This is a genomic window from Paenibacillus sp. S25 (assembly GCF_019454085.1).
Taxonomy (GTDB): Bacteria; Bacillota; Bacilli; order Paenibacillales; family Paenibacillaceae; genus Paenibacillus; species Paenibacillus polymyxa_B.
The window spans coordinates 5,865,625-5,923,295 of record NZ_CP073683.1 but is presented as its reverse complement, the minus strand read 5'-3'; the positions used below and the strand labels follow the sequence as shown (position 1 = coordinate 5,923,295).

49 protein-coding genes and 1 pseudogene (2 of these 50 only partly in view) are annotated in these 57,671 nt (G+C 44.4%); 40 read left to right on the top strand and 10 right to left on the bottom strand.

The window, feature by feature from the left end; all coding sequences use genetic code 11:
• From KAI37_RS26025 to KAI37_RS25970, 12 genes are all read left to right on the top strand, one after another.
• A protein-coding gene (locus tag KAI37_RS26025) for an ABC transporter permease (protein ID WP_071644142.1) crosses the window boundary here: on the top strand, positions 1-692 show its 3' portion. Its footprint begins 151 nt before the window's first position; 692 of the gene's 843 nt are visible here — the last part of the coding sequence; the start codon falls outside the window, past its left edge; the stop codon is at positions 690-692.
• A gap of 31 nt (positions 693-723) precedes the next feature.
• Positions 724-2,238, top strand: a complete 1,515-nt coding sequence (locus KAI37_RS26020) for a hypothetical protein (RefSeq protein ID WP_071644141.1) — start codon at positions 724-726, stop codon at positions 2,236-2,238.
• Positions 2,235-2,702 carry a hypothetical protein gene (locus KAI37_RS26015; protein WP_071644140.1) on the top strand — a complete coding sequence of 156 codons (468 nt, stop codon included), beginning with the start codon at positions 2,235-2,237 and terminating at the stop codon, positions 2,700-2,702. The genes KAI37_RS26020 and KAI37_RS26015 overlap by 4 nt, the downstream gene beginning before the upstream one ends.
• On the top strand, positions 2,695-3,702 hold the full coding sequence (locus KAI37_RS26010) for a CehA/McbA family metallohydrolase (RefSeq protein WP_071644139.1): 1,008 nt from the start codon (positions 2,695-2,697) through the stop codon (positions 3,700-3,702). Before KAI37_RS26015 ends, KAI37_RS26010 begins: the two co-directional genes overlap by 8 nt.
• Positions 3,703-3,729: 27 nt before the next feature.
• The gene (locus tag KAI37_RS26005; RefSeq protein WP_071644138.1) at positions 3,730-4,446 is read left to right on the top strand and encodes a GntR family transcriptional regulator; all 717 of its coding nucleotides are present in this window, start codon (positions 3,730-3,732) and stop codon (positions 4,444-4,446) included.
• A 152-nt stretch (positions 4,447-4,598) separates the two neighbouring features.
• The gene (locus KAI37_RS26000; RefSeq protein WP_071644136.1) at positions 4,599-5,258 is read left to right on the top strand and encodes a hypothetical protein; all 660 of its coding nucleotides are present in this window, start codon (positions 4,599-4,601) and stop codon (positions 5,256-5,258) included.
• A gap of 365 nt (positions 5,259-5,623) precedes the next feature.
• A complete protein-coding gene (locus tag KAI37_RS25995; protein ID WP_076292913.1) occupies positions 5,624-7,147 on the top strand; it encodes a M23 family metallopeptidase in 1,524 nt (507 codons plus the stop codon).
• A gap of 232 nt (positions 7,148-7,379) precedes the next feature.
• Positions 7,380-8,111, top strand: coding sequence for a response regulator YycF (yycF, locus tag KAI37_RS25990; RefSeq protein ID WP_071644132.1), 732 nt, complete (start codon positions 7,380-7,382; stop codon positions 8,109-8,111).
• Positions 8,108-9,937: a cell wall metabolism sensor histidine kinase WalK gene (gene walK, locus KAI37_RS25985; protein WP_160788382.1), complete on the top strand. Its 1,830-nt coding sequence runs from the start codon at positions 8,108-8,110 to the stop codon at positions 9,935-9,937. Before yycF ends, walK begins: the two co-directional genes overlap by 4 nt.
• A complete protein-coding gene (locus KAI37_RS25980; RefSeq protein ID WP_220030519.1) occupies positions 9,934-11,274 on the top strand; it encodes a YycH family regulatory protein in 1,341 nt (446 codons plus the stop codon). Before walK ends, KAI37_RS25980 begins: the two co-directional genes overlap by 4 nt.
• An 18-nt stretch (positions 11,275-11,292) precedes the next feature.
• Entirely contained in the window at positions 11,293-12,057 is a 765-nt protein-coding gene (gene yycI, locus KAI37_RS25975; RefSeq protein WP_071644126.1) for a two-component system regulatory protein YycI, read from the top strand.
• A 6-nt stretch (positions 12,058-12,063) separates the two neighbouring features.
• Positions 12,064-12,870 carry an MBL fold metallo-hydrolase gene (locus tag KAI37_RS25970; protein ID WP_023991120.1) on the top strand — a complete coding sequence of 269 codons (807 nt, stop codon included), beginning with the start codon at positions 12,064-12,066 and terminating at the stop codon, positions 12,868-12,870.
• On the opposite strand, the gene KAI37_RS25965 is transcribed toward KAI37_RS25970, so the two are convergent.
• Positions 12,839-13,045: a hypothetical protein gene (locus tag KAI37_RS25965; RefSeq protein ID WP_025723164.1), complete on the bottom strand. Its 207-nt coding sequence runs from the start codon at positions 13,043-13,045 to the stop codon at positions 12,839-12,841. The genes KAI37_RS25970 and KAI37_RS25965 overlap by 32 nt on opposite strands.
• 503 nt (positions 13,046-13,548) lie before the next feature.
• Here KAI37_RS25965 and KAI37_RS25960 point away from each other — a divergent pair.
• Positions 13,549-14,784, top strand: a complete 1,236-nt coding sequence (locus KAI37_RS25960; protein WP_071644124.1) for a S1C family serine protease — start codon at positions 13,549-13,551, stop codon at positions 14,782-14,784.
• An 88-nt stretch (positions 14,785-14,872) separates the two neighbouring features.
• On the opposite strand, the gene KAI37_RS25955 is transcribed toward KAI37_RS25960, so the two are convergent.
• Positions 14,873-16,594: a cellulase family glycosylhydrolase gene (locus tag KAI37_RS25955; protein ID WP_220030518.1), complete on the bottom strand. Its 1,722-nt coding sequence runs from the start codon at positions 16,592-16,594 to the stop codon at positions 14,873-14,875.
• 233 nt (positions 16,595-16,827) lie between these two features.
• On the opposite strand from KAI37_RS25955, the gene KAI37_RS25950 reads away from it, so the two are divergent.
• The 4 genes from KAI37_RS25950 to KAI37_RS25935 all read left to right on the top strand — a co-directional run bounded on the left by KAI37_RS25950 (position 16,828) and on the right by KAI37_RS25935 (position 19,440).
• Positions 16,828-17,592: a class I SAM-dependent methyltransferase gene (locus tag KAI37_RS25950; RefSeq protein ID WP_220030517.1), complete on the top strand. Its 765-nt coding sequence runs from the start codon at positions 16,828-16,830 to the stop codon at positions 17,590-17,592.
• A 105-nt stretch (positions 17,593-17,697) separates the two neighbouring features.
• Entirely contained in the window at positions 17,698-17,865 is a 168-nt protein-coding gene (locus KAI37_RS25945) for a CxxH/CxxC protein (RefSeq protein ID WP_013373879.1), read from the top strand.
• A gap of 122 nt (positions 17,866-17,987) precedes the next feature.
• Positions 17,988-18,923, top strand: a complete 936-nt coding sequence (locus KAI37_RS25940; RefSeq protein ID WP_220030516.1) for an AraC family transcriptional regulator — start codon at positions 17,988-17,990, stop codon at positions 18,921-18,923.
• 28 nt (positions 18,924-18,951) lie between these two features.
• A complete protein-coding gene (locus tag KAI37_RS25935) occupies positions 18,952-19,440 on the top strand; it encodes a DinB family protein (RefSeq protein WP_071644116.1) in 489 nt (162 codons plus the stop codon).
• Between the two features lie 82 nt (positions 19,441-19,522).
• On the opposite strand, the gene KAI37_RS25930 is transcribed toward KAI37_RS25935, so the two are convergent.
• A complete protein-coding gene (locus tag KAI37_RS25930) occupies positions 19,523-19,867 on the bottom strand; it encodes a helix-turn-helix domain-containing protein (RefSeq protein WP_071644114.1) in 345 nt (114 codons plus the stop codon).
• A gap of 234 nt (positions 19,868-20,101) precedes the next feature.
• On the opposite strand from KAI37_RS25930, the gene KAI37_RS25925 reads away from it, so the two are divergent.
• Positions 20,102-20,929 carry a DNA-binding protein gene (locus tag KAI37_RS25925; RefSeq protein ID WP_258383106.1) on the top strand — a complete coding sequence of 276 codons (828 nt, stop codon included), beginning with the start codon at positions 20,102-20,104 and terminating at the stop codon, positions 20,927-20,929.
• 127 nt (positions 20,930-21,056) lie between these two features.
• Positions 21,057-21,536 carry a 23S rRNA (pseudouridine(1915)-N(3))-methyltransferase RlmH gene (gene rlmH / locus KAI37_RS25920; protein WP_013312768.1) on the top strand — a complete coding sequence of 160 codons (480 nt, stop codon included), beginning with the start codon at positions 21,057-21,059 and terminating at the stop codon, positions 21,534-21,536.
• Between the two features lie 172 nt (positions 21,537-21,708).
• Here the strand turns inward: rlmH and KAI37_RS25915 are convergent, their stop codons facing one another.
• Together KAI37_RS25915 and KAI37_RS25910 are read right to left on the bottom strand one after the other, a co-directional pair.
• Positions 21,709-23,733, bottom strand: coding sequence for a right-handed parallel beta-helix repeat-containing protein (locus KAI37_RS25915; protein ID WP_220030515.1), 2,025 nt, complete (start codon positions 23,731-23,733; stop codon positions 21,709-21,711).
• Between the two features lie 185 nt (positions 23,734-23,918).
• Positions 23,919-24,893 (bottom strand): YndJ family transporter, encoded by a 975-nt coding sequence (locus tag KAI37_RS25910; protein ID WP_076292903.1) that lies wholly within the window; start codon positions 24,891-24,893, stop codon positions 23,919-23,921.
• A gap of 361 nt (positions 24,894-25,254) precedes the next feature.
• Between KAI37_RS25910 and KAI37_RS25905 the strand changes: the two genes are divergently transcribed.
• From KAI37_RS25905 to KAI37_RS25895, 3 genes are all read left to right on the top strand, one after another.
• On the top strand, positions 25,255-26,103 hold the full coding sequence (locus KAI37_RS25905) for an AraC family transcriptional regulator (RefSeq protein WP_220030514.1): 849 nt from the start codon (positions 25,255-25,257) through the stop codon (positions 26,101-26,103).
• A gap of 206 nt (positions 26,104-26,309) precedes the next feature.
• On the top strand, positions 26,310-27,185 hold the full coding sequence (locus KAI37_RS25900; RefSeq protein ID WP_081366907.1) for an AraC family transcriptional regulator: 876 nt from the start codon (positions 26,310-26,312) through the stop codon (positions 27,183-27,185).
• A gap of 509 nt (positions 27,186-27,694) precedes the next feature.
• Positions 27,695-28,240 carry a 50S ribosomal protein L25 gene (locus tag KAI37_RS25895; RefSeq protein WP_220030513.1) on the top strand — a complete coding sequence of 182 codons (546 nt, stop codon included), beginning with the start codon at positions 27,695-27,697 and terminating at the stop codon, positions 28,238-28,240.
• A 242-nt stretch (positions 28,241-28,482) separates the two neighbouring features.
• On the opposite strand, the gene KAI37_RS25890 is transcribed toward KAI37_RS25895, so the two are convergent.
• Positions 28,483-29,394, bottom strand: coding sequence for a helix-turn-helix transcriptional regulator (locus tag KAI37_RS25890; protein ID WP_076292901.1), 912 nt, complete (start codon positions 29,392-29,394; stop codon positions 28,483-28,485).
• A gap of 100 nt (positions 29,395-29,494) precedes the next feature.
• Here KAI37_RS25890 and KAI37_RS25885 point away from each other — a divergent pair, with 100 nt between their 5' ends.
• On the top strand, positions 29,495-30,439 hold the full coding sequence (locus KAI37_RS25885; RefSeq protein ID WP_220030512.1) for an alpha/beta fold hydrolase: 945 nt from the start codon (positions 29,495-29,497) through the stop codon (positions 30,437-30,439).
• Between the two features lie 862 nt (positions 30,440-31,301).
• Positions 31,302-32,300, top strand: coding sequence for a helix-turn-helix transcriptional regulator (locus KAI37_RS25880; protein ID WP_076292899.1), 999 nt, complete (start codon positions 31,302-31,304; stop codon positions 32,298-32,300).
• A 332-nt stretch (positions 32,301-32,632) separates the two neighbouring features.
• On the opposite strand, the gene KAI37_RS25875 is transcribed toward KAI37_RS25880, so the two are convergent.
• Entirely contained in the window at positions 32,633-32,785 is a 153-nt protein-coding gene (locus KAI37_RS25875; RefSeq protein ID WP_179085898.1) for a hypothetical protein, read from the bottom strand.
• 587 nt (positions 32,786-33,372) lie between these two features.
• Here KAI37_RS25875 and KAI37_RS25870 point away from each other — a divergent pair.
• The 7 genes from KAI37_RS25870 (at position 33,373) to KAI37_RS25840 (ending at position 41,991) form a co-directional block, all read left to right on the top strand.
• Complete coding sequence (locus tag KAI37_RS25870; protein WP_076292898.1) at positions 33,373-35,112, top strand: ABC-F family ATP-binding cassette domain-containing protein; 1,740 nt, start codon at positions 33,373-33,375, stop codon at positions 35,110-35,112.
• An 856-nt stretch (positions 35,113-35,968) separates the two neighbouring features.
• Positions 35,969-36,901 carry an ABC transporter permease gene (locus KAI37_RS25865; RefSeq protein WP_076292897.1) on the top strand — a complete coding sequence of 311 codons (933 nt, stop codon included), beginning with the start codon at positions 35,969-35,971 and terminating at the stop codon, positions 36,899-36,901.
• Between the two features lie 13 nt (positions 36,902-36,914).
• Positions 36,915-37,799, top strand: a complete 885-nt coding sequence (locus KAI37_RS25860; protein WP_372238697.1) for a carbohydrate ABC transporter permease — start codon at positions 36,915-36,917, stop codon at positions 37,797-37,799.
• Positions 37,800-37,854: 55 nt separating this feature from the next.
• Complete coding sequence (locus tag KAI37_RS25855; protein ID WP_220030511.1) at positions 37,855-39,378, top strand: ABC transporter substrate-binding protein; 1,524 nt, start codon at positions 37,855-37,857, stop codon at positions 39,376-39,378.
• An 18-nt stretch (positions 39,379-39,396) separates the two neighbouring features.
• Positions 39,397-40,215, top strand: coding sequence for a metallophosphoesterase family protein (locus KAI37_RS25850; RefSeq protein WP_220030510.1), 819 nt, complete (start codon positions 39,397-39,399; stop codon positions 40,213-40,215).
• A gap of 102 nt (positions 40,216-40,317) precedes the next feature.
• Positions 40,318-41,100 carry a tyrosine-protein phosphatase gene (locus tag KAI37_RS25845; RefSeq protein WP_076292894.1) on the top strand — a complete coding sequence of 261 codons (783 nt, stop codon included), beginning with the start codon at positions 40,318-40,320 and terminating at the stop codon, positions 41,098-41,100.
• Between the two features lie 252 nt (positions 41,101-41,352).
• Complete coding sequence (locus KAI37_RS25840) at positions 41,353-41,991, top strand: TetR/AcrR family transcriptional regulator (protein WP_076292893.1); 639 nt, start codon at positions 41,353-41,355, stop codon at positions 41,989-41,991.
• A 144-nt stretch (positions 41,992-42,135) separates the two neighbouring features.
• Here KAI37_RS25840 and KAI37_RS26845 read toward each other — a convergent pair.
• Positions 42,136-42,348 (bottom strand): annotated as a pseudogene (locus tag KAI37_RS26845) (recombinase zinc beta ribbon domain-containing protein); the annotation flags it as partial.
• A 618-nt stretch (positions 42,349-42,966) separates the two neighbouring features.
• Here KAI37_RS26845 and KAI37_RS25835 point away from each other — a divergent pair.
• The 6 genes from KAI37_RS25835 (at position 42,967) to KAI37_RS25810 (ending at position 52,754) form a co-directional block, all read left to right on the top strand.
• On the top strand, positions 42,967-43,779 hold the full coding sequence (locus KAI37_RS25835) for a helix-turn-helix transcriptional regulator (protein WP_076292892.1): 813 nt from the start codon (positions 42,967-42,969) through the stop codon (positions 43,777-43,779).
• Positions 43,780-43,827: 48 nt separating this feature from the next.
• Entirely contained in the window at positions 43,828-44,160 is a 333-nt protein-coding gene (csaA, locus tag KAI37_RS25830; RefSeq protein ID WP_076292891.1) for a chaperone CsaA, read from the top strand.
• A 437-nt stretch (positions 44,161-44,597) separates the two neighbouring features.
• Positions 44,598-46,382, top strand: coding sequence for a M3 family oligoendopeptidase (locus KAI37_RS25825; RefSeq protein ID WP_220030509.1), 1,785 nt, complete (start codon positions 44,598-44,600; stop codon positions 46,380-46,382).
• Positions 46,383-46,621: 239 nt separating this feature from the next.
• Positions 46,622-49,735 (top strand): DEAD/DEAH box helicase, encoded by a 3,114-nt coding sequence (locus tag KAI37_RS25820; protein WP_220030508.1) that lies wholly within the window; start codon positions 46,622-46,624, stop codon positions 49,733-49,735.
• 226 nt (positions 49,736-49,961) lie between these two features.
• Complete coding sequence (locus KAI37_RS25815; protein ID WP_220030507.1) at positions 49,962-51,926, top strand: elongation factor G; 1,965 nt, start codon at positions 49,962-49,964, stop codon at positions 51,924-51,926.
• A 267-nt stretch (positions 51,927-52,193) separates the two neighbouring features.
• The gene (locus KAI37_RS25810; protein ID WP_220030506.1) at positions 52,194-52,754 is read left to right on the top strand and encodes a DUF4303 domain-containing protein; all 561 of its coding nucleotides are present in this window, start codon (positions 52,194-52,196) and stop codon (positions 52,752-52,754) included.
• A gap of 366 nt (positions 52,755-53,120) precedes the next feature.
• Here the strand turns inward: KAI37_RS25810 and KAI37_RS25805 are convergent, their stop codons facing one another.
• Complete coding sequence (locus KAI37_RS25805; RefSeq protein ID WP_220030505.1) at positions 53,121-54,020, bottom strand: alpha/beta hydrolase; 900 nt, start codon at positions 54,018-54,020, stop codon at positions 53,121-53,123.
• Between the two features lie 595 nt (positions 54,021-54,615).
• On the opposite strand from KAI37_RS25805, the gene KAI37_RS25800 reads away from it, so the two are divergent.
• Positions 54,616-55,143, top strand: a complete 528-nt coding sequence (locus KAI37_RS25800; RefSeq protein ID WP_220030504.1) for a hypothetical protein — start codon at positions 54,616-54,618, stop codon at positions 55,141-55,143.
• Positions 55,144-55,210: 67 nt separating this feature from the next.
• Here KAI37_RS25800 and KAI37_RS25795 read toward each other — a convergent pair whose 3' ends face one another.
• Positions 55,211-55,591, bottom strand: coding sequence for a hypothetical protein (locus KAI37_RS25795; protein WP_220030503.1), 381 nt, complete (start codon positions 55,589-55,591; stop codon positions 55,211-55,213).
• Positions 55,592-55,912: 321 nt separating this feature from the next.
• Between KAI37_RS25795 and KAI37_RS25790 the strand changes: the two genes are divergently transcribed.
• Both KAI37_RS25790 and KAI37_RS25785 read left to right on the top strand, forming a co-directional pair.
• A complete protein-coding gene (locus tag KAI37_RS25790; RefSeq protein ID WP_220030502.1) occupies positions 55,913-57,247 on the top strand; it encodes an SMI1/KNR4 family protein in 1,335 nt (444 codons plus the stop codon).
• A 164-nt stretch (positions 57,248-57,411) separates the two neighbouring features.
• Positions 57,412-57,671: the start of a class I SAM-dependent methyltransferase gene (locus tag KAI37_RS25785; protein WP_220030501.1), read on the top strand. It continues 343 nt past the right edge of the window; the window shows 260 of its 603 coding nt (coding positions 1-260); it begins with the start codon at positions 57,412-57,414; its stop codon lies beyond the right edge, outside the window.

The window sequence follows — 57,671 nt, the reverse complement described above, 5'->3', positions numbered from 1 at the left end:
ATATTCGGCTGTTCACGGAACCTGCCATGCGTAGAAATATCATGTATACCATTAATGTCACGTTAGTCTCGACGGCCCTTACTCTGGTCATCAGCTATGCTTTGGCGGTTTATCTGAGATTTGGTAAAGGGGTTGTCGTGAAGTGGATAGGCCGGCTGTATTTTATTCCGATGTTTGTTCCCGGTGTAATTGCAACGTATGCGATCATTACTATGTATGGCAATCACGGTTGGGCTGCACGTCTTTTGCTGCCGCTTGGCATTGAAACGATTCCGAGGATTATTTATGACTACAAAGGGCTGATACTGGCTAATTTGTGGTTCAACATTCCGTTCGCAACCATGCTGCTCAGCTCGGCACTTGCCAGCATTCCAAACGCTGTCGTTGAAAGTGCCAGAGATGCCGGAGCCAGCACAATGCAGCTGTTTGGGCGCTTTATTTTACCCCTTTCCTACAAAACGATGTGGGTTGCGGTGACCTTCATTTTCATGGGAATCATGGGCAGCTTTACGGCTCCCTTCCTGATCGGTGCCAACTCACCACAAGTGCTGGGTGTTGCGATGCAGCAGGTGTTTTCCAGCTATCAGGAGACGCATACGGCCAGTGCAATGGCAGTGTTTATGTTTTTACTGTGTTCTTTTATGGGCTACTTTTATATTCGGACAATGGTGAAGGATGCGGATGCCAGCTAGACCGCCGTTATACACTAAGGAGGTTACAGGGATGAACAGCCAAGCAGAGGTGCAAATTACCGGGTTTAGTGGGCGAGCGTGGGAAAAGGATTTGCTGGATTGCGGTTATCGGATTGCCTTACACAAGGCCGAGGTTGAGCTCAGTCCGGGAAACGGATTCCGGTTTACATTTTCCATGCCAGAAGACGGATATGCGGAGCTTGATCTGTTCGCCAGATCAGACAGTGACTGGGCTGCGACAGATCGAGAATCTGCTTTCGTACGTCTCTACCTGAATGAAGCCTATAATCAAGATGTCATTTTGTACTATGGCAGCAGTCAGGGAGTGTACACCCGTTTGTTGGGGTATCTAAAAGAAGGCGATTATGAGGTCTATGCCGAATTCCGCGAACTGGAATCGGCTCCGCTTGTATCTCGAGCATGGATCGATGGGGTTGAACTGCGCTGCGTGGCTGATTCCTCTCCAAGGTCGCTGATTTATCGCCATACCCCGCTTTTATATGGCCGCAATCTGTCACATCCCTATGAGAATCGCTTTACGGATACACCGCTTGTTTTGTTCTATTCCATAGAAGTGAACGAGGGGAAGACGGTCATCGAATTCCAAATGATGTTCAGCCATGAAGATGAGGGAACGCCCGCGTCGCTACTTATGAGCAAATGGGGAAGAACCACCGATATCGAATGGATGTACCGCGTCGAGCTGGATGCAGGGGGCAATGTTCTGGAAGCTGTTTTTCAAGGGGCACATCATATTACGACTGCGTTTAATGGCAATTATGATCTGGGCGGGCATCCTGTTCTCCAATCCGCAACAACCAACGGAAACTTTAAGGATGACATTACATCGGACTATCGTTTTATGCTACCGCCTGCTTTCCAGTGGAAACCAGAGGAAGAGCCGCGTGAGGCCGTCATGAGCCGTTTTCCTTTTGCCTATCAGGTCACCGGGTGGGAGATGGAACGTCAGCAGGAGCTGGAAATGCCATCACAGGCGTCTTCCATTACACTTGCACACCAGCGTAGCTATGTGTTTATCCAGACTTCAAAACGTCCCTTACGGGATTCAGGCAGAGAATTGTATCCAGGGTTCAAGCCTGGCTTCAATCGGCGCGAGGAAGATGCCTGTGTCGATGTCCAGCTTCGCCTTCACGGCTCGGAGCAGTGGTATTCGTCCTGCCATCATGATCTGAGACTCGGGGAATTTAGAGCCGCTTATGAGGGTGCAGAGTCACATTTTTCTACCACGGTCAAGCTGTCTGGAGAAGCTGTGCTTGAGGATATAGCTGAAATCAGGGCCGTATTGCTGGAAGGCGGTGCGGATAGCATGGAAGTAGCCGGACTGTGTGCCTTTACGTTAAACGAGGATAACCTCCCGCAGTTTCCAGGTATTCGTACAGACCGGGTGATTGAGCTGACGCGGCTTCAACCCGTAGGTGTTTTATGGGCGGCAGACAAAGACAGGTCAGGTGATGAAGACCATACTGTGAATGATATGGTGAAACATGTTGTGGATGAACCGTCTAGCCAGGATGGGGAGTCATGAGCAGACTACTGTATGTGGAAGGAACGGTCGACAGAACCTGCACCCAGAGCCATATTACGTACTCTTTTCATATTCCACAGCCGACTGAAACGATACGTATTCACTTCTCTTACACGCCCAAGTTATTGGAGGATCAAGAGCAAGCACGAGAAATCATAGAGGAAAGCATGAGCAAATACGGATACGACGAGCCGGGGCATTCATCCGATCTATGGAAGAAGTATATACCGCTGCAAAATTTATTAACGCTGTCTGTCGATGATCCTCTCCGTCACCGCGGAAATGCGCACCGTCCCGAGATGCAGCAGGAGCATTGGCTCGGTTCGTCTGCGGCTTCGCCGGGATTTCTTGCAGGAGATCATCCGGTAGGCATGTGGCGGATTACGGTCAGTCTGCATGCCGTTGTGACCGAGACGCTTGCCTACCAAATTCATGTATTGGGGGAGGATGCAGCATATGCTTAAATGGATTCCAGCTGAGCTTCACACCCATACGCTTCACAGCGACGGAAAGCAAACGCTGGAGGAGCTTGCTCAAAGCGCAGTGAATCTGGGGCTTGAATGCATCGCTATGACGGATCACAACACGCAATCGGCACTTGCGGATCAGGAACGGGTTCAGCGGCAGTTCGGTCTCCCGATCATTTCAGGGATGGAGTGGACGACCTTTTACGGGCATATGCTGACGCTTGGGGTTGACCGCTTTATTGACTGGCGTGTGCTAGGACCAGATGAAATTCATGAGGGAATTCGGCAGGTGCATGAGCAGGGAGGCATTGCAGGGATCGCCCATCCGTTCAGGATCGGAAGTCCGATCTGTACGGGGTGCTTTTGGGAGTACACTATTCAGGATTGGCATGAGGTGGATTATATAGAGGTCTGGTCAACGCTTATGCCATCTATTAAGCGGGATAGCCAGCGGGCGTTTGCCATGTGGACCGATTTGTTGAATCAGGGGTATCGCATCACTGCGGTAAGCGGTCGGGACTGGCATGTATCTAAACCAGATGATGCGCTTTCAGCTGTTACGTATCTGGGGGTTCATGATGAAACAGAAGAGCGAGAAGGTTTAGCATGCCGGGCAGTTGAGGCGATTCGCCACGGTTCAGTGTCAGTTACGATGGGACCGTTACTGACGATGTGGGCACAGATTAAGGGTAGAGAACATCGTTATCACATCGGCGAATGTATAGAGCTGACTGAAGAGGATTCACTATCGGTGACGGTTCAATTGGATGTGGAAGCAAGAGCAGCCCATTATAACCTCAAGCCTCAGAATCTTCGTCTTCTGCTGACAAGTAGTTATGGAATATGCTCCGAGATTCAGATCCCTGCTCAAACAGGAGAATATACGCTGTCATTGCAAGATCCGCTAGGAAAGGGCTGGATAAGAGCCGAGCTTTACGGCTGCATGGAAGACTGCGTGATGATGATTGCTTTTACGAATCCGATTTATATGGCTTAATACAATAGAAAGGCTGGGCTTCGGACGGTGTCAACAAAACAAGAGAACATAAAGCAGCGTATAGAAGAATATATGAAGGTTCATCAAATGGGTCCGGGGGATCGGCTGCCGTCGGAAACTGCACTTTCCCAATCGTTTCGTGTCTCGCGTACGACGCTACGGGGAGCTATTCGCCAACTGGAATCGGAAGGTAAGCTACTAGTAAAACACGGGAGTGGCACGTTTGCTACTTGCCCGCTGCCGAGTATCCCAAGCTCGCTGGACCGCCTGTATAGCATCGGGGACATGATTCGTTCGGCAGGGCTACGGGAAGACGAGCAGCTGGAATCCATTCAGAGAATTTCGGTTTGTCCTCCTGATATTGCCGAACAGATGAGATTTTCCGAGAATGAGCCCATGATTGCTCTAGAGCGTACACGCACTGCCAACGGAGAGGCTGTAGCCCACTCTATAAACTGGATGCCAGAGAAATTAGCCGGACCCATTCTGGAAGGTGACTCTTTTTCAGGCTCGCTTTTTCAGAGTCTTGAGTTTAAGGCGGGGGTGCGAATCGTCGGAGCATATTCCGAGCTTACTGTTCCAAACTATGACGACGCACATATGACACGTCTGCTGAAACATCCGCACGCCACGGTATTACTATTGAAGCAGCTTCACTATGATGAAATGAACAGGCAGGTGCTGTATTCTCTGGATTATGTCCGCAGTGACATTTTCCGTTTCTGGGTGCGTCGTACGCGCTGATTCAATCAGAATGTGGTATCTCCTATTGAATCGTGCTAGTTTTACATATTCCATGGGTTAAAAATCGTCATATCTCGTCAATACTGATCTATATGCACTTCACTTCATGATGATACACACATGGCAGGATGCGTATAAGGAGGTAACGGGATATGAGGTGGCTTGGATGGCTGCTCAAAAAAGGAATGACGGTGGTGTTGGTTAGCGCACTAACGCTTGCAGTGACAGGTGTAGTCGTTAATGCTTATGTTCAATCGCTGCTGCGGCAGTTTAACATTCAGCTCGATCATCAGCCCATATGGGGATTGGGTTGGCTAAAAGGCAGCGCTGGTACTGACCAAAGCACAAACACGGGGAAGAACAAGACGACGGGAAGTGGCTCGGGAAGTGTAACACCGCCTGATGATGCGTTGCCTGTCATGGGACAGGGCGTAGAAGAAAGCGGAAGTGAGACTGGTGGCGCAGCCAACAATGGCAAGGTATCTCAGGAGGGGGCCACGTCGGCCGGAACAACTGGCAACGAGTCACGGAAGCAGGCAGAAGGTACAGCTACACCCGAAACGAGTATTGAAGGCCATGATTTAGTGATTACGCCCGACCATTTGACGGAGAAGAAGAACAACTTACCAGCTGCACAGAAGCAGGAAATTTTTGCGATTCTGATGAATAAGCTACCGCCGGAGGAGATGCAGAAAATATCAGCTGCGATGGAAGGCGGTCTCACCGAGCAGGAGCTTCAGGATATTCAGCAGGTGCTTGCGAAATATTTGACCAAAGAGGAATATAACAAGCTGATGGATTTGCTTAAATGAGTATTTTACAAAAATCTAATAAGCGACTTCCGATGAAAAAGATATAGACCGAAATGGGTTAGTTCGTCTAGATGAATTCATGGGAAATGTTTATGCTCAAAATAGGACTATAGAATCCGCGCCATGCGCGGATTTTTTTGCGTGTCAGGAAGGAATTGGAGTGTAGTTGAATTCTTTGTAAAGGCTATGTTAAAGTAAACAGTGTTGTGAAAAGGTTAAATTTTTGAAACCTTTTACGCAACTATGCAATGGTAGATAGCGACTAATATCATAGATGCTTGTGAATACAGGCTAGATTCATAGTGTGAAAGACCAATAACGAACGCATTTATATAGAGATAAGATATGCTGAAAAGGAGAGAGTCATGAAGGTTTTGAAGGAGCAGGATTCACCAGACAGTAGGAATGCAGACTCAAACGTTGCAGACAAGCCTGCTGTGGAAGCGGGGAAAATAGCAAAGTGGTGGAGCGGTCGGAGAAAATGGTTGAGCTGGACGGCAGGCGGTGTGGTGATTGCAGGCAGTCTTATTTTTGCGAGTAATCAGTATGTCGGGGCTAACACAGTTCCTTATTATAAAGTGTATGTAAAAGGCGTCGAGGTCGGGAATATCTTGAATGAGCAACAACTTAAACAGCTGTACGCAACGAAGAGCAAACAGTATAAGGACAAGTATCCCGGCGTCGATATGGTGCTCAATACGAGCGCGGTAACGACAGACATTGAGAAGGCATATAAAGCGGATATCGACAGTGTAGCCACGCTGAAGAAGCTGGATGGTATGCTGACAGCGTATGCCAAAGGGGTAGAAGTGAAGGTCAACGGTCAGACGGTTGGCATTGTAAAGGACAAAGCGACTGCGCAGGCGGCTTTAAAGCAAGTACAGAAGAAGTACACACCTGTGGGTGAGGGTACATCTACAGGCATCAAAGGGCTGGTTCGCAAAACATCCGTGGGCAGCAGCCATGCGAGTGCTAGTACTAAAACCCCTAAAGCATGGCTGGAGTCTGCCAGTATCCGTGAGAAAATCGCGTACGAGCCTGTGAAAGCAGACCCGAACAAGGTGCTGACAGAAGCTGAAGCAGTCAAAGTGTTGACTGAGGGACGTGAGGCTCCTATCACGTATACTGTGCAAGAAGGCGATTCTTTGTCTTCGATTGCAACTAAATTTAATATGACCGCTTGGGAGATTAAGCAGAACAATCCCGGCTCGCGTGAACTGTATTTGCAAATTGGGGACGAATTGAAGCTTACTGCTCCGAAGGCTCCGGTTACGGTGCGAACAGTAGAGAAGGTCGTCGAACAGATTGCCATCGAGCCTGAGGTTGAGATTCGCCAGAGTGATGAGCTGAAGGCAGGAGTTACCAAAGTGGTCAGACCGGGACAAGCAGGTCTTAAAGAGATGGACTATCGTTTGACCAAGGAGAACGGTGAGGTCGTGCAAGAGGAATGGCTCGGTCAAAAGGTGTTGCAGCCGTCTATTACTGAGGTGGTTCTTAGAGGAACGAAGGTCGTGGGAGAAGGATCAGGACAGTTCGCTTGGCCGGTGTCCGGCGCATCGATGTCGAGTAGCTTTGGCGCACGCTGGGGACGTATGCATGAGGGTGTCGACTTGGTCGGTAGTGCTGACATTCACGCATCAGATGAAGGCGTGGTATCATTTGCAGGTCAGCAGAATGGATACGGCAATGTCATTATGATCGATCATCGCAACGGCTACCAAACCGTGTACGGACATTTGAGCAGCATTGGCGTTCATGTAGGACAGGTGGTTCAGCAAGGTGAGTCGATCGGGGTCATGGGGAACACAGGACGCTCGACCGGAACGCATCTGCATTTTGAAATTCGTAAAGATAATACGCCACGCAACCCAATGACGTATTTAAGATAGGTTGGATGTTTATAACGAGAGTTACATGATTTATGAGAATCAAGGGGAAAGGCCATGTTTTTCTGCATGCTTAACATTAGGTGCAGGCATGGTTTTTTTCTGCGTAAAGAAAAGGGTCTGGAGAAGTAATGGAATGGCGCACGGGTATGATAGAATAGAATAAACATCTTATAGGTACTGACAAACGAAAGTTAATTATAGATGATGATCCGTGAAAAGAGGTGAATGCTGTATGCAAGGAACGATTCTGGTAGTGGATGATGAACAGCCAATTGCTGATATTTTGAAATTTAATTTGGAAAAAGAGGGCTACCAGGTGATTTGCGCCTTCGATGGAATCACCGCGGTGGATATCGCAGTCAAGCAACAGCCTGACCTGATTCTACTGGACCTGATGCTGCCGGGCATGGACGGCATGGATGTATGCCGTGAGGTGCGCGGGCATCAGCTCCAGACGCCGATTATTATGCTGACCGCCAAGGACGGGGAAATCGACAAAGTGCTGGGGCTGGAGCTGGGCGCGGACGATTATGTGACAAAACCGTTCAGCACACGGGAATTGCTGGCACGGGTGAAGGCACAGATGCGCAGACAGCAACGCGGCGGGGCAGGCACGTCGGAAAGCCGACCGCAGGAGGATAAGCAGGGGCTGCGCGTGGGCGACCTCTTTTTTGATACGGATATGTATACAGCTTACAAAAACGGAACACCGCTTGACCTGACGCACCGCGAATATGAGCTATTGCACTACATGGCGAAGAATGCCGGAAAAGTCATGACGCGGGAGCATTTGCTCCAGGCGGTATGGGGCTTCGAATACTACGGGGATGTGCGGACAGTAGATGTGACCATTCGGAGATTGCGCGAGAAGATTGAGGAGAACCCGAGCAAGCCGGAGACCATCCTGACACGCCGTGGCCTTGGATATATTGTAAGCGGGGGCAAAGGTGGCCTGCGGGCATGAGATGGCTGTCTTTCTTTCGTACCATTCATGCAAAGCTGATTATTATCTATGTGTTGCTAATCTTGGTGGCTATGCAGCTGATTGGGGTCTATTTTGTCAGCTCGATGAAGAACTCTCTCACGAGTAATTTTACGCAGGATTTGCAAGCACGGGCGGAGATGCTGTCCGTGCTGGCAGAGCAGGATCTGAGTGGCAGTGACGGCAAAATGGAAGAAGACAGCGTGGAAAGCCTGCGTGCACGTGTGAATAATTTGTTTGATTTCAGCGGCGCGGAAATTCAGGTGCTGGATGCTAGCGGCAAAGTATTAATTACTTCCCAAGGTTCACACGCCGATTATGTCGGACGCAAAAATACGCAGACAGTGGTCAGCCGCGCACTCCAAGGTATCCGTGATAACGAGGAATACATGGTAGACGAGGATAACGTTCGCAAGAAGGTCGTCGCCAAGCCTGTTATCAGCCAAGGCAAGATTGTCGGCGCGGTGTACATCGCCGCTTCGATGACCGAGCTGTACGATACGATGAAACGCATTAACAATGTGTTTCTTTCAGGTATGCTCATTGCGCTCGCGTTGACGGCTGTGCTGGGCGTGGTATTGGCCCACACGATTACGCACCCGATTAAGGTGATGACACGTCATGCAACGGAGGTTGCCGAGGGCAAATTCGACCAGCAGATGCCTGTATTTGGTGATGACGAGATCGGCAGGCTCAGCGTGGCCTTTAACTATATGACAGGCCGTCTGCGTGAGGCGCTGTCCCAAAATGAAGAGGAGAAGGAGAAGCTCTCCTCCATCTTGACCAATATGAGCGACGGTGTGGTCGCTACTGATGACAATGGCCGGGTTATTCTGGTCAACCGTCGGGCCAGCGCCATGCTGGGCGTAAACGAGAACGAAATGACCGGCAGGCATATCGCGGTACTGCTGGGGATCGACCCGGAGGAAACCGAGGCCCTGTATAGCGGCTCTTCGGCCTCCACACTCTTGCAGCTGGAGCCAGCCGGTCAGGATGAACCGATCGTTATCCGCGTGACATTCACACCGATTCATCGGCGGGAATTTGGCATTACGGGAACGATTGCCGTGCTCCAAGATGTGACGGAGCAGGAGGAGATGGAGACGACACGCCGGGAATTCGTAGCGAATGTATCACATGAGCTGCGCACTCCGTTGACGACCATCCGCAGCTATGCTGAGGCGCTGGATGACGGCGCGATGGCTGAACCGCAACTCGCAGAGCGTTTCGTGGGCGTGATCCGCAACGAGACAGAGCGTATGATCCGGTTGGTTACGGATTTGCTGCATCTGTCACGGCTTGATTCCAATGAAGCGCCTTTGCGGATGCAGCCTGCGGATGTGATGGAGATGCTGGACGAAGTCGCAGATCGGTTTTCTTTTCAAATGAAGCAAAAGCACATTCGCTCAGGGATGTTCGTAGAGCAGGGAATCGGTAAAGTCGTGATCGACCGGGACCAAATTGAGCAGGTGTTGGACAACCTGATGTCCAATGCGCTGAAATATACGCCAGATGGCGGGAGTATTCGGATCGAAGCTCGCCGCAATAGTGAGGGGATGCTATCCATTTCGGTACAAGACACCGGAATTGGTATTCCCAAAAAAGATCTGGACCGGATTTTTGAACGGTTTTATCGTGTAGACAAGGCGAGATCGCGCAATATGGGCGGCACGGGACTGGGACTGTCGATTGCCCGGGAAATTGTAAAGGCGCATGGGGGCCAGATTTTCCTGGAGTCGGAATACGGTCAGGGTACCTGCACGACCTTTACGCTACCCATGTCGAGTGAAGGGAGGGAAGCACAGTGAAGGAACGTTTGAAGTCCTGGACGCTTATTTTGCTGGTTGCTTCCAGCCTGGTACAGACTTATTTTTTGATTTACCGCCTTCCGGGCAGTGATTCTGTACTCACTTCAGAAACGAACTATGTCAAAACCGAAAGCATGGGACAGGAGAAAAAGATTGAGAACCTCGTGTTTCCTGATAAAATGCTCATTCACCAAGGTGAGAAGAAACATACCGTTTTTTATCCGGGTGTTACTTTTTACGATTTAATTTATACACGGCTGGAAAGCCGAAGCTTTAACAACTTTCAACGTCGAAGTATTCAATCGGCAGACTGGGCGCAGATTCGCAGCGAAAATGAAGGCATCGAATTATCTTTTTCAGGCGGGGTCCCGGTTTCATTACTGGAACGGGTCATGCGTCTGACGCCGGATTCAGTGTTTCAGGGAGAGACGATTAACCGCATTTGGATCTATATAGACGAAAAAAATGCCAAGCCACACGCACTCTTTTTCAGTGCCAGAGGCGATGTGGTGTATGAGGCGAACCAGTTCGATATGACGGTAGAGGACATCCGGCAGCATGTGAATTTCGGTGAAAATGCCCCGTTGTACGAGCTGGTGGATAATCAGTACTACATTCCCGTGAATGGCCTAGAAACTGTGCAGCCTGTGGTGTATGCCGGGTTGTTTACGACGGAGCAAATGCAGCGGAATTTGTTCTTCGATCCGGGGATTACGCGCAATATTCAGGAGAAGGACGGCTCCCAAATTTATACAGACAGCAAGCGTAGTCTGCAAATCAAGCAGGAGCAACGTTGGATGAGCTATACCGATCCCAGTGCGCCGGGGGCGGGTGGAAGCAGTCCGATTAGGGATGTGCTGGCCGCGGTTGATTTTGTGAATCAGCATGGCGGTTGGGATGCTTCGTATCAGCTGAAATTGAGAAGCAGCGATGAAAATCGTACAACTGTGATGTTTCAGCAGTATTATGGTGCTTATCCAGTGCTGGACACACCATCATTCCGCTTTGGTACGATTTCACTGCAAATCCAGCAGGAAACGGCATCGGTCTATGATCGTTCGTTACTGTTCCTCAAGGGCGGGGAGCAATCCTCAAAGAAGGTTATGCTGCCGGGCGGCGAGCCCTTGAAGAAGCAACTGGAGACTGTAGGCAAAGGGAAGACAATTCGAGAACTGACTCCCGTGTATCAACCGGAGCTGACCAATGATGGATTGAAGCTTGCTCCTGAATGGCGCGTTACGCTCAGTGACGGTTCTGTTGCAGAAATTCATGCTGTTCCTGGAACGATAGCATCCAACGCAACACAAACAAAGCCAGACCGTGAGACAAAGAGGTGACAGGAAGGGGGAACGGGAATGGATTGGAGCCGCGCTAAGAACGTATTGATTTGTACATTTTTGCTGCTCAATGTGGTATTGGGTTACCAATTGTGGCATGATGCGCAGGAAACAGCAGGGCCGAATCTGGATTTTACTTCATTGGATGAAAATACGCAGCGTTTAATGGAAGAAAAAAGCATTCAGGTGCTGGCTCCGATTCCCGGTGATACCCCGCAGCTGCCTAAACTTTCTTACACATACGTTCATAGTGGAGAAAAGGATGATCGTGTGCAGCTGGTGAAGCCGGTGGACAGCAAACTGGTATTCACCCATGACGCGCTAGTTGAGGCATTGGAGCCACAAATCAAGGATATCGATAACTTTCAGTACGATCCGCTGGATGTTCAGGAGGATTTGGCATCCGGACAAGCAGATGCTTTTGTGCTTCATCCGCTGGTTCAGGGCAAATGGCCGCTATTTAATGTGAAACTGGCTCTGTTTTACAGCAATCAGAAGATTACAGGGTATCGCAAAATTAAGGTCGATCTCCAGCCTTCGGATGAGGCAAAGAAAATGCTGCCTGCGTCCAAAGCACTGGCAAGGCTGATCGATGGCTATTTGCCGCGTGACTCGATTGTGAAGGATATCCGGCTCGGTTATTACGGACAGACCTTTAACTCCGATAGCCAGGTGGCTGCCCCCGTGTGGCGGTTTATGCTGGACAACGGGAAAGGTGTGTATTATGTGCAGATGAACGGAGATGTCATTAGTCCAAAGACAGAACATACAGAAGGGTCTTGAACAGATATGGGGATTTCATTTACCGTGCTGTCGAGCGGTTCGACCGGCAACGCTACCGTTGTGCGGAACGAAGACACGACATTGCTCATCGACGCAGGTCTCAGCGCGAAGCGTATTGACGAATTGCTGAAAGAACGCGATCTGAGCGGAGAAGAGTTGGATGGTATTTTGGTCACGCATGAGCATTCCGATCATGTTAAAGGACTAGGCGCCATGGCGCGTAAATATAATTTACCTATATATGCTAACGAGAAGACATGGTTTGCCATCAGTAATGCTGTTGGGCAAATTGCAGACGATAACCGCAGAATATTGGAGACAGGCGCAACGCGGGAATTTGAGTCATTACGCGTGGAGTCTTTTGGCATATCCCATGATGCGGCTGAGCCTGTAGGATATAGCTTTTATGATGGGGCAGAGAAGCTCAGTGTAGCCACCGATCTCGGCTATGTCAGTGACAAAGTGAAACAGGCGATATCAGACGCGGATGTATTGGTGCTGGAGTCTAATCATGATGTGGAAATGCTGCGTATGGGGCGGTATCCGTGGAACATCAAGCGCCGTATTCTCAGCGATATCGGTCATTTATCCAATGAGATGGCGGGCGCCATTCTTAGCGAGCTATTGACAGGACGTACGAAGCGAACGTATTTGGCACATTTGAGCCGCGACCACAATATGATGGAACTTGCGAAGTTGACTGTACGTGGAGCGATGGAAGACCGCGGCTGTTTTTACAAGGACAGTGAGTTTCGATTGTGCGATACGTACTATGATCGTCCTACACCTTGGGATAAGGTAAGTGAGCCATAAAGCTGTCCAGCTCGGCGGCTTTGCGTTCTACCTCTTCACGGGTCACGACGCCTTTGTCCACCAGTAGTTCAATCAATGTACTTAGCGCCAGTGTATTGCGGTAGTGCTCGTCTTTCAAATCCGCAAGCTTGGCAGCCATGCGAACTTCATCCATAGCTGAACGATGTGAATTCATCATATATTCCTCCTGTAAAAATATTTTAGAAATGGCGTGCAATGAGCTTGGTTCTGCCTGTGGTTTTGCTGGGTGCTGTGATACAATAAAGCTAACAACGGAAAGCTTTCTGAAGGAAGGCTCTCATCGAAAGTATAGGCAGCTTTAAGCGGACGGGAACAGGCCAGAACGTCTCTATGAGACGATCATTTTGTAATAGAATAGAAGACTTGTTACTATTGTAGTCCATTGGTTTGGAAATCATTCCTCTTTTTTCCTCTATTCGGGGTCAGATTCGGCGTGTATGCTAATTTATGAGATTCGGTTGCTTAGGAAGGCATCATTTGTGGTGATTAATAAGTAGGCCGGAACGATTGGTTGCTGGATTCCGATGATAAGGGATATTCAATCCATTTGAGATGTTCAACGGAGCAGGTTCTCTGTAGCATAGGTTGGCGCAAGCCCGAATAGCCCTAATTTTTTAGTGAGTGTCGGTGCATGACAACGAAGGGGAGAGGATTAGCATGGGCTTGTTTGAGGACGATTTTTATTCAACAAAGGTATCCACACGTGCGGCTAAAAAAATGGCATTTAAGGCGCGCCGTGGAGGACGGGGACGTTGGCCACACAGGAAGCGTGGAGTAAGTCCGGTGCAAGCTGCTGTCATTAGCGGTGCAGTCAGTGCAGTGGTTGCTGTGCTGTTGTTCAGCTTTATTACAGGTCTGCCCTCCACTACAGCGGTAACCGGAGCCAGTCACTATCCCTTGCGGCAAGCAGCGGGTGATCCGTATGATCGGATTGTGCAGGCGGCAGCCAAGGTGCGTCCAGCCGTCGTCAGCATCGTGAATCTGAAAGAGGAAGATGGTAAAAGCACGGAACAATCCGCGCTTGGATCGGGTGTCATTTTCCGAGTGAGTTCGGGCAAAGCCTTCATTATGACGAATAACCATGTGGTCGAAGGATCAGATGATCTGGATATTGTAACGGTAGACGGTGTCAGAAAAGAGGCAAAGCTGATCGGAAAGGATCGCATTAGTGATATCGCTGTACTCGCAGTGGACGATAAAGGCATTAGCACGGTAGCGGATATCGGCGATTCCAGCAAACTTCGTCTGGGTGAGACGGTCATTGCTATTGGCAATCCGCTCGGCTTGGGAGACACGCTTACCTCCGGTATTGTGAGTTATACGAATCGCATCATTCCGATTTCAATTAACCAGGATGGCGTATATGACTGGGAGCAGCATGTCATCCAGACCGATGCGGCGATTAATGAGGGAAACAGTGGCGGCGCGCTGGTCGATCTGGACGGACGTGTGATTGGCATCAATACGATGAAAATCGCTGATACAGGTGTTGAGGGACTTGGTTTCGCCATTCCCGCCAATGAGGTAATGAAGACGGTGAATGAACTGGTTGAGGACGGCAAGATCATCCGCCCTTATCTGGGGGTATACACGGTAGACCTCAACAATGAATATGCACCGCTGGATGAAACTCAGCGCAAGGAGCTCAAGTTGCCTGACAGCGTGAAAAATGGGGCAGTCGTTCTGGAGGCCCATGGTCCTGCCAAGGAGGGTGGCTTGAAGCTGAACGATGTCATTACAGCGTTTGATAGCGAACCGATTAACTCTACGCTTGATTTACGTCGCTACTTGTACGATAACAAAAAGATTGGCGATGAGCTGAAAGTTACTTTTTACCGGGCAGGCAAGGAAGAATCGGTGACGTTAAAATTAACAGATAAGCCGGAAGGCTAAGGTTTAACTTATAGGCTTAACCATAAAAAAGGCGTTCTCCGGCTCATTCCCGGGAACGCCTTTTTTCGATCTTCTGCTGCGCCTTAGTTTAAGATGTCGTTCCCGTTACACGGGTTCCGCTCTTGGTGATCTTGTATGTCACCACATCGCCGCTCCAAAAATGGAACTTCAGCGTGACTTCACCATCTTTTACACTATTAAAAAGTTCAGGCAGCAGCTTGATGCCATTGGCATCATAGGCAGGGGCAAAAGTATTGCCAAACTCTTTATAAGGTGTCCAATCCTGTGGACCGGCATTGCCACCACTCGTATAAACGGCTTCCATTGTGGCAAGCTGGCTACCGCGGAATTCCGTTGGAATGGTAAAGGCTTGTGTAGTCCCTTCGACAGCACTTAACTTTGGAGTATCATACACAACTACTTTGAAATTCCAGTCTGCCCCCTTGTTAAACTTAGCGGTAATGACGGCATTCTCCCCATATTTACCGGAAGTGGTCAGGCTGGTGAGCAAGCTGGCTTTTAAGGTTAATGTATCTCCGCTCAGCGTATAGTCAGTGCCCTGTGTCAGTTGCTTGCTGCCCACACTGAGTGTTTTCAGCTGATTGCTGTTCAGGTTTAAAATGACCTTGGTGTCCTGAGCAGAAGTGCCCTTCTTCAAGTGAATGAGGTCACTGGCTGCATTGGAGGAACGTCCTTTTAGGCTGGACTTAATGACATTAAAGAGTTCAGGGTCAGACCATTTGTACGTTGTCCGGTTCAAGTGCTGGCCGTTATCCCAGAGCATACCTGTTATTTTCTTCTCTTTCATATAATAGGTTAGGAACTCGAAGAATTTTAGCTTTTCACCCTGTTCAATAACGCCTGTATTTTTATCGAAGCCGAGCAGACCATATTCACCGACAATGACCGGGATCCCCTTGGCTACAAAGGTGTTATAGACGTTATCAAAGGTTTGAACAATATCGTTCTTGGTATCTTTCTCAAATGTAGTATATCCGGCAATGTTCACACTGAAAGGCCAGAAGCCATAATAGTGGACGGTTGCAATCAGATTGGGATCATTCAGCTTGGTTATCGTGTTGTACAGCTCGTTGATTTTGGCCTGAGCAGGTGATGTATCCAAGCCAGGCAGAACAAGGGGGCGAGTGGCATTTTTACCGCCGGAGGCGCGGACGATTTTGTGGAAGGATACATTCAGTTCTTGGAGCATCTGATTCATTTTTGCTTCATCCGTTGTTCCCCCTTCAGAGAAACGGGGTTCGTTAATACTTTCAAACATCAGCTTGTTAGGTTGATCTTTAAAGCGTTGGGCAATTTGTGTCCATAATGCGTTATAGCGAGCTAACACTTCATCATGCTTGGGCTCCATGCTGCTTACCCATGTCCATGAATCATGATGGACATTGATCATGACATACAGATTGGCATCCAGTGCCCAGCGGACAACCTCTTCCACACGATTCATGTAGGCAGACTCAACGGTATAGTTCGGTGCTGCTCCAATGTGTTTATCCCAGGTGACCGGGATGCGTATGCTTTTGTACCCTTGGGCAGCAATTTGCTGGATCAACGCCTGGGTAATGCGCGGATTGCCCCAGGCTGTCTCATCCGCCCCGACAGCATCCAGAGAATTTCCTAAATTCCATCCAGGCTGCATGGCTTCCACATACGATTGCAGGCTGCTCGCAGCCGCAGCTTGTGGTGCTTGTCCGTCAGATTCGGCAGCAGCGGCAACGGATGCGAACGTAGATAACAACAGGGTAATGGCAAGCGTCAACGACAGCAATGAAACGGGTCTTCGTTTTAACATAACAGGCCCCTTTACAAAGTTATTTTTGAAAGCGCTTTCTAATAAAACACTACCACACTATTTTAATATGGAATACCTGTATAATTAATGTAAAAATCATGTGTTAATTAGATATTTTAATTTTGTAAGCGTTATTATTGAAAAAATATAGAAATGAGTGTAGAATCTATGGCCCTACGTGGATTGTAGTATAGGATCGGATTTGTAAATACAAAAGAAAGAAGGAGATGAATATGAATAAGTGGGACACGGAAGAGGCCATTCGACGCTGGAATATGCATGCAGAAAACTTTACTGCCAAGTACACTGAGGAAGGAGATCGATCTCGCGAAGTACTGCTGAACCCGGCATTGCAAGCCTGTATGGGACCTCTCGGGGGCAAAAAAGTGCTGGATGCCGGCTGTGGCGAAGGCTATCTAAGCCGTAAAATGGCCAGGGTGGGTGCGTTGGTAGAGGCTGTCGATTACTCGACAGAGATGCTGAGGCTAGCCAAAGAGCGAACACCATCATCAATGGGAATTACATATCATCATGGCAATCTGGAAAAGCTGCAGATGTTCGGGGACCAGAGCTTTGATCTGATCGTGTCCAATATGGTCATACAGGACTTGGCCCATTATGAGCAGGCGATTGCCGAAATGCAGCGATTATTAGTTCCAGGGGGCCGCTTTATTTTTTCTATTCTGCATCCGTGCTTTCAGACACCGCAGAGTGGTTGGGTGAAGGATGAGACAGGAAAAAAGCTGTATTGGAAAGTGGATCAATATTTCAACGAAGGCCCATTGGAGCAAGCGATCCCTTATGATCAGGAAGAAAAAATTTTGTACTTTCACCGTACGCTGAGCAGCTATGTACAGACCATTATTGAGGCGGGTTTGCTGTTGGAAGGGATGATCGAACCCAAGCCTTCTGCCGAAATGTTGGAGAAATATCCCCATTTTCACGAGGACCTGAATGTCAGTAATTTTCTTATTTTTACAACCAGACGCCTGGGGTAAAAAGCAAGCCCTTTCCTTTCCGCGTTAAGTGTGGTAGAACAAAAGAAGGCAGTTTTAGCACATCTACAACAGGAAGAGCTTCAAACGGAAAGGGATGCAATTGGAATGTACGTGGTATGTAAAGAGCATGTGGAACTAGCAATTGATATGTTCGTCGATGAATACGAGGATGCACCGGATGTCGTCGATCTCAAGGAAACGAAATTTTCGGATTGGGACCCTCCAGTGAAGTGCAAGGAATGTGAGAAGAAAGCCGAGTTTTTGGTCGTCTAAAAAACAAGCACGGGCGTTTCGGGCAGAAACGTCCTTTTTGTATACCAGGATTTTTTGCAAAATACTCCATACATAGAGCTATATTTATTCCCACCACGTGCTGAGACAGGAGTGAACGATGGATGGACCCTTTGCTGCATTCACTATTTCGTCCGCTTCAAGTCAATGGAAGTGATCTCTCCACGTATTATATCGAACAAAAGCCGTCTGCTGCGCTGAAAGCTTATGTGGCCTGTTATTGGGAGTCCGGTCCGGCTAATAGGGTGGTAGAAGAGAATCTAGCAGCTTCGTGCGAAGACACTGCTTCGTTAAGCCTGCCGCAGGAAGAAACCATGGAGCGGGTATTACCTGACGGCTGTACGGATGTTCTATTTGAATACGACCCGGTGAGTAAGCGTCAGGAACTCTCGTACTGTGGGACATTTACGCAACCGTTTGTGTCTGCCAGACAAGCAGGGTCCGAGACACGCATTTTTGCGGTGCGATTTTTTCCCGGTGGGGCACATTATTTTCACGGTATGCCGACTCACTTGTTTACAGGTGGTAATTATCGCTTGGAAGATCTCTGGCCCGAAAGCATCGCCGTCATAGGTGAGCGCATTATGGAAGCGCAGAATTTCAATGAACGGGTGCGCATAATGGATGAGTATCTTAACCAGCTTCTGCTGCGCAAACGCACGAACGATTGTGACCTGATGAAAAACTTGCTGCATCGCATCTTTGTGAGCGCTGGGAGTGTGGGGGTTAAGGAGCTTGCGGAGTGTGAGGCGATTAGTGAAAGACAGCTTAACCGCAAGTTTGGACAATGGATCGGAATCAGCCCCAAGAAGTTCAGTGAAGTCGTCCGCTTCCAGAGTGTTCTGCACAGCATCCAAAGCGGCGGGGATCTGGATTGGACGGAGCTGGCATTGAAGCACAGCTTTTTCGATCAGGCGCATTTAATTCGCGATTTCCGCAGGTTTTATGGAGATTCTCCGCTTACTGCGGCTAAGGATTTACGGAAGTTGTCCGATTTTTACAATACACGCCCAGAGGCTTCGGCTATACTCAAAATATGAATAAGAATGGCAAAGGAGAGATGTGAATATGAGTGGAACACTGCAAGTTCGCGATCATTTGCTGAATGAGCTGGAGACCGGAGTACGGACGGGGGAAGCCTTGATCCGTAAAATTCGTCCAGAGGATTGGAGCTTTCGTCCACAGGATAATTTCCGTTCGCTGCTGGAGTTAGTGCATCACTTTGTGCTTATTCCAGCTTCGGATCTTGCGATAATGCAGGAGAAGTCTGAGGGTGAAGTGGGAAGCATTGAAAACAGTCTGTCCGGGGTGGAAGATCCTGAGCGCTTGGCTGCGACTTTCAGGCAGAATTTTGAGGCTTATAAGGCTTACATTCTTTCGCTTAGCGAAGACGATTATCTGAACCGTTCGACGAAGGCTTTCTATATGGAGCACGGACATTTACAGGTTCAATGGCAGATTGAGACCTTGACCCACGTATTCCATCATCGCTCGCAGATTTATAATTATCTAAAGCAACTGGGACATGAAGTGAGCTTTTTTATGTTGTACGCTTGAGTATGTTTGTGAAGATTTATGGAGGGCACCTGTGAGGTGCTCTTTTTTGGTTTCATTTAAGGCTTTTTTAGGGTGGTGTGGCTTACTCGAACGCGCGTGAAACTTCTTTACTAACTCGTCTGAGAATGCCGATTTGCTCCTCATTCAATCTGCTGGTCAACGCAACAAATTCATCTACCGCCTCTTGCCGAATCGTTTCGTCTGTAGTCATATGTTCTTTGGAAAACATCAATTCACTGATAGACACGTTTAAGGCAGTTAACACTTTCTCCAAGGTATCAATCGAAAAGTTTCTTTCGCCACGCTCTAATGCACCAATATATCGATAGTCCAAGCTTGCGATGTCAGCCAGTTTTTGCTGTGTAAGTCCCTTTGCATTTCGAATAGCCCGGATTCTTGTACCCATTTGCTTGCGTAATTCTGTCATATAACCACCTCATAACAAGCTTATGGAAGATGAAGTGTAAAAGTCAGGTCAAAATATATAGTAAAAATGGTTTATATTACGCATTTTAAGTAGTATAATTAATCTGTTTAGTCACTCTACACGAGTGGTCAGCAACTCTAAATCAATAATGAGGATATACTTGAGGAGGTAATACCTTTGCAGGAAGATATTCTAAAATCACTCAAACCAGATGTGATTGTATAATTGTTAAACATGGCTTATTCCTTCGGAAACTGGGCCCAGGTCGAGACTACATCTGGCATTTTATACAACCGTGTGCAACGCATTTACGAAGAACGGCAGTATCATAAAGCAATGAAATTATCCATCCCGCATGTCAATTTAGAACGTCCGTTGGTATATTATTTTGGGCTCAGTCACCTGATGTGTGGAATGGCTCACCAGAACCAAGGTACATATGAGCAGGCAAGGGAGTGCATCTATAAGTATGCTGAGCTGGGGTGGATGGAGGATTTAAAGGAAGAAGACAATCAGGTTGTGGAGGAATTCAGGTTTTTAGCCAAAACTAATTTATATGCAGTAGATATTTTGTCTGGAAATATAGAGCTTGTCGAGGAATACGTAGCCTTTTTGCAGGATAATCTAGAGGAAATATTACCGGGGCTGAATACCATATTACAGGCAGCGCTTATGTATCATTTGGATGTAGGAGATATTTTACATACGTTTGCAGAGCAGATTGATGAATTCGGGAGTTATGAAGACGCAGAGAACGTATCTTACTATTATAGCTATTGCTATCATTTGGCTTTGTACTATCGGAAGTGTGGCAGATTACAGGATGCAGTGGGACTTACTTTGCGGGCGATGCAACTAGCCGATCAATCGGGCAATGATGGTCAATTTAAGAAATGTACAGCATTGTTCGAATCATTACGGGAGTCATCGACAGCTGAACAAATCAGCGAATATCGACAGATACTAATGCAGAGTCTTGATGATTATGAAACGGGTAGGCACTTCATTGTGAAAAGGAAAATGAATGATCCGCTATGGTCTGAACAGGGGATAGGCTCTTAACGGAGAGGAAATAGATAGGTAAGAGACGTTTCAGGTGCTAAAATAACTATGTTACAGGTATGTTTTTAAGTTAGGGATCGTAAATGCGATTTTACGTTATCATTCGACATAGATAGGGGTATGGAATTTGTTTATTCAGCTTATAGGTGTTGGCAAGTTAAAAGAGAAGTATTTGGTCATGGGAATTCAGGAATACGCTAAACGGCTGGGCCCGTACATTAAGTTTCAAATGATCGAAGTAGCCGATGAAAAGGCTCCTGACACACTGAGCGAAGCGGAAGTCCGACAGGTCAAGGAGCGGGAAGGAGAGCGTATCCTTGCTCATGTGAAAAGCGAAGCACACGTCATTGTACTCGCCATCGACGGCAAACTGTGGAGCTCGGAAGAACTCGCAGAGGAATTGGACAAGCTCGGCACCTACGGTACAAGCCATGTTGTCTTCGTCATTGGCGGTAGCCACGGTCTCTCTGACGAAGTCCTCCGCCGTGCCCAACAGAAGCTGAGCTTCGGAAGAATGACCTTGCCACATCAGCTGATGCGGTTGGTGCTGGTAGAACAGATTTATCGGGCGGTGAAGATTAATCGGGGGGAACCATACCACAAGTAGGACGAAAATTTTTTTGATGAAAACAGAGCTCACCCCAAAGAAAACAGAGCAGTTAGGGATCCTGTTATTTCTCGCGTTCACCAATTAAAGCCTCTATCCCGATTAGCGGAGTAGAGGCTTTACACACGAAAAAGATCCAATCACCTAAAATGACTGGATCCTCAATAATAAACTAAATTTCAAAATCAATGGTACCATTTTCGGTTAATTCAAACGGACCAGGTGTGACATCTGCATCGGGCCTCTTTATTCCGAAAAAGTCGGAGTCAAAATGATATGGAGTGCTGTCTGGTTCCTCATACTTCATATCGGCGTGATACGTCTTTCCAAGCAGGTCAGTGGTAACCAACATTGCAGAGGTTCCCCGAAGCAATTCGGGCTCATTGATCTGAATGTGCACCCTACCTTGCGCAGGATTAACCTCAACTTTTATGCCCTTCTGTGTGTATATCTTCGCGTCGGATTCGTGACGACTTGGAACCGCATGGTTAAGAAATAAATTACCACCCATAGCTACCGGAAGAACTGCATTTCCTATAAAGAAATCCTTCGCGGCATCGCCAAGCTCCATAAGCTCCTCTTTGGTGTATTCCCACCATTTCTTATCTTTTACATCAGGATGTTTATCGTAGCTGCCAAGTCCCACAGCATGCAGATAGCAAATGGAATTGTCCGGAATACCATCCATGACAGTTTTCCCGTCCTCTCCAGCCTCATCCCTTGGTTTAAGTGGAAGATGCTCAAAGAAGGTTATTGGAACAGGTTCCTTATGAGCGTCATTATCACCCAAAAAGATATTGTTGTAGTATCTGTCATCGCCACCAGTGATATTGGAGTATCCCGCCATTGCCGTCTCGTGAGGGAAGTGATATGGCGTAATACGGGTAATCTCGGAACGAACTACAAATCTACCTACAAACAAATTATGAGCAAATGCCCCGCCCTGTGCCATATTTCTGAAATTCATGGGAGAGAGAAATAGATTATGATCGACCATATACGGACCATGGCAAACCTCAACGAAGAGGTCCTCAGAAAGGTTGTCCAAAAATACATTGCTGCTGATGCGGGTGCCCTGTGCTTGCCAGTCAAGCCAAAGCGCACGGTAACAGCTATAGATTATATTTTCACTAATTTGAGTATCCAGTGAAGCATGCAGTTTAATTCCCGCTACTTCGGCACCGTGTCTGAGCCGCTTGTGGTGAATATTGTAAATACGGTTCTGATATATGCGGCTGAAGGCTACTCCCATATGACCCACAATACCTGCCTGTTCGCAATCATGAATCACATTACCTCGAACGATGTGACTGCCGACGCTATCCTTATGCCAGCCGGAGCGTAATGCTCGTAAAATAACCTCCTGCTCACGTTGAGTACCGCCTTTACTATGCTTCTCCAAAGACTTGCTGTGACCTGTACCGATTTCGGTACCCAGGCTAATCCCAACGCATTTGGATTCACTGATCATATTGTTTTCAATAATCCAGCCCTTGCTCCAGTGAGGTCCAATCAAACCTTCCTGATAGTCAGTAGGCGGCGCCCATTGAGGAGAGGCTTGACGAAGTGTGAAGCCACTTACGGTGATATAGTTAAGTCCTGGTTTCTCAGGCCAGAAGCAATAAGGACGTACATTAATTTCTACATTTTCCTTACGAGGATCTTTTTCGCCAAAATTGGGCCAGATTTTTGTTGTCGTAGAACCAACCTCGGCATACCATTTTAACAGTGAATCCTTGGGATATTTAGCTTCGGGCCAAAGTTCAGGATTGTGAACGCTTTCAACACTATCGCATTCATACAATGATTTTCCATCCAAATATACATCACCGAGATGAACCGGGAAGGGCCCGTCAAACAACCAGTCTCCACTGAGCTCCACCTCAAAGGGATTACGAACGGAAAAGATAGAGTTGAGCACTTCTGTGCTCCAAACATGGTCTCCTTCAGACTTCCAGTTGGTAATCCGTTCGGCTCCTGTAATTACTACTTCCCCGTCTCCTGCGGATCGATATATGATTCTATGCTCCGCTGTTCCTCCATTAGCCGGGTTAACCCATTCCCTGTATACTCCCGCATGAACAATGACTGAATCACCAGCCATGGCATGAGCCGCAGCGCGTGATATTGTACGAAGGGGTTGATCTGCTGTTCCTTTATGCTGATCATTCCCATGTATGGATACATGATATTCCATAACAACTCTCCTCCTTCCCACCTTACAAAGTCGTAAGAGTTCCTTACAAGCTGAAGGCAGGCTAATTTTAAAATTATTGTTGTATTCAGTTATTATACTAGAAAATAAATATAATGGGAGAGATCGGAAGATGGATGTTTTATGAACAAGCACTCGGTGACGTTATTTCTGCAACGCCTATAAAGTTACTGATAGTTGTAAAGCTTTTTTTCCTTAAGAGAGTCTACCATGTACACCCACCCGATTAGTCCACATAAAACAAATCCAAACGCATGCAGCGATCCGTAAACGGGAATGAAATCAAGTATGGTTAAGGAAAACATGTTTTTCAGCAACGGATAGAAAATGGAGAGGACGACAACCGTGTAAAAGCCCAAGCAAGAAAGAACTAAAAAGAAGGTTGCCTTTTTGTATAAAGAGTTTCTCTTCAAGTAAGTAAGGAGATAAGTGGTGTAAATCACAATATTACAAGCAAACAAAGTGACACCAATGTACTCCATTGGCTTGGAGAAAATCATACCGATAGCGATCAATATGGGTCCGATAATATCGATGGCAACGACCCAGGGATACCAGCTTTTCTTCGTCATGATCCGTCCGAGCATGCCAATAAAAATCGGAACGATAGCAGATGAAAAATGAAAGTGGACCGAGCTTAATGCGTGTGTTGCAGGATTAGCTTGGAAGAGGTTAAATTGATACTGATATAAGGTGAACCAAATGCCTCCGATAAAAAAATAAACGAGCCCTGCGCCAATCGCAATTTCCGCTATTTTTCTCTTATGTATCCCTATAGTGGCTATCCCATAAATGCAAAGCAGCAAGGTGAACAGTAGCCAACCAAGGGAGAGAGTCCCCGGTATAGCCGTACCTTCTAACCCCCACGCCTTACTGCTCATTACAGAGGCCAGAGTAAGAAGCGCTGCGGGAAATTGAAACAGCTTCATAGCAGCATAAATCATCCGTTGATGGTTATTCTTTTCGTCATGTTTCAAAAGTAAAATAACCAGAGGTACAATGACGAAAGCCGCAAACAGTAGAAATTTTTCAACAAGTTCGAATTGGAAATAATCAAGAGAAAATATTAGAATGATCATGATTCCACCTGGAATCGTTGGTACTAGTAATGATTTCATCATTTGTTTCAGGAAATTACGCATGGCAGCTCCTTTCTAACTATGCTTGGCGTTATACCTACCTATATCCGGTTGTGAAGCATTCTTTATGATAGATAGGCGATTCTCTTTTTAGTAGTTTAACACAGTTATTTGCCGATAGGCCTGTTACACCGAACCGTACCACAAGTAGCGGCAAGTCTTTTCGGAAAATCCCGCAGCAGTCTTGGAAAGGCGCTTTACCAGACATGGGTTCAGGATGAGCCATACTTGGTGGAAAGTAGGTACAAACGGGATTTCGCGAGCTTTTTGTGGGTCACAGAACGATGCTGACAATTTCGTGCAGGAAATGCACGGCAAGTCATTTTTAGTTGCGATAGTATGTAACTCGAAGGGAGGGAGAACGATGGATTGGTTGGAGAGGATGATAAGCGCCATGGATTATATCGAAACGAATTTGGCGGACAATATCTCATATGATGACATAGCGCAGATCGCCTGTTGCTCTACGTATCATTTTCAACGAATGTTTCCGTTCATTACCGGAATCACGTTATCCGAGTATATCCGACGTCGACGATTGACATTGGCGGCTTTTGAACTGCAGACAACCGATGCAAGGGTGATCGATGTAGCCATGAAATATGGATACCAATCGCCGGAAGCGTTCGCACGGGCGTTCAAGAATCTCCATGGGATTATGCCGATATCTGCGCGCGATCAAGGCGTTTCCTTGAAAGCCTATCCTCGAATGTCCTTTCATATCTCAATAAAAGGAGATGTCGAGATGAATTACAGGATTGAACAAAGAGGGGCTTTTGACATGTTCGGCGTTTATGGTCATGTTAGTCAGGATTTGCAAACGGCATTTACTGATGTTCCTCAGTTCCGTAAACAATGTGATGACGACGGCAGTGTGGATCTAATGAACGAGCTGCTAGGGCGGTTTGGTAATACCGTGTTGCACGCTGCCTTATATGACCATACGGGAGAATCATTCAAGTACATGGTATGCTATCATTTACCGAAGGGACTTGGAATTCCGGAGAGACTTACAAAGCTTTCTGTCCCAGCTTTAACATGGGCTATTTTCCCGGAGCCGCAATGTGATCTGCAAAAACTATGGGAACGAATATATACCGAGTGGTTCCCGACATCTGGATACGAACAGGTTCAGGGTCCTCAATTCGAAATGTACTATGGAATGCCAGGGCATACACAGGGTGAGATCTGGATACCAGTAAAGAAAAAGTAACGGTTGTCCTAATGGATTACGATAGTTGAACAAAGCGAAAGGGTCATCCCACAAAGGGTGGCCCTAAACTTGCTGTTACAGACAGCGCGGTGAACCGTATCATCAGTAGAGGCAAGTTTTTCAGACAAAACGAAGCACTTTCGAACAGGAATTCCTTCAGCCGTTCTTCTAGACTGAATAATGAAAGGAGATGAGAGCGAGTGGAAATGCTTCAGTTGCTTCGGCAGGCGATAGATTACGTAGAAGAGAATTTGCAATCGAATATTGAGATCGATGATATCGCAAGGTCCGCGATGTCTTCGAAGTACCATTTTCAGCGGATATTCCATGCATTGACGGGCTTTACGGTGACAGTGTATATGCGTAACCGAAGGCTCACGCTTGCGGCGGAAGATCTGGTCGGATCAGATAGTAAGGTCATTGATATTGCGCTGAAATATGGTTACGAAAGTCCTGAAGCATTTACCAAAGCATTTCAACGGATGCATGGCGTAACGCCACTTGCGGCAAAGAAAAAGAATGTGAAGCTCAAAGCGTTTCCTCGAATCTCCTTTCAAATTCAGATTAAAGGAGAAACAGAAATGAACTATCGCATTGTTGAGGAAAAGGCTTCAACAGCAATCGGCAAGGTCGTCATCGTCAAGAGAGACCCTTTCATGGAGATACCGGCTTTCACGGAGTTGATTTGGAAGAATGGCACGCATGATCAGATTAACGAGACTGTTGGCAGGCCTGTGGGTTCTCTGTTAAATGGATATTACTTTGATTTCAGCGAGGATGGCACTAAGAGGTATATGATGGGTTTCGAGTTGCCAGAAGGAAGAGGAGTACCGGATGGGCTAAACATCCTTCAGATTCCTAATCAAAGCTACGCGGTGTTCGATAGTCGAGAATCGATTCCAGAAGACATGGAGATCGGTTTAGAAATCTTGAACGTCTGGAAACGAATTTATTCGGAGTGGTTCCCATCCTCGAATTTTGAACAAGTTGAAGGACCATGTATGGAGAAGTACTATTGGGTAAATGATGATCACACCGAATCGATTTGCGAAGTATGGATTCCGGTTAGAAGAAAGTCGTAATTTAATTTTAGGCCGCCATTATGGCGGTCTTTATTATATTAAAGATACTTTCCGCTTCAACCATCCCGGTGAGCCTTATCACAAGTAGTGGTAAAGCAGAAAGTTGTGTTAAAGGTAGAGGCATGGATGTTAAATATCCATTTAGGAGCTTAAATATACACATTCGATGCATGTGGAGTGTCTAATATTGATGGTTTAGCAACGAGAGACATCATTGAACAAAGCGAGAGAAAAGAAGGGCCATCCCAAAAGGATGGTCTTAAAACTTATCGTTACAGCCATTTCAATATCCGCCGATCCATGGTATATTAGATGGATGGAACCCAAAGGCATTCCACTCCTCGGAGTGGGGTGCCTTCGTCTATATTTGCGGGTTTTTACATTTAATGTATTACTATCTGAAATGATGGAGGTCCGGATGCTATGTTTCTCTATTGATCCCCGTTCAGGGGAGATTCGACGGCTGCTGTTACAGCGCGAAGATCACTCATGTAAAGGAGAGGTAGAGAATGGATGCATGTATTCATACAGAAAGACGTCCGCGATTAAATTCTTCAGGACTACGTAATTTACGTCAAAAGGGGCGTTTGCCAGGGGTTGTGTTCGGCAAAAACGCAGATAACGAAATCATTCATATTTCCACTAAACAATTTGAAAAATGGTTGAAGAAAGAGGCATCTGGCTTTATTGAGTTGCAGATGGAAGGTGACCGATCAATAACGGTACTGCTGGAGGATCTTCAGCGAGACCCGGTAACTCGTGATCTTATACATGTCGACTTTCAGTTCGTTCAGACGGGTGAGATCATTCGTACGAAGCTCGGTGTGAAGTTCGTAGGTACTCCGATCGGAACGAAGTTGGCCGGAGTTGTGCAAATCCAGGATCCTTATGTTGAAGTAGAGGCTCTCCCGAAGGACCTACCGTCTACCGTTGAGCTGGACATCAGTGCGATGGAAATCGGAGATACACGCCTCGTGAAGGACCTAATCCTACCGCCTGGAGTGACGGTCATCTCTGGGGATAACGAGCTTCTCGTGTCCGTATCGAAACCTTAATGACATAGAGGCTGTAATTCGGCGGTCTTCTGTGCATGAATAAAGCCATGTAAACAACCATTGATGACTTGAAGTCGTCAATGGTTGTTTTTTTCGCCGATAGGCCCGTTAAGCTGAACCGTATCATAAGTGATGGCGAAAAGTTGAGTTGAGGGTTGAAGCTTCAATGCTAAATCTATTAAGAAGCGCGTTAAGACCTAACTCATGTGGAATTGGTCATATATGTCGAGACGAGACCTTTATCAGGAATAGTTCTCCACCATTTGATATAAATAATTTCGAAAGTCTTCAACATAGGTTTTGGGCTCTACAACTTTTAGATGAGTGCCAAAGCTTGCTAAAAGTTGAAATCCCATATAATTTTGAGGGACATATATGGTTGCTAATAAAAGTCCAGAACCATGGTCTTCAATACTTCGTCGACCATACCTTTCGATGATTTGATCTTTTATGCTAGGCGATATCCATGCCTTAATCGTGACGAATTGCGGTAGATAACTTGCTTCGTGTCCTTGCTCAGACCAATCGTTTCTAGGATGAAACGCGCGTTCATCCATAGTAATATGATCGATCCGGGATAACTTGAATGTTCGAGATCCCTGTCGATGTAAACAGAATCCTTTCAAGTACCAACTCGATTCGCTAAAATGCAGCTCATAGGGCTCAACCATTCTATCCGTTACAGCCCCGTCTTTATCTGTATAATCAAACGAAACCAGCCTTTTCTTTGATATGGATTCTTGACATGTCTTTAAGGTTTCAAGAATCTCGGACCGACCTTCCCAATCATAAAACGACAGTTGAATGGAACGATTCAGAGACAATGGACTAACCATTGCCTCTATTTTTTTTATCGTTCTTTCCACTTCTTCAGTAAGGAGGAGTTGTTCCAATCCGCCGAGCGCAGCCAATATATTCTGTAAATCGGAGCTGCTTAGAAGGCGTTTATCGACCTTGTATTCGTCCATTATGCCGTAGCCGCCTTTGACGCCATTGACAGAGTAGATCGGGATGTTACATAAGCTCAATGTTTCCATATCGCGAAGGATCGTTCTTTTGGAAACATGGAATAGTTGTGAGAATTCCGTTGTAGAAACAATCTCTTTACTCAGCAATATCATGATAATCGAAATGAGTCTCTCCACTTTGTCCATAATTGCCCTCTTTTTTCTACATGAATTCAGAACGGTGACAATAAGATGTCACCGTTTATCCATTATACTACATGTATCACAAGAAGGAGGTTTTGATTTAATGTTTAATCCAACCGATTTTCCCAAGCCCACCCTTATTTCAGTCAATGGTGTGGAACTCGAAGTGTTTGAAGCAGGCCAAGAAAACGTAGGAAAACCTATTGTACTCTGCCACGGCTGGCCAAAGCATGCCTTTTCTTGGCGCCATCAGATGGCCGCCCTTGCCGCAGCGGGCTACCATGTCATCGTCCCCAACCAGCGGGGTTACAGCAACTCATCCCGTCCGACCGAAGTAACAGACTATGACATTGAACACTTGTCAGGTGATCTCATCGCGCTTCTCGATCACTATGGATACGAGGACGCTACCTTTGTCGGTCATGACTGGGGTGCATTTGTCGTTTGGGGACTGACCTTGTTGCATCCAAACCGCGTCAATAAAGTGATAAATCTGAGCTTGCCTTACCAAGAGCGCGGAGACAAACCCTGGATCGAGTTCATGGAAGAAATACTTGGCGGCGATTTCTATTTCGTCCACTTCAATCGACAGCCAGGCGTCGCGGACGCCGTATTCGAAGACAATACATACAGGTTCCTTCGCAACCTGTACCGGAAGAACGAGCCTCTCAGAGCACCTGAGCCAGGTATGGCGTTGATCAATCTCGCCAGAGCAGAAACACCGCTCGGTGAGCCCGTAATGAGCGAAAGCGAGCTGGCCGTTTACGTCTCCGCTTTTGAAACATCAGGATTCACGGGCAGCATAAATTGGTACAGGAACCTTGACCGCAACTGGCGATTATTGGCGAAAGTGAACCCAATCATCCAGCAGCCGACCCTCATGATCTACGGCGACCGGGATGTGGTTGCGAAGTCTGAAAACCTGACAAAGTTCGTACCCAATGTGGAAGTGGTCAATCTGGATTGCGGTCATTGGATCCAGGAAGAAAAGCCGGAAGAAACAAACCAAGCGATTTTGAGATGGCTGGAACAGCAGAATGCCATCTAGTCCCAAGAGCGTTTCAAGGCTGAGCCTGCCCTACGGCTTGACCGGAGGGTGGAATGAGACGCGGCCACCGTCTTTGAGGTGACTGATTGGGCACCGCAACCCCGGTTGGGCTAGTACGTGTCTTCTAATGGTGTGGCGGTCGTGAGCCATGCGGGCGGCGTTCGGTGTGGTCAGCGTGTTGAAGGAGGGCAAGGGGCATGATCAGGCTCATGGGTCTGATCTCCGAGTACTTCGTCGCTTGGATAGAAGTGGGCTCGATCCCGCCGCACGCGGTGCACGGCGGTACAATACTTGTATAACAACATTCTTAGCAATCTACCGGCTGACACAGTGCAAGCCGCGATGATGCTGAATAGAGTCGCTTAGCAAGCAAAACATAGAAGGACAATAAGGGCACCCTAAGAGGGTGCTTCTTGATTTCGCGCTATTAAAAATACATAGAAAAAACAACAAATGATTTCGCGTTAGAGATGATACGGTGAACCGTATCATAAGTAGTGGCAAGTTTTCAATGAAAAGCTTGCAGAGATTTCAAAAGCTTATTCGGATGATAAAATATGCGTTGCCTAGAGGAATAAGGAGACTGTAACATGAGGATTCAGGTGTCTGAGATTCAACATGTGTTCCTTAACGATTCGGCTAATTTAATTGATATGGTACAGACGAAATAGTGGTACCTTCATGATGAGAATCCGAAAAAGTAGACCAAAACGTTTGAATTGTCATTGAAGATAACGTTGATATTATCCAAAGGCGAGTTAAGGGAAAAAATATCCTCTCTTTTCCGCAAGTAGAATCAAGAAATGCGATTTCCATTACTCTACAATGACTATAGAGTGGTTGAAACGAGGTGAACAGTCGAATGTACGAGTGGCACAAGCAAATCCAAATAATCGTTAATGAAATTGACGAGTGTATTAAGAATCGTAACAGTGAAGTAATAACGCTACGATTTCTTTCTCGCAAGTTAGGTTATTCGGAATTTCATACTACGAGAAAATTCAAGGAAATATCGGGTATGCAATTTAGGGATTATCTGCGGCATAGAAAATTAGCCTTTGCACTAAAAGAGGTTCGGGATAGTGAAAGAAGCATTTTGGATATTGCTTTTGATTATGGTTTTTCATCACATGAAGCTTTTACCAGGGCTTTCAAGGGAACATATGGTGTAACTCCAAGTGAATACCGAAAAAAGCCTATGCCTGTCGCCCTTCGTACAAAAATAAACTCTTTCGACCGCTACTTTTTCGGATTTGGAGAGATTGGTATGATCAAATCTGCAGATGATGTTAACATTTATTTTGTAACCATTCCCGCACACAAATTTTTGCACATTAAAAACTATGAGAGTAATGGGTATTGGGATTTTTGGCAAAAGCAAAGTCTTATTCCGGGACAGGACTGCGAAACAATTTGCGGCTTACTCGATAGTATCAAGGGCAAATTGGATGACGATGGCGGGAGTGAATCTAACGGCGGCAGCGGTCAGATTATGGCTTACATTAATGACCCGGATGGCAGACTCTGCGATTGGGGTATTGCACGTACAGAGTGTTTTGGTGTACGTCTTCCTTTTGATTATAAAGGTGAAGTACCACCACAAATACTTATGATTGATGTTCCCGAAGTCGAGTATATTGTTTTTGAACATGGGCCATTCAATTATGAGCAGGAAAATCGTAGAGTAGAGGAAAAGATGGAAAGGGCAATGGCAACTTTTGATTTTGCAGGCACTGGTTACTGCTTTGATACTTCCCCTGGGAGAATCATTTACGTTTATCACGATCCGGAGCGGTTTTTGAAGTATATCAGGCCAGTACGGAAGTTATACTCAATAAAAACCACCTGCCCAATGCGATAGGTGCTTTACTACATCTGATAGCATCCTGACACCGCTCCTTCACAGATAATGACCTCCAAGCCAGTCAAAGCAGATTAAGCAGGTAAGCAAAAGGTTGGTGCTATGTGCTGATGAAGAAAATAAGCAAACTGTAGTGTTATCTCCGCAACCATATAGCCGCATGATTAGTTGGATTATCTGCTTTAGAAAGCAATATAAGTTTAAAGGGCACCTATTGGAGGTGCCCTTTAAACTTGCCGTTATAGTCAGCGCGGTGAACCGTATCACAAGTAGGGCAAAACTAGTCATACAATAAATATTATATTTCCTTCGGATATTTCAATTGGGATAATTTACTGAGAGATGTTGTATACAGTTGCAGTCGATTTCATCAACGCAATGTTCATTGTCGCTGCGTCGCGCACATCAACCCCATATAGTTGCGAATCTGCTATAGCTCTATCGCCGCGAAGCATGGCATAAATCATATCATTGTGCCAAGTCACAAAGCTGGGTCCCATAACATGCGTTGGGTGGATCGTTGTCATGATTATGTTTGATGTATTTTCATGGATTGGTTAAACGACCAGGTTGCTTTTTCTTCCATCGTTTTTGAAACCATATTGTGGTCGAACAAGCCTTTCCTGATTAAAAATCCATTTCGCTTCAATTAAAACTTCATGCCAATTTTCTGTTTCACCTAGGTTTGCTTTGTAAAAGTTCACATTTGGCAATCCATGCGCTGATGTAACCTGTTACCCCTATAAGCCAATGTGGCTGTATTTCTTCAATATAATGATAAGACTTAAAGTGGACTTTAAGTCAAATTGTATTTTTATTATATAAAGTGAGCTTAGGATATAAACATAAGACTCGGCGCCATTCCAGTGAAGTTTGAACTTTCGCAGCATGAAATCGGCAAACAAGCCACCATTCTACAGAAAGTATTAAAATTTGGAAGTGAGGGTAAGGGCTACAAATGGATTGAACTTGGTGGTAAACAGTGTTACTCTAACAACGGTAAACTCAAAATCTATGTTCTGCAATACATCTAATAATAGTAACCATTTTAGCTATCAAGAAAGGTAACAGTATGATAAAAGTTAATAACGTGTCCTTCTCATTTCCGCAAAAAGAACTCTATAAAAATATTTCATTTACACTTGAAGAGGCCCAACATTGTGCTTTTATAGGAACAAGTGGCAGTGGGAAAAGTACGTTGATCGATATACTGATAGATCCAGAAAGATATTTGTTCGATGGCAAGTTAGAGATAGACCCAACTTGCAGAATCGGGTATGTCAGTCAGTTCTCGCAAGTAGACAATACTAAAGAAATAACCGTTTTTGAATATATGGTAGAAGAATTTACTAAGATACAAAATGAAATAACATCGATTTGTATGGAAATGGAAACCTCATCGGATATAGATTCGTTACTGGAAAAGTATCAATCAGCTTTAGACGCACTGTATTCAATGGGTGGGGATGATTTTGAAAGCAACATTAATAAGAAACTAAATCTAGCCAACCTCATGAAGCTAAAAAATGTTAGGGTATCCGACCTAAGTGGCGGGGAATTCAAGCTTATTCAAGTGATGAAGGAAATGCTGAGTAGTCCAGACTTAATGATTATGGACGAACCTGATGTATTTTTAGACTTTGAAAACCTAAATGCGCTTAAAAAACTTATTAATTCCCATAAAGGAATGCTGCTAGTTGTTACACACAACCGATATCTATTGAATCATTGTTTCAACAAAATTATACACCTTGAAAACACGGAGATCCAAGAGTTTGATGGGCGATATATTGATTATAACTTCTCATTACTTCAGACTAAAATTGAGTTACAGGAACTCACAATCGCTGAAGATGAAGAAATTGAGAGAAACGAGAACATAATCAATAATCTTAGAGCTATCGCAACTTATAATGCAGAAGAATCTAGAGGTAGAGCGTTAAAAGCTAGAGTTAAGTTTCAAGAAAGATTGGAAGCGCGTAGAATTAAAGCGCCATTTGTTGATATTAAGCAACCGAATATTAGTTTTGGTATTGATAATGAAATTGAAGACACCATTGTTGTGAATGTCAATAATTATAGTGTTGCCTTTGATGATTTGCTTTTAGACAATGTTAACTTTGAGATAAAATCTACAGATAAAGTAGCCATTATCGGTTCAAACGGTACCGGGAAAACGACTTTACTCCGAGAAATCTTTAAAAATAATCATGATTCAATTGAAATAAATGCTGATGTTAAAGTGGCTTATTTATCTCAGATTCAAGGTGAAATGCTAAAGGATTCTAATACAATACTAAACGAATTCATCGATGCCGGGTTTACAACTTATGATGAAGTTAGATCGTATCTTTCAAACTATGGCTTTGAAGGAGAAATCCTCGATCAAAAGATTCAATCTTTATCCGGTGGAGAAAAAAACATGCTTCAACTGGCTAAAGTATCTGCCAGTAAAGCAAACGTATTGCTTCTGGATGAACCGACAAGCCATTTAGACGTATATACACAGATAGCACTGGAGAAAGCCATAGAAGACTATAAGGGTGCGATTCTCATGATTTCTCACGATTTCTATTCTGTTGTAAATGGTATGGATTATGTTTTAATCATTGACGATAAGACGATTAGAAAAATGAGTATGCGAAAATTTAGACAGATGATTTATGCTAGTCATTTTGATAGAGACTATTTAGAAACTGAACAAAAGAAAAAATCAGTTGAAATGAAAATAGAATTGGCTTTAAAAGATACTGATTTTGAACTTGCAAAAGTATTGGTTGATGAGCTAGAAGAGCTGATTAAGTTGCTTTAAATTACAACTCTCTGATTGAAATGATTACAAGAAAGTGAAGTCAGTTACAGCGAATAGGGCTAAAGTGAATTAGTTCGAGTTCAACGATGAAACATGATGTTGGTGGAAAAGTATCAATAAAAAAGACACTGATGAATAGAATCTCAGTGTCTTTTTACTGCATTGATTTCTTGATAGCTCTTGCCGTGGTCAGTGGTTCACTTGGGGCGCTTTTATTTTATTTCACTGAAGCCTGATAGCAGCAAGTCTAGTATAAAATATTCTTTCGGGGAAAGGTACGGCAGCATGAACAAAACAGATGTTGGTGCACATAGGTTATATTGACTGAGTAAGGTCTATAGGGCTAATTGAAAGCGAGGCTCATTAACCGATCTGAACCATGGAGATATTATCGTTTTTTACCCTCCAATCCAACCTGACCTGGCATTTTATAAAGATTTTTTATCTGAGTTGGCACTGGTCGAGGATCTTGTACAAAAATTGGTTGAAATCAGCCAATAATAGTAGCTTAGTTAGCGATTATGTAGTCATGTCAAACGATGGGCAGTTCGCCCGTTTATCAGGGGATACTTAAGGACTTGCAAAGTGAACGGGGACTGCCCCCCAAAACGTGAAACTCATCAAAACACCTTCAAGATCATGTCGTAAGATATGATCTTGAAGGTGTTTTTTTTATGAGAACAAGAGCAAGTTAGGAAACTACTATATTTACACGTACTTAACACGTAGTTAATTTAGTATTAATAAAGCTGTTTTATAATCAAGATGTTTACTTACGGTAAGCACCTAGTTACTTCTGGTAAACCTTTCTGTGATACTACTGACTTACTACAACAAAGAGGGAAGGATTTGTTTCATGACTCAGCTTGCATTTCAAAAGCGAATGAACAAAACGAAAAAATACTTTGTGCTTTTTCTGATGATGGTGCCTGGACTTGCATATTTGATTATTAACAATTATTTACCTCTATTTGGCATTATCATTGCCTTTAAAGATTACAACTACTCACAAGGCATTTTTAGAAGTGAATGGATCGGACTTGAAAACTTTGAATATCTTTTTAAAACAACGGATGCTTACATCATTACACGAAATACTATTCTGTACAATGGCGGCTTTATTATATTAAACCTTATTGTTGGCGTAAGTATTGCTATTTTTTTAAACGAAATTAAAAACCGCTTTATGTCACGTTTTTATCAAACCGCCATACTTATGCCTTATTTAATTTCGATGATTATCGTGGGTTATCTCGTATTTGCACTACTTAGTCTTGAAACTGGGTTTATTAACAAAACTATTTTACCTTGGCTTGGCATATCAGATATTTCATGGTATAGCGAGGCAAAATATTGGCCTTACATTTTAACTATCGTGCACATATGGAAAAGTGCCGGCTATCTATGTGTTATCTTTTTAGCCACTATTGTTGGTATCGACAATGAATACTATGAGGCGGCAAAATTAGATGGTGCAACAACCTGGCAACAAATTCGCACGATTACAATTCCACTTTTAATGCCTGTTGTCACGATTATGACTTTACTTCAAATTGGTAGAATTTTTTATTCTGACTTTGGACTATTTTATCAAGTACCGTTAAATGCAGGGGCATTGCAATCAACTACGAACGTTATTGATACTTATGTGTACCGTTCTTTAATGACACTAGGAGACATTGGAATGTCCTCTGCTGCAGGTTTGTATCAGTCGATTGTAGGCTGTGTGCTTGTATTTATATCCAACTATATTGTTAGAAAAATCAACAAAGATAACGCTATGTTCTAAGGAGGTAACTAGCTTGAAACAGCGACAACAAATTTGGCAAATAAGTATGCACGTGATCCTCTTTCTCATCTCAGCTATGTGTATTCTACCTTTTATTTTACTTGTTATTTCTTCTGTTACAGATGAAAAGACTATTTATTTGAATGGTTATTCTTTTATACCTGAAAAATTTAGTTTTGATGCTTATCAATATATTTGGCAAGATGCAGATCGGATTTTTCACGCGTATGGCATTACGATCATGGTTACTTTAATAGGTACGGTATGCGGATTAATTATTACTGCTTCACTTGCATACCCGTTATCACGAAAAGATATGCCCCTAAATAAATTTTTCTCATTATTTGTTTTCTTCACGATGCTGTTTAATGGTGGTTTAGTGCCAACCTATCTCGTTTATACCCAGCTATTTGACTTAAAAAACACGATGCTGGCATTAATTCTACCTTCCTTGCTGACGAATGCTTTTTACATCATGTTAATGCGAACCTTTTTTATGACATCTATTCCTAGTGCTCTTATTGAGTCAGCAAAAATAGATGGAGCGGGTGAGTTTTTCACCTTTTTAAGAATCGTGTTACCTCTGTCCTTGCCGATACTTGCTACCGTTGGTTTATTTCTAACGATTCAATACTGGAATGATTGGTTTAATGGCATGGTTTATATAACAGACAGTAAGCTATACAGCTTACAAAACCTATTGAACCGTATTTTACTTGATATTCAGTTTTTATCTAGCAGTGACTTTGGGACTCAAACAGAGCTGGCAGCAGACATTCCACAGGAATCTACACGTATGGCGCTTGCGGTAATTGGTGTCTTGCCGATCTTAATTGTGTATCCATTTTTCCAAAAATATTTTGTAAAGGGACTTACCGTTGGTGCAGTAAAAGGCTAAGGCTTACACCAGCTTCATACCGGTTAGCATAAAAAAACAGAAGGAAGGTTCAAACATGGGAAGGAAGAGCTTTACTACCACGTTATTAATTGTAATTGCAACAGTTATGCTGCTTGGAGGGTGTAGTAGCAAAAATGGTAATGGCAACATGGACCATGCCAATTCGAATGATTCATCCCATGCAGCGGGTGAAAATCTTAAGCCGTATGAGGTAGTTATTGCGTTTTATGGAAATGACCAAACCGATTTACAAGCAGTACAGGATGAAATGAGCAAAATCACGAAAGAGAAATTTAATGCAACAGTAAAGCTAATGCCTATTAGTCTAAGTGCTTGGGCGCAACAAACTAATTTAATGCTTGTCGGTAATGAGAAAGTGGACCTTATGTTTACTTCAACTTTGTTTAACTATGCATCACAGGTAGCGAAGGGGCAGCTTAGACCACTTAATGAGTTATTAGATAAATACGGTACTGGTATTAAAAGCGCACTTGCTCCTTATCAGCTCGAAGCCTCTCAAATCAACGGAGAAAAATACGCAGTTGCCAATGTCCGTGATATGGCTGCTTATTATGGGATTAATATGCGTAAAGACCTCGTGGACAAATATAAAATTGATCTAACCAAAATAAAAACGATTAATGATCTAGACGGTGTTTTTGAAATCATCAAGAAGAATGAGCCTGATGTCGTGCCATTAGTCGTAAAAAATCCAGGTACTGCTCCATTTACTGCTGGATATACGACCTATGATTCTCTAGGTGATGGAATTGGTGTCTTGCCTCATTATGATAATGACTTAAAAATTGTGAATTGGTTTGAAACAGAAGAGTATGCAAATCAGCTTAAGCTACTTAGAAGCTGGTATCAAAATGGATATGTATTAAAGGATGCTGCTACTAGTAAGCAGGATGGAAGAGAAATAATTAAAGCAGGAAAGGCATTTTCTTTCCTTTCTAATATGAAGCCTGGCTCTGACCAAGAAAATTCAAGAAGATTAGGTGTGGAATTTGTATCTGTTCCTCTAACGGAAGCTCATACAACTACGGATCTTATTGATTCTTTAATGTGGTCTATACCTGAAAACTCCAGTGATCCTGAAAGAGCAATGATGGTATTAAATTTGCTTTATTCAGATAAGGACTTTTACAACTTATTGGCATGGGGGATTCAGGACAAGCACTATGTAAAAACATCTGACAACGTTATTGACTATCCACCAGCTGTTGACTTGAAAAACATTGGATACAATTTTAATACGCCTTATATGTTCGGGAATCAATTCCTTTCCTATACATGGTCAACTGAGAAGCCAGATATCTACAAAAAAATTGATGACTTTAACAAATCTGCTACACAATCAAAAGCGCTTGGATTCTTATTCCATGTAGATAATGTGAAGACAGAGGTAGCTGCAGTAAATAATGTTATGTCTGAATTTCGTCTTGGATTAGAAACTGGAACGCTAGACCCTGTGGAAAATCTTCCTACGTTTATCGAAAAATTGAAGGCATCTGGTATTGATAAAATTATTGCTGAAAAACAAAAGCAATTAGATGAATGGGCACAGACTAAATAAAGAGAGGATCAAAAGATTATGAAATTTATACACATTACAGATACACATATTAACGCTCCGGGAAATGCAAAACAGTTTCCAATTGCTCACCATGTTGAAAAAGTAGAGCAAGCATTTCGTCATATTCAAGAAACGAATGTAAAGCCTTCATTTGTACTTATTACAGGGGATATTTCGCATGGAGGAGATGTTGAGGATTACCGTTTTATCCGCTCACTTTTTAATAAGGCATCTGAGGAGCTAGGCGTCCCTATTTATGTCGTGTTAGGCAACCATGATCATTTACCTGCATTTAGAGAAGGGTACCTGGGTGAAACTCCATCATCTGATAAATATTACTATTCTCAGCATGTAGAGGGGCTACGTATTATCGGTTTAAATTCCCAAATCCCAGGGCAACCAGGGGGGATCATTGATGAGACGCAATTAGTGTGGTTACAACAACAGCTAGAAGAGCCTGCAGTTAAAGGTACTGTTATTGCTCTGCATCACCCGCTTATTTATTTGGGCGATTATACTGCACCTGGCATGCTAGTAGAAAATCGTAATGATGTCATGCAAGCGATTAGTGGAACTGACGTCGTTGGTGTTTTCTCTGGACATATTCACTCCAATTATTTTGCGAATTATAACGATGTTTTGCATATTGCGGCAGCTGGTACTTCGTTCACAGCAGAGTTTACTGGAAATAAAGAGTATATTAGCTTTGTTGACTTGTGTGGCTATAGTGTTGTTACTGTTCATGAGGATGGTGTAACAGCTAAGTATATTGATTTGCCACGTCCTCGTGGTGAATATATGAAACTATCTATTTCTGCTCTATCAGATAAACACTAGTTATCACCCGCTATTTGTAAACTATATTTCAACTAAATGCTTATATCTAGCTTATAGCATTTAAACGCTCTGACCACAACTTATGAAATAGTAGGTGATAAGATGACGCAGATCCATCAGCAATGGAACGATTTAGAATACAGAGCCAATCTTCGACAGCTTGGCGGATACTACACAACAGACAGTAAAGTTATTAAAAATGGGCTTTTGTTTCGCTCAGGTGAACTGTATGCACTTAATGAAAATGATCTACAACTGCTAGAAGAAATAGAGATTCACTATATCGTAGACTTTCGAACAGAAAGTGAGCAGCAGCAAAAGCCAAATCCAACCATTGGTAAGGCTGTAGGTATTAGTTTGCCTGCACTAGGCGGATCTGTAAATCCGCAAGAAATGTTTTCGTACATTAAAAGTATGGGGGAGGCTGCAAAACAAGGCTCGTTACTACTTGGAGCGTATAAGCAATTTATTTCTACTCCTAAAGCTAAAGATGCTTATAAACGCTTTTTTCATTTACTGTTAGAAGCTAACGGCAAGCCTGTACTCTGGCATTGTACTGCTGGTAAGGATCGTACCGGTTTTGCAGCAGCGATATTATTACACGTATTAGGTGTACCTCTTAGTATGATTAGAGAGGATTACTTGCGAAGCAATCAAAATCGACTTGAAGCAAATAAGCAATGGATTGCTGCTATTAAAGAAGCTATTGGAGATGTAGAGGAGCTTAGTATTATTTCAGAAATGATGCTAGTAGAACCCAATTATCTGGATACAGCCTTTGAAGAAGCCGTAAAACAATACGGCTCATTAAATCAATATATAGAGGTAGCATTAGAGCTAACACCAGATAAACAAGCACTTTTAAAATCTATATATTTGGAGTAATCAACACAATAATATGTAGGGTGCTCGCTAAACTTTGTATCTAGAAATAGGTTGTAATATACTCTAGATAAAGGTTAGGCGAGCATTCTATTCATAGTATTTTGCATAATTCGATTGAATACGCTGGCGGGTGCAACATAGATGAACTGCGCGAATCTTTTTCAGTTCTAAAGCATATACTATGACATACAGATAATTGTAAATGAAAGGTCTTTATGTATATTTAACCAGGAAAGGGGGGTATTCTACATAATGTGGAAAGATAATCTGGAGCAACACAGAAACCAAAGAAGGGAAGATATTATCCAGACCTCGAAGAAGCTGTTCATTGAGCGAAGCTTAACCGAAGTAACCCTAAAAGATATTGTAGCGGCATGTGGCATCAGTAAAGTGACGCTATATAAATATTTCACTTCATTAGATGAAATTATTTTTCAAGTGCAAATAGATATATTATCGGGTTGGGTGGATAATAATAAAGAGACCAAATTAAAAGGTAACAATAGCTATGAAAAGCTTGAGTACATGCTTAAAAAGCAGTTATTAGATGCTGATAAAAACATGGAGACGATTCGATTTACTGCTATGTTTGATACATTATATCTAAATAACTATCCTACTCCGGAGCTAGAGCAGCAGTTTCGATCGTTTTTGCAAAGTGGAGCACATCCTTTTGTCTCGCTAATCCAAGCTGGTATACAAGATGGATCTATGCGGCAGGATATTGACGCTAGAGAAATTGGATATACGATCAGTAACATAGTTATGGCATCTCTACAGCGTAATCTATTACGTAGCAAGCTGCTGCAGCTTGACCAAAAAGTAAAGACTTCCGTTGTTTTGCAAAATACAATGAATATGATTTTAAATTTTGTAAAGCCACAAAAATAAATAATACGAGCATAAAGAGCGACCGTATAGATTGAAATCATTAGTTAGTTTAATGATCTTGCATCTATGCTTGTCGCTCTTTTTTGGTCATGGGAAATCCCAAAATTAATTATTGAAAATAAAGATTATCTTTGGGATGAGTATTCAAATCGTATTATTCAATTTATTTGCGGGAGCATATGGTTTCTGGACGACCTCAGCAAGTCGCTCGAAGACAAAGCTCTCGACCATGTCGGCTCGGACGGAGTTCGAACTGCAAACTCGGCTTCTACGGCTGCGGAAGTTATTGCATACGTAGTACCTTCGGTTGACAACAGTGCCATCCTTGAGCGTGTCGCGGACGCGGTGTGCTCCAAGCGTCGTCCCGCACGTTGTACCTGATTTTCCCGACGTACACCGGGGTCTTGATGATCCGCATTCGTACCTCCCTCCTGAAAATGAAAATGACCCCTCGAAAAGGGGTCATGGTACTGGGTCACGAATATGATATATGTCCCAAAATTTTCTTGAACCGGTTCCAAACGAACGAAAAGAGTATAACGATCATTTGTTTAGATTACCCGTTTGTCTTCCCTTTCCATTCGCACACAAATATTGCACCCAAAGTCGTATCTTTTTCGTGTAGCTACTAACCATTGGATCGATGTTTGCAGAAGACAACAAAAAATAAAGTTTGAAGATTATTCCGATGAACAAAACTCTATGAAATGGAAGCAGCATTGGAAATACTCGGTGTTCCCAGAGAGTCAACTGATTAAGCATTTCGTTAACGAGACACGTTCAATGGCCATCCAGCAAGGGACGGCCTAAAAACTGCCGTTACAGACAGCGCGGAGAGCCGTACCATAAATAACTAATAAATTTTGATTGAAAAAGGAACGTGAAGGCGTTATTTGTGAAAAATATTATTTCTAATGCTTGAGCAGAAAGGAGTTCGCTATAACGGTCGATTACTATTGGAATGAGGTATACAATGTGAAAATCAACGTTAATCAGTTAGCAGAGCATCTGGCGCACACTCCTTTTCAAGTACAAGGAGTATATCGATACGCTAGAAATCCAGGTGTGCCTCACGCTGACTATACAGATTCTTTTCCTGGATTTGTATTTCCTCTTACAGGGAAAATACAATTTCAATTTAATGGTACGCCCTATATCTTTTCGCCAGGGAAAGTTTTACATGGGGGTGCAAAAATGAAACTGGCCCAAAAAGTGTTTGGTAAAACTGATTGGGAATATATCCTGGTTTTATACCGGATATGTAACTCAGAACTAGAAAAGTCAAGCTTTTCGCATCAGCATTTTGAATTATTAACAGGGCAATCTCCTCGTCTTAATGAATTAATTATGCGTCTTTGGCATGTTTATAATCAGCGTGGAGGCATTTCGATGTTTCAGACCGAGATGCTGTTTCGCGATGTACTGAATGAAGCCTTATTATGTGTTGATAATAGGCAAAATAGTTGTGGATCGTATACATTATTCGAACGGGTATCCAATTATATTCAAGAATACTATTATCAAAGCCTTACAATAGCAACACTTGCAGAACAAAATAACGTTAATCGGAATCGCCTTTCTTACGTGTTTAGAAGGCATGCAGGTATGGGACCAGCAGAATATTTATTAAAATATCGTATAAACATGGCGCAAGAAATTTTACTTACAAGTGATGCGCCTATACAACAAATTGCGCAAACTGTTGGCATTGCTGACCCCTTTTATTCCGCCCAGCGCAGTAAAACGCAACACCGAGCGGAACTCATTAAGTTCTGCCGGAAAGCGTGAGAGATATTTTCGTGAGCGGTTAAAGACTTTAGTGGAGGAGGCAAAACGTTGGCAACGATCGATGATTTTGCAGCACTAGATATTCGTGTCGGAACGATTAAGGAAGCGGAGTTTTTTGAAGAAGCAAAGATCCCTGCGATAAAGCTTAAGATTGATTTTGGACCGGAGATCGGGATGAAATCCTCAAGCGCACAAATAACTAAGCGGTATAAGGCTGAAGAATTGGTAGGGAAGCAAATTATAGCGATCGTTAATTTTCCTCCTCGGCGTATTGCAGGATTCAAATCGGAGGTATTAGTTTTGGGAGGCGTTCCGGAAAAAGGAGATGTCATTCTATTGAAGCCGGATATTGAAATACCCAATGGTACTCTTATTGCGTAAGCTGTTGCAGAAAGCTTGAACAGAAAAGAGGATGTACGCTTACGAATTCTCGGATTGGGGCCGCCGACCAAGTGCGCTGAATGAGACGAGAATGCGAAAAGAATGCGGAGTACCTGATGGTCTGACCATCACCGCATAGGGGTATGAATAAGATAAAATGAGACGAGTCCTGCGGATGCGGGGCTTTTTGGTGTGAGTGAAGAAGAAGATTGGTCAGCGACTTATCACATATTAGGGAATAAGTGGGCGTGTTATACTTGACATTAACTTTGCTTAACATAGTACCGGAAGAGGTGGAAACATGTAAGTCTTAGCCGCAGAATACAATATTCGAATTATCCCAATAAAATATAACGCAGCCTGCTATACGTTCGATATGGCCGGTTGCCGGGATACGTATAGCATCGCTTGTGTTTACGATAAGGAGATTAACGGCGATGAACTTAACATGGGACTTGGAGAGTCTGTATTCCTCATTCCAGTCGGAGAAATATCAAAAGGATTATAAACATGCAGCAGAGCTTGCAGATGAACTTGGTGCGAGGGCAAAGCTTCATTTACACACTCAAGAGAAGGCTGCGATTCTAACGGAAGATTTTCTTAGGCAATATAATGCATTCAGGAGCGTGTATCTGTGCTTATTCAGCTATGCAGAACTGGTATTCAGCATTGACAACGGGAATACAGAAGCTGCAAATCAGATGGATGTATTGGAAGAAATGGCCGCGGGTTCCGAAGAAGCTCTAGCAAGTTTCAGCAAATGGCTGGCAAGCATGAGTGGGGAAGAGCTTGATACTATTATTGGCTCGGGTGAGTATGTGGGTCGGCATGCTTTTTATTTGCGTCAGCTGCAGCAGCAGTCAAGGTATTTGCTCAGTGAAGAAGCTGAGGCAGTCATTGCCCGGATGCAGCTTACCGGCGCCAAAGCGTGGGAGAGGCTGTACATGAAGATACAGTCTACCTTGCGTGTAGAGGTGGAGATGAAAGGGGTAGCGCATCAGCTGTCTTTGACGGAGCTGTGCAATCTGGTGTACGACCATGATTCTCAGGTTAGGCAGGCGGCATATGAAGCGGAAGCCAAGGCTTGCCGCAGTGTTGCCGAACAGAGTGCAGCTTGTCTTAATGCGGTGTGTGGAGAGGCGATAGGAATCTATGAGCTAAGAGGGTACAAATCGCCGCTGCATAAAGTACTGGAGACCTCACGTATGGATCAGGAGACGCTGGAAGCAATGCTGCAAGCGATTAAGGAGAGTCTGCCTGCCTTTCATCAGTATTATCTTCACAAAGCAAAGCTTCTGGGCCACGCAGGACCGCTCCCTTTCCATGATATCTTTGCTCCGGTTGGCGAGGATTCTTCCGTCAAATTTAGCTACCCGGAGGCACAAGAGCTTATTGTTGCCGGGTTTAACTCGTTCAGTACAGAACTGGGTGCGTTCGCCCGCAAGGTGTTCATCTCCAGATGGATCGATGCGGAGTCACGGGCAGGAAAAGGGAACTTTGGCATGTGCATTGATATCGCACCAATCCAAGAGAGCCGGATTATAACCAGCTTCACCGGGAGCTATATGAATGTTGGTGTACTGGCGCATGAGATTGGTCATGCCTACCATAGCAGCTGTCTTGCCGGAAAGACTATGGTCAATATAGATTATCCGATTCCGATTGCCGAGACGGCGTCGATCTTTTGTGAGGGTCTGATTAATCAAGAGTTACTGCTGAGTGCATCGGAAGGAGGAGTCTTGCCGATCCTGGAGCGGAGTCTCTCGGATGCCGGTTATTATATCGTTGATTTCTATGCCCGTTATCTGTTTGAAAGCCAGCTTTATGAGCATAGGAAATCAGGCTCGCTAACGGTGGAAGAACTGAACAGCCTGATGCAGGATGCCATTTCTACGGCCTATGGAAGCAGTATTGACCGGGATTCTATTCATTCCTACCAGTGGGTTAGCAAGGCTGGTTATTATATGACAGGCAATGAGTTTCTGAATTTCCCGTATTCGTTTGGGCTGTTGTTCTCTAAAGGGCTATTCGCGCAGTATAAGAAACGTGAAGGCGGATTCGCCGAGCAATTTCAAGCCTTCCTGGCCGCCAGCAGCACCACCATGGTTGCAGATGCCGGGCAGTTAATGGGTATCGATGTGTGTTCACCAGAGTTCTGGAGAGATGCGCTGGCCTTGATTGGGGAAGATATTCAGCGCTTCGTTGGGCGTTCTGAAAAATAATAACAACAGGAAATGACAAGCATTTAGTAAACCTGCACATGCACAATGTCATTAAGATTAACTCAAAAACAGAGCTGGAATAAGAATGGAATACAATACACTGTTAAAAGCAGTGAAATCTTATATAATTGAATGGTACATTGGTAAGCTCTCTAAGTTGGGGAGCTTTTCTTTTTGTCTTTAGATGACAGGGTGAGAGCTTTATTATAGTAATTACAGATGATAATGGGGGGAGACTCATGAATAAACGGCAAGATATTATAAATGCTTGGATTACGATCGAGCAGTTATCCGAAGGTTCTATTAATAAAAAAGACAAATCGCTAAAGCTCATACATACAATGGAAGAGGATTGGAATCAGTTTTTTTCAGACTTTTTAATGAAGCAAAAAGAACAACAAAAAGTATCAGATAAGTTCTTTAAGAAATCGGGCTTAGTATTATATTTCAATATTTTTGATTTTCAAGAAATTGTTGAACTATTGAGGGGGAAATACAAGATTGCTAAAACCTACGAGGAAGTTAGTAAATCTTACAAATTCACCTTCTCTATCTATTTTGATAACGAATTGAATTTTCTAGCAGACAAATTGTTTTATACAATGAGCGGTTACATCCGCCAACATGGTGAATTACCGAAAGATTTTTTGAAAGTTGAAAACGTATTTAGAGAAGATTTGAACAGCAAATTTGAAGAAGGTTTTCATACCACCATCTCTGAGCTTTTTCATAAATATCATGTTTCCGTAGAAAATTTCCGCTATGCATTTGTGAAAAACCTGGATAACGGAGATGTAAATCTACATTCGTTCTTTATTGAAGATCTGAACAAAGCAAAGACAATCACTAATAAAAATTTGGATCGATATTTTAATGGCTTTTCGGGACATAGGCACAATCTGGATGGCAATAAAGAGTCCGTTCATTATAACCCCCGAATTTTCGAGAAAACTATTTTACAACCTAAGTTCTATCCACTCGGGCGGTTCCCAAGTAATCCTGGTTTCGCGCTTTCATTTATGCAGCAGGTTGCGGTGAATCTAGCTTTAAATGATAAAAATGATATTCGTAGTGTCAATGGCCCGCCAGGAACAGGGAAAACAACACTGTTAAAAGATATTTTTGCTGATTTAGTCGTACGACAGGCAGCGGAAATTGTGCAGCTTTCTGATAAAAGAATTAAAGGGAGTCTGACTTATCGGGAAGATAAGCTTGGTGTTTTACCACATTCCATGTCAGATAAAAACATTGTTGTTGCAAGTTCAAACAATGGGGCGGTCCAAAATATTGTTAAGGAGTTACCAAAGAAAGAAACGATTGCGGGCGATTTTCAAAAGCTATTAGATGAAGCAGATTATTTTAAAGAGGTTTCCAATTCTAAATTAACCGATGAAGGTTTTGGACAGAATCGCGAGATTAAAAGAGAGCTTTTACATGAGGAAAATTGGGGTGTGTTCTCGTTAGAGGGCGGTGCGTCAACAAACATGAGCAAGTTGCTTTTAACCATTAAAGCAATCGAAAAAGATTTAGAGGATCATGATCAAGCGGAAACAGGTGAAAGTGTATATCAAGAATTCTCCCGTCTGTATGCTGAATTAAAAATCGAAAGAGATAAAATGCAAGACTATAGCGAGAAAATGTATGCTCTTCGAAAATTAAAAACCAAGCATAAAGAGCAAATGTTTGCATTTGAACAAGAAGAAAAAAAGAAACGAACAAATTTAATCTCACAGGAAGAAGAAGCGAGACGTGAACTAGAAAGTCTGGGACAAGAAATTGAAAATCTCCAAGAGGATTGGTCAAATGCTTCTGTTGAGATAGAAAACCTAATTGATCTACAAGCTCAAGCTAAAAGGAATTATGACGTAGTTACTTCTCAAAAGCTAAGTTTTTTGTGGCTTCAGAAAATATTTAATAAGGCAAAAGTTGAGCAGTACTTCAAAGATCTGAATAATGCGAATGATCATTTAAATGATCTATCTAAACAAAAAACGAAATGGTTAAATGACCGTAGGCGACTCGAAAATAGGTTAAGGGAAAATGTTGCGAAAAGTGAGTATGTTCAAAAACAAACTCAGGACACAAGAGCTAACTTCGATCGATGGATGATCAAACAACAAAATGGTTTTAAAAAAGTGGAACGTGAAATTGTATTGTTAGAAAAACTCAAGTATCAAAGTGGCATTAAGGAACCAGATTTTTCACAATCGTATGATGAGCTGCAAAAGTCTAATCCATGGTTTACAGTGAAATTCCGTAAATTACAATCAGAGCTATTTATTTCAGCTTTAAAAGTTAGAAAGCAATTCCTGTATGAAAACAGAAGGAATTTAAAAGCCGCGAGAAATATTTGGAATAGGCAGTCTGAATACTTGGGAAAAGAGAATGGACAGCAGCTAATTTCAGAATCATGGAATTGGTTGAATTTCACGATCCCCGTTGTCAGCACTACTTTTGCTAGTTTTGGTCGAATGTTTAAAAATCTTAATGAAGATTCAATAGGTAATCTGTTTGTAGACGAGGCGGGGCAAGCACTGCCACAAGCTAGTGTTGGTGCCATTTTTAGAAGTAAAAAGGTTATGGTCGTTGGGGATCCATCACAAATAAAACCCGTAATGACGCTAGGTTCAAATGTTTTAACCTTAATTGGAAGACACTATGAAGTCGATGAGAAATTTGTTTCTGCTGATGCGTCTACTCAAACCATTGTGGATGCCACAAGTCAGTATGGTTTCCAAAAAAATGAGGATGAATGGATTGGCATACCCCTTTGGGTACACAGACGCTCGAACTATCCGATGTTTACGATTTCAAATGAAATTTCGTATGAGGGGTTGATGGTACAAGGTAAATCAGCAGATGAGGCACAAGGGAAATCACAATGGTATGATTCAACCGGTAAAGCAAATGACAAATTTGTTAAGGAACAAGCTGACTTATTGAAAAGAATGATTGATAAACGTTTGCAGGAAGATCCGGATTTAGCGGATGAAATCTATGTGATCACCCCATTTAGAAATGTGGCTTATAAGCTTGCCCAGGTTTTAGATGAAATTAAATTCACAAAACGAGAAAACGGGAAGACAACGAATATTGGTACAGTTCATACTTTTCAAGGGAAAGAAGCCAAAGTCGTCTACTTTGTTCTTGGAGCGGACTCTGATAGCAGTGGGGCAGCAAGATGGGCTGTCTCTGATCCCAATATGATGAATGTTGCAGCGACGCGAGCTAAAGAAGAATTTTATGTGATTGGCGATAAGAAATTGTATGCCTCACTCGGTAGTGAAGTGGCAAATAAAACGATGTCAATTATTGACGATTATAACAATAATAAGGTCGGGAATGATGGTTAGGCGAAGTTCTCCAAGTTGGAGTAGATTCGAAGGGATTTTCCTTTAATAGTATATTAATTATACTTTATAATCTGGATAAATCACTCAACATAAATGTAACTCGTTGCCTTTATCCTCTGTCTATGAAAAAAGAGCCTATCTCAAAACCAACTCCTACCCACTCTCCCGATTTCTATGCTTTAATAAAATGAGCAGTATCAACAAGAAGCGTTGAAAGTGGGATTCTATGAAGCGACTAACGATTGGCCTGTTCGCCCATGTGGATGCAGGTAAGACAACTTTTGCGGAACAGCTGCTGTACCATACGAACAGTATCCGGTCGCGGGGGCGGGTGGATCATCAGGATGCGTTTCTGGACAGCCACGACATCGAGCGGGCAAGGGGTATTACGGTGTTCGCAGATCAGGCGGTAATAGAATATAAGGGAGATAGCTATTACATAATAGACACGCCCGGACACGTCGATTTCTCCCCGGAGATGGAGCGGGCGATTCAGGTCATTGATTATGCCATCCTGATTGTAAGCGCAGTTGAAGGTGTCCAGGGTCATACGGAGACGGTCTGGCAGCTGCTGCGCAAGCATCGGATTCCAACGTTCTTCTTTATCAACAAGACGGATCGAATCGGCGCGGATGCAGGCAGAACCGAGGCGGATATCCGTCAGCAGTTGACGGGGGAAGTATGCTGCATTACACAGAGCCTCTCTGACGGCATAGTCGGCGAGCCGCTACGGGAGGCCATGGCGGAGCGGGACGAAGCCTTGCTGGAAGCATTCCTGGAGGGGAGAGAGGATTCCGGCTTTTGGCTAGAAGCCTTGCAGAGGATGATAGCGACGGGTCTTCTCTTCCCCTGTGCTTACGGCTCTGCGCTTCAGGATACAGGCATCATTGAATTTCTGGATCAGCTGCATCTGCTGACGACAATCACTTATGACGAGAATGCTTCGTTCCAGGGGCGGGTTTATAAAATTCGGCACGATGCAGGCGGAGCGAGACTCACGTTCATTAAGGCGCTGGGTGGTCGGCTGAAGGTGAGAGAACAGCTTAGTTACGAGAGCGGCCACGTTCAATATGACGAAAAAATTACGCGAATCTTCTTGTTTAACGGTCTTAAATCGCAGCCAGTGGAACAAGTGGAGGCCGGCGATTTGTTTGCAGTTGCCGGCTTGTCTGCCGCCGAGGCCGGACAAGGCCTGGGGTCGATATCGGACAAGTTAGCTTACGATTCGGAGCCGACGTTACAATCGAAGGTAGTATTCGACAATTCGATACATGTACAGAAGGTGCTCGGTGCTTTTCGCACGCTGGAGGCGGAGGAGCCGTCTCTGAACGTCGTTTGGGATGAGAAGTTGCAGGAGATTTCTATCCGCGTCATGGGATTGATTCAGCTGGAAGTGCTGGAGCAGCTTGTTAGAGAGCGGTTTGGCTTTGCTATCTCTTTTGGACAACCGGAAATTTTGTATAAGGAAACGATTCAATCGGCTGTGAAAGGGTACGGCCACTTTGAACCGCTCAGGCATTATGCGGAAGTGCATTTGCTGATTGAACCGGGAGAAAGGGGCAACGGCATCATGTTCGATAGCAGATGTCATGCCGATGATCTGAATGTCAGCTATCAGAATTTGATTCGGAATCATCTCTATGAACGGGAGCATCACGGACTGCTGACCGGCATGCCAGTCACCGACGTGAACATTACGCTGCTGAGGGGCCGCGCGCACAAAGAACATACCCATGGCGGCGATTTTCGTGAGGCTGCCTTTCGAGCACTACGGCAGGGTCTGGAGAAGGCGGACAACGTGCTGTTGGAGCCCTATTACGATTTTAAAATCAAGGTCGCTATCGATGAAATGGGCAGGGTGCTGTCCGATATTCAGCGTGCTTCAGGTATTTTTAATCCGCCGCAGACAATCGGAACGCAAGCGGTAGTCACGGGCAGGGTACCCGTGTCGACTTTCATGAACTACAGTGCCGAATTTGCATCCTTTACGCATGGACGAGGCAGTATCCGCTGCGTGTTCAGCGGCTACGACCGCTGCCATAATACGGAGGAAGTCATAGAGCGGATGGGCTACCGCAAAGGGGCGGACCCACTGTATACATCCTCCTCTATCTTTTGCGCCAAGGGGGCGGGTTACTCAGTGCCATGGGATGAGGCAGAAGCCAAGATGCACCTTGAATTAGAATCTTGAATGAGCGTGCTCTAATGGGGATGAAACTCCTGGTAGGAGAGCGAAAACTCATACCTCAAGTGACGGTAAAATTGTTGTAGTGAATGCGAAATAGTTCAAAAGGGGGTGTCTCAAGTCCGAAAAGTAACGGAGAGACATCCTCTTTTATCATGAGGGAGTGAATCGCGCATATGTCCAGGATTCAGGTGAAAAGTAGATAGATTTAGGATGAACAATCTTTATAATGGAAATAAGATATATATTTTATAGGGCTAAGGGGCGAATGTCATGAAACCGACGCAAGGAATAGAGGCGCTGGCGGCAGAGATTGCCGATGTGGCTAGGACGTCCTTTCGCACTCTTTTTGAAAACGGCGAACGTTACTATTACTGCACGCTATTTACTACTGGAGAGGGACATGCGCCAAGCATCTCCGCCTGGTCATGGGAGGCCTTGGAGAGGGAAGCGGCCAGGCAAGGAGACGAAAGCGACGCGCCGGGATCAACGATTGCAGAACTCATCAAATGGTCCTATGCCGATTCACCCTATTGTTGTTACGAGGATGAGAGCTTCGATGATGTTAAACAATTGTTTATGGAGCGTCCTTCCATTGCGGAGCTTGAAGCTGACGAATGGAATCGTGAATTTGATTCGAGGCTGAAGGCCATGGAGCTGGCGATGAAAATGCTCGATGATGAAGGCGTGTTTGCCTTGAATCAACCGCGAGAGGCTGTATGCGTTCTTGTCGAGGTCATGCCACCCGATGAGATCAATACCGAAATCGCCCTGCGTTTGAATCGGGCGGAGTCTCCGGCTATGCAAGCATGGCTGGCGGAAGCGGCAGAGTAAGGGCATTCGCGTTTAAGTAATCCGAAGAAAAAGGCCTGATAGGCGGTTATGACGTGGAGCACCAAATCTATGCGGATTCATGCAACTTTACAGAGTTCCTAGCGTAGCCTTGAAATGCACCTCATTAAGCTTCTCGAGGGGGAGTTGTAAGATGCTGTTTGGATTCCTGTTAAGAGAAAGGCATAAGTTATCTCTTTCAAGAAAAATGCTGAGCTATATTAGTTCGCTGTATTCCTGCAAAGTAGATACGCAAAAAAAGCTGGACGGAAAACTCACGTTTTTTGTCCAGCTTTCATTTTAGGGACTTATTGTACAGTCCCATGGGCTTTATGCTACGTAAGAAACGCGCAATCGCTATAGTTTTATTTACTTAAAGATACGTTGCGAAAATTGATACAGCCCGCTGCTCCAAACTTTCCCTTCATGTCCGCCCACATCCAGATACCACATGTGCGGGATATTCATGGTGTTCAAGCTATTATGGAAATTTTGGCTGACCCCCAGTAAATTGTCCGAAGAGCCGCATGACAGCCACAGCAGTTTCAGTTGGCTGGCAACCTGAGATGGATTGGTGATGAGCTGCGATGCCGACTTCGTATTAGGAGCGGATGAGAACGCGCCAATCCAAGAGAATTTATCCAGATGGGTTAATCCGAAGTTCAGCGTTTGTCCGCCTCCCATCGACAAGCCGGCCAGCGCGCGATGCTGCCGATCTTTATACACCGGATAATGGGAATCGATGTAAGGAATAAGGTCATTGATCAGATCGAACTCAAACCTTTCGAAGGCGGCTACCTTGTCCGGAGCATAAATATCGCCTATCGGACGATCATCTTTCATTGCGCGGCCGTTCGGGAATACCACAATCATCGGCTCCAGTTTGTTCTCGGAGTAGAGGTTGTCGAGGATATTTCTCGGATTCATACCATTGAGCCATTCATTCTGATCCCCACCAATACCGTGCAGCAAGTAGAGGACGTTATAGGTTTTCGAAGGTGTATAGCCCGGAGGCGTATACACCATCGCGTTCCTAGACTTGCCTACTGTTGTGGAATAATAGGAAATCTGCTGCACGTTTCCGTGCGGGATATTTTGGCGGTAAGCATCATATCCCCGCGGAGCCGGAATTACGGATCCGCTGGTAGCTGCAACAGCAGAATTGCTCTGATCTTGATCTTGTGTTTCGGATGCAGCATAGGACATTGTCGGCACCAGCAACGTAGTCACCAAAGCCAGACTTAAAATGCGAGTTAAGGCTTTCTTCATTGTACTTTTCCTCCTTGATTTGTGAATTCTATTGGCCTTGCTAGTTTGGAGTGAACGCTGATTCACTCTGTTCTGTTACTCTCTCAGAAGCTATTCTCCTTGCTACTATTAATTTGTAATCCCTTTCAAAACTGAGTGATCTTCCCCTCCCCCTACCCGCAGCACCCATGCTCAAGAATCAAAGCAATGCTCAGCTATTAATGTAAGCGTATACAAATATAGGTTACCGTAATTTTCATATTATGTAAATCGTAATTTGTGGATTGAATAGTCAGATATCTACATCTGAGAGTAGAAAGCAGTTAGGTTGGCAACTAGTTATTATGTCAACGGTTCGAACATCAGCGTATCCATGGTACACTGGGATACCTCGTGCCGGTGTAGGCCAGAAAGATTCCTCATAATAGTTGTCCAGTTTTCTGTTGACAATTCAATATTGCATTGTATGTCTGGATAAGGTGCTGTTATCAGGCTAAAGCCCCGATGACGACGAGCCCATCAAGCGATTTTTGGCGTGCGTATGCCCTATTCGCACAAGCGGGCAGTCTGCCCCTGGCGTAAACTGAATTATAATCAGTGAGCGAGGTGAACTTCCATGGCACAATCGAAAAAGATGCGTGCACGGGCTAAGAAGTTTCAGGGCCGTCCGGTCTGTGTCACCCTGCACAGCGGAGAGACTTACGTCGGATACATCACCGACGTTAATCACGGAGAGATGGTGCTTGCCAGCGCCGGAGCCCCCCCACGCGCTTCTTCTGGGAAGCAAGACTCCCGATCTTCCAAACGTAGAGCTGGTGCGCATGTCCCGGGCGTACGTCTTGGCAACCGAAAAAGCGGCGCGCGTAAGCCGTCTGGCCGTTCGCGCTCCCGTGGGCCGGACGCCAAGGTGTCGGCATTCCTGCCGATGATGGGCTCGCTATTAGGCGGCCTGGGCGGCTCCACTGCGGGCGCAGGAGGTCTTGGCGGTATGCTCGGCGGCGGCTTGCGGCTGTTCGGCATGATCCAGAAATTTGTCCCGGTCGTGAAGATGGGCTATGGCATGATCAAGTCCATTCGCCCGTTTCTCGGCGCCGTTAAAGGCTTGATGCCCTCGGCCAGTCCGGCCACGCCAGATAACGAATAATCGTATATCTGTGAACTTTAGGCCCCCTTTGATTGGTCAAAGGGGGCTAGTCCACAAACCATTATCGCTACCACTGTCTAATCCAAATCGGTTTTAACTCGGAATAGCCCATTTCCTTTAGTAAATCCCAGGCATGATCCAGAACGTGAGGCTTCCCCTGGACCCAAAGCTCTTGTCGTTTTGCCATCAAGTAAGAGATGATTTCAGCAATATGTTTGGGTTTACCTAGATGGATGACAGTTTCTATTTCATTATTTTGGGCTGAAATGTCATAAAAGGACCAAAAAGTATGAGGCTCTTCTTCAGGAGGATTTGCCTGAAAGATGAGCGTGATTTTGATGTTTTTATTCTCTTTGGGAGATAGGTTTAAGATGAAGCGAGACCCGCCTGAGTACCAATAAACGAAGGCATGACCGTCGACCGTAATATTTCTTAATTGGCTTTTCATTATTTTCCCCCTCACTATATGTTGGTTAAAAGTGATCTGCGTTTGTTGAGTTTAGTTAAATAATTATGTCGTTAATTTCCATGAAAATGAGTAGTGGCTTACATGAATTACAAGGTGATTATAGTCTAATCCATATATGGATTCCTTTCATATACATTTTTTGTGTGGTACTCTAGGGTGGTCCAGTGGTGACCTTAAGAGAAGTACAATGAAAGACTACTTAAAGATACATATTATTTTAAAGAGGTACGACCCATAGAAAAAAATTACTGGATAAGCAAACAAAGGAAACCTGGCTATGGTCAACAGGAGGGTTCAAATATGTGGTTTGGGAAGAAAGAAACGCAACTGGATAGAATAAAAAACAAACTGAGTCAAGCCATGCGCAAAGACGCGGATTTCTCGGTGTTTGGAGCATCCTCACATCAATATAGGGTTAAAGAGAAGCTTACAGCAAAAGAGCTGGCGGACTGGCAAGTCCACAATCATGTCACACTTCCTGAGCCTTACGCGCAATTTTTAACGAAAATCGGCAACGGTGGCGCTGGCCCCTACTATGGAATTTATTCAATTGAAAAGGCAACTTCCTACACCGAGCACCAGGCACTCCTTGCAAAATCCGTTCTGCATCCCGGGATGACCAAAGAGGAATGGAACCATCTAATTGAGCCCCTGACCAAGGATGAGGACATTCCCGATGAGGAATACGACGACACCTGTAATAAGGTGTTGGGCGGCATGTTGTGCATAGGCACACAAGGTTGCGAATACGACATGTATCTCGTACTTAAAGGGAAATACAGGGGGAGAATTGTGTACACCTCCGATTTTCATCTCGATCATCCTTTTTTCTTTGTCTATGAAGACAGCTTTCTGGACTGGTACGAGCGTTGGCTGGATGAAATTATTCTGGATTATGATATCGGGTGGTTTGGCAGTCGAATGCCGGGTGATGAGAATGCGCTGATCCAGATTTATCAGAGCGCTCCAAACGAAGAAATCCAAGCCAAAGCGCTTGATGGAATGTTCAAGTTTAAGAAAGTCTCTCAGCCAACCCTTGCTTTTTTGAAAAATATTGCGGAGCAAAGCCCAAAAAATCGGACCACAGCCATTTGGCTCATCTGCAAAACTTCTTTTGGCACGGGTAGGAAATATCTTCTGGAGCTGTTGCAATCGGATGAACATGAGGATTTTCTGCAAGCCTTACAGATTTTGCATTCTTCCAGTAAAACTGTGAATATAACAGAGTATATTCCAGTGATCTTGCAAAGGCTTGACAGGATTCACGACCCGGAAACGTTGCGTTATGCAGGGTATATCTTGGAAGATTACGGTGCGATTACTCTCCATAACTTTGCGCCTTTCTTGTGTCACGCTGACCCGAAAATGCAAACCACTGCCATCTATGCCGCGCGCAGTTGCGAAAACAAGCAGGGAAGCTGGCAGATCATTGAACAGATGTTGATGGGGGCCGACCCGCAGGTTTTGAATAACTCGATTTTATACTGGGGCATTATTCCACACGAGAAGTTGCTGCCTTACTATAAGGCGGTATGGCCAGAATATAAAAGCAATCCGAATTTCAGAGAAAAATTTATCGGTTGTTTGCGAGAACTGCATTTGCTAGATGATTATTTCGACAAAGACGAATCGTGAAGAAGGTGTACATGAATCAACCCAAGGTTGTCTCCTCCATTCATACAGAGGTTTTGTTTTTCCATAAGCACTAATAAGAATGGGGATTAAATGCTAATGCTTGATAGAATATCATTCTATACTGTTGTATTCAGGATTTTATTAAGGCAGATTGGAGAGGTAAAATGGGAAATACGGATAAGTTTGAAATGATAGCTAATGTATATGACACTTCTGAAAGAATTCAGATTGCAAAGGCATCATCTGATGCCATTCGTGAATATGTAGTTGACGCTAATAGTAAGAATGCTATTGATTTTGGGTGTGGAACGGGCCTTGTCGGAATGAACTTGTTAAACGATTTTAATTCTATGCTTTTTCTGGATACTTCACAAAACATGATTAATCAAATAAAACAAAAAATTACTGATCTTCATATTCAGAA

Excerpts from the sequence above, each read along its gene's own strand:
- KAI37_RS26020 (WP_071644141.1), top strand. The coding sequence starts at position 724 with ATGAACAGCCAAGCAGAGGTGCAAATTACCGGGTTTAGTGGGCGAGCG.
- KAI37_RS26015 (WP_071644140.1), top strand. The coding sequence starts at position 2,235 with ATGAGCAGACTACTGTATGTGGAAGGAACGGTCGACAGAACCTGCACC.
- KAI37_RS26010 (WP_071644139.1), top strand. The coding sequence starts at position 2,695 with ATGCTTAAATGGATTCCAGCTGAGCTTCACACCCATACGCTTCACAGC.
- KAI37_RS26000 (WP_071644136.1), top strand. The coding sequence starts at position 4,599 with ATGAGGTGGCTTGGATGGCTGCTCAAAAAAGGAATGACGGTGGTGTTG.
- KAI37_RS25995 (WP_076292913.1), top strand. The coding sequence starts at position 5,624 with ATGAAGGTTTTGAAGGAGCAGGATTCACCAGACAGTAGGAATGCAGAC.
- yycF (WP_071644132.1), top strand. The coding sequence starts at position 7,380 with ATGCAAGGAACGATTCTGGTAGTGGATGATGAACAGCCAATTGCTGAT.
- walK (WP_160788382.1), top strand. The coding sequence starts at position 8,108 with ATGAGATGGCTGTCTTTCTTTCGTACCATTCATGCAAAGCTGATTATT.
- yycI (WP_071644126.1), top strand. The coding sequence starts at position 11,293 with ATGGATTGGAGCCGCGCTAAGAACGTATTGATTTGTACATTTTTGCTG.
- KAI37_RS25970 (WP_023991120.1), top strand. The coding sequence starts at position 12,064 with ATGGGGATTTCATTTACCGTGCTGTCGAGCGGTTCGACCGGCAACGCT.
- KAI37_RS25965 (WP_025723164.1), bottom strand. The coding sequence starts at position 13,045 with ATGAATTCACATCGTTCAGCTATGGATGAAGTTCGCATGGCTGCCAAG.
- KAI37_RS25960 (WP_071644124.1), top strand. The coding sequence starts at position 13,549 with ATGGGCTTGTTTGAGGACGATTTTTATTCAACAAAGGTATCCACACGT.
- KAI37_RS25955 (WP_220030518.1), bottom strand. The coding sequence starts at position 16,594 with ATGTTAAAACGAAGACCCGTTTCATTGCTGTCGTTGACGCTTGCCATT.
- KAI37_RS25950 (WP_220030517.1), top strand. The coding sequence starts at position 16,828 with ATGAATAAGTGGGACACGGAAGAGGCCATTCGACGCTGGAATATGCAT.
- KAI37_RS25945 (WP_013373879.1), top strand. The coding sequence starts at position 17,698 with ATGTACGTGGTATGTAAAGAGCATGTGGAACTAGCAATTGATATGTTC.
- KAI37_RS25940 (WP_220030516.1), top strand. The coding sequence starts at position 17,988 with ATGGACCCTTTGCTGCATTCACTATTTCGTCCGCTTCAAGTCAATGGA.
- KAI37_RS25935 (WP_071644116.1), top strand. The coding sequence starts at position 18,952 with ATGAGTGGAACACTGCAAGTTCGCGATCATTTGCTGAATGAGCTGGAG.
- KAI37_RS25930 (WP_071644114.1), bottom strand. The coding sequence starts at position 19,867 with ATGACAGAATTACGCAAGCAAATGGGTACAAGAATCCGGGCTATTCGA.
- KAI37_RS25925 (WP_258383106.1), top strand. The coding sequence starts at position 20,102 with ATGGCTTATTCCTTCGGAAACTGGGCCCAGGTCGAGACTACATCTGGC.
- KAI37_RS25915 (WP_220030515.1), bottom strand. The coding sequence starts at position 23,733 with ATGGAATATCATGTATCCATACATGGGAATGATCAGCATAAAGGAACA.
- KAI37_RS25910 (WP_076292903.1), bottom strand. The coding sequence starts at position 24,893 with ATGCGTAATTTCCTGAAACAAATGATGAAATCATTACTAGTACCAACG.
- KAI37_RS25905 (WP_220030514.1), top strand. The coding sequence starts at position 25,255 with ATGGATTGGTTGGAGAGGATGATAAGCGCCATGGATTATATCGAAACG.
- KAI37_RS25900 (WP_081366907.1), top strand. The coding sequence starts at position 26,310 with ATGCTTCAGTTGCTTCGGCAGGCGATAGATTACGTAGAAGAGAATTTG.
- KAI37_RS25895 (WP_220030513.1), top strand. The coding sequence starts at position 27,695 with ATGGATGCATGTATTCATACAGAAAGACGTCCGCGATTAAATTCTTCA.
- KAI37_RS25890 (WP_076292901.1), bottom strand. The coding sequence starts at position 29,394 with ATGGACAAAGTGGAGAGACTCATTTCGATTATCATGATATTGCTGAGT.
- KAI37_RS25885 (WP_220030512.1), top strand. The coding sequence starts at position 29,495 with ATGTTTAATCCAACCGATTTTCCCAAGCCCACCCTTATTTCAGTCAAT.
- KAI37_RS25880 (WP_076292899.1), top strand. The coding sequence starts at position 31,302 with ATGTACGAGTGGCACAAGCAAATCCAAATAATCGTTAATGAAATTGAC.
- KAI37_RS25870 (WP_076292898.1), top strand. The coding sequence starts at position 33,373 with ATGATAAAAGTTAATAACGTGTCCTTCTCATTTCCGCAAAAAGAACTC.
- KAI37_RS25865 (WP_076292897.1), top strand. The coding sequence starts at position 35,969 with ATGACTCAGCTTGCATTTCAAAAGCGAATGAACAAAACGAAAAAATAC.
- KAI37_RS25855 (WP_220030511.1), top strand. The coding sequence starts at position 37,855 with ATGGGAAGGAAGAGCTTTACTACCACGTTATTAATTGTAATTGCAACA.
- KAI37_RS25850 (WP_220030510.1), top strand. The coding sequence starts at position 39,397 with ATGAAATTTATACACATTACAGATACACATATTAACGCTCCGGGAAAT.
- KAI37_RS25845 (WP_076292894.1), top strand. The coding sequence starts at position 40,318 with ATGACGCAGATCCATCAGCAATGGAACGATTTAGAATACAGAGCCAAT.
- KAI37_RS25840 (WP_076292893.1), top strand. The coding sequence starts at position 41,353 with ATGTGGAAAGATAATCTGGAGCAACACAGAAACCAAAGAAGGGAAGAT.
- KAI37_RS25825 (WP_220030509.1), top strand. The coding sequence starts at position 44,598 with ATGAACTTAACATGGGACTTGGAGAGTCTGTATTCCTCATTCCAGTCG.
- KAI37_RS25820 (WP_220030508.1), top strand. The coding sequence starts at position 46,622 with ATGAATAAACGGCAAGATATTATAAATGCTTGGATTACGATCGAGCAG.
- KAI37_RS25815 (WP_220030507.1), top strand. The coding sequence starts at position 49,962 with ATGAAGCGACTAACGATTGGCCTGTTCGCCCATGTGGATGCAGGTAAG.
- KAI37_RS25810 (WP_220030506.1), top strand. The coding sequence starts at position 52,194 with ATGAAACCGACGCAAGGAATAGAGGCGCTGGCGGCAGAGATTGCCGAT.
- KAI37_RS25805 (WP_220030505.1), bottom strand. The coding sequence starts at position 54,020 with ATGAAGAAAGCCTTAACTCGCATTTTAAGTCTGGCTTTGGTGACTACG.
- KAI37_RS25800 (WP_220030504.1), top strand. The coding sequence starts at position 54,616 with ATGGCACAATCGAAAAAGATGCGTGCACGGGCTAAGAAGTTTCAGGGC.
- KAI37_RS25795 (WP_220030503.1), bottom strand. The coding sequence starts at position 55,591 with ATGAAAAGCCAATTAAGAAATATTACGGTCGACGGTCATGCCTTCGTT.
- KAI37_RS25790 (WP_220030502.1), top strand. The coding sequence starts at position 55,913 with ATGTGGTTTGGGAAGAAAGAAACGCAACTGGATAGAATAAAAAACAAA.